Genomic DNA, 57,671 nt, shown 5'->3' with positions numbered 1-57,671 from the left:
CTACTGGGACATCTGCAGCTTGCATCGCAATACGTGATTCGATTTTACTTCCCATCTTCGTAATGATTTCTTCTGATGGACCGATAAATACGATTCCTTCTTCTTTACAACGAACCGGAAAAGATGGATTCTCAGATAATAATCCATACCCCGGATGGATTGCTTCAGCATTTGTCTTCTTAGCTATTTCAATAATTTTTTCAAGGTTTAAATAGCTTTCTTGGACACGCGGCCCACCTACTAAGTAAGCTTCATTTGCCATTTTTACATGCAAGGCATTTTCATCTGCCTCAGAATAAATAGCAACAGTGCGAATGCCAAGTTTTTGACAAGTTTTCATAATACGAACTGCGATTTCCCCGCGATTAGCAATTAATATTTTTTGAAACATAGTGATTCCTCCTTTTTATCTACATCCTAAATGTCTAGCAATTACAAGACGTTGAATTTCAGAAGTTCCTTCACCAATTTCTAATAGTTTTGCATCACGAATATGTCGTTCTACTTCATATTCACGCATATAGCCGTATCCACCGTGAATTTGTACCGCTTGATTGGCAATACGACTAGCAGCCTCAGATGCGAAAAGCTTTGCCATAGCCGCTTCTTTACCGAAAGGTTTATCGTTATCTTTTAACCAAGCTGCTTTATGTACTAAATTACGCGCTAGCTCTACTTCAGTCGCCATATCAGCTAATTTAAATTGAATCGCTTGGAAATTAGAAATTGACTTTCCAAATTGTTGACGTTCTTTCGCATATTGCAGTGCACGTTCAAATGCAGATTGCGCAATACCAACAGCTAATGCTGCGATTGAAATACGTCCTCCATCAAGTGTATATAAGAATTGTTTAAACCCTTTATTTACATCACCAAGTATATTTTCTTTCGGTACACGTACACCATCAAGTACGATTTCACATGTATTAGAAGCACGTACGCCCATCTTATCGTAAGGGCTTGAAATCGTTAACCCTTCACTAGTAGTCGGTACGATAAATGCAGAAATACGTTTTCTACCATTCTCTTCAACACCGTTGACAGCGGTTACAATAATTGTGTTTGCATACTCTGCATTTGTAATCCAACACTTCTCACCACTAATAACATACTCGTCTCCATCTAATATAGCTTTCGTTTGTGTACCGCCTGCATCAGATCCAGCATTCGGCTCAGTTAGTCCGAAAGCACCTAACGTTTTGCCTGATGCCATTGGAACTAAATATTTCTGTTTTTGTTCTTCTGTACCGAAATAATAAATTGGAGAAGCACCTAATGAAATTGTTGCAGCGTAACTTAATCCTGTTCCACCACAAGCACGACCAATTTCTTCAACTGCTAACGCGTACGATACAGTATCGCCACCTGAACCTCCATACTCTTCTGGGAATGGGATACCTAATAATCCTAGTTCGCCCATTTTTTGAAATGTTTCATATGGAAATTCTGCAGTTTTGTCATAATATACAGCTTTCGGTGCGATTTCCTTTTCAGCAAAGTCACGTACCATTTCTTTAATCATTTGTTTTTCGCGAGTTAGAGTAAATTCCATTCCGCTACACACCCCTTATCGAATATTGAGTTTCGACAGCGTGCGAGTTTCTACTACAAACATTACGAATGAAAAGACAAGAACATTAGTTAGATAATTGTTATAATTCTGTCATAATTTAATTTTAAAACAGATTCTGTACTAATGCACAAAAAAATTCCTACATTGTTCTACAACAACATAGGAGTTTTATTGTCGAATTATGTAATTTTTTGTTTAATAATCTCTACCTTTACCTGAATCTGAAATCTCTACTAAAGCTTCAGGATATGGTTCGAAATATGTTTGTCTTAATAAATACTTTTCATCAAATCGAAGAGCCCATGATTTTAAAATTGCAAGTAAGCTACTAAGCGGAATTTTCTTTTCTTTATATTTTTGTATCAAATCTAAAAAATGATCTTTTTCTTGTTTTTTCAGCTTTGTTTTAAAGTATCCAAAAATATGCTCACATACATTTACATTCGATGTATAGCGGGGTGTGCGCATAAATAATTCATATAAAGTCTTCTCATAATTTTCAAATACAACTTCAATCTTTTCATTTTTGTGATTTGCAATAATACGCCCTAATTCCTTTTGTTTTACCTGATTATATGCCATAAATAAATATTTATTATCCGACTGAAACGATACGAGGTCTTTCATATTTTTATTCCGTTTCATCATCTTGTAATATGCGATTGTAAATAACCTTGTAAGGAAATGTTCTCTAATAATAAAATTCGACAATCTACCTTCTTCTTCAATTGGAAGATGCGAAAAATTTTTTATTACTGCTCCGCCAAATAAACCAGGTCCCTTTCCTTTTGCTGGTGCTTTTTCAAAACCAGAATAAATTTTCACATCACGCGTACCACAACTTGGTGAACGATTTTTTAAAATAAAACCATCCACATCTGATATCGTTTGTAAAAATTTATTTGAAAATTGCTCCATTTTTCCAGTGAGGTCTTCTCTTGTAGACGGTTGCATAAGTTTATTAACCCCTTTTTCTTCTACAATGCGTATCGTTTCACGAGGAGTCCCCAATCCAATCTCGACTTCTGGACAAACAGGTATAAATGTAACAAATGGCTGCAAATTTCGTATTGTTACATCCGGAATCATCTCTCCATTATAACGACAAGCATCAAACTCTAAACATTTACTTACAACGATTGTAGGTTTTGCAAATTGTCGCATTTCATTACCTCCTTAATGCTAGTCCGTATAATATAAATTGTACTAAGATTAACATTTTAAGCAAAGTTTGATTCATTTAATTTTATGATACATATATAGCCAATAATATATTAGCAATCATTCAACTCTATTTTCTATAAATGTGTCCTTTATAATGACGGTTTAGAAACTGTGAAACGAATAATACACACATGCTCTGGAGAAATTAATATGTAAGAAAGGAGGGAGCGTTATGAAGAAAAATTTATCATCTATTTTAAGTGTTTTAGCACTATCTATTATGTTTTTAGGTACATCTGCACAAGCTGAATACGATGGAACTAATATGAATAGAGTTAATAACACTGATATTTCAACTCGAGTTAATGACAATAACTTAGACAGAGTTAATAATGATGTAAGAACTCGAAATGTAAATACAACAAATGATTTAAATGATAATCGTGATAGAAATAATAATTGGGCTTGGCTCGGTTTATTAGGACTAGCAGGATTATTAGGCCTTAGAAGAAGAGACAAAGAAACACGTTAATTTAGAACATTTTTAGTAAACCAGTACTTATTTATCAAAAATATATAATGGATATAAATCGCCTTTTTAAAGGCGATTTATTATTTTTTTAATGGAAAATATGTACTTCACACTGCCACACATTTTTGCCTGCGATTAAATTCGTGGCGTTAATCCGTACAATATGAATTGAATCGTATTTTCAATTTCCGCTTCATCATTCCATTTTTCTTCTGGCAATAATAAAAATCGTGTTAATAATAAACCTAATACAGCTGATAAAGTAAGTCGTAAAACAGTAACTGGGGGCATTTTAATAATTTCCCCTTTTTCTTGAAACTTTTCAATCAACTTTTTAAAATGTGAAAGTAATTCTGTTTCAACTAACTGCTGTATTTCATTTTTCAGTTCCGGCTGAAATGGCACTTCTTGAATTAATATTTTTATCATTGGAAAATGCTTTTTTGCAAATTCAAACCTATTATGAATAACAACTCTTAGAAGCCCTTCATATGATTCATACTCCGATTCAAATATTTCCTTTGCGAATGCTTGCACGAAAAATGGTGCAGCAAACTTCGTTAATGTCGGCATGACAACTGCTAGCAATAAATCTTTTTTCGTTTTATAGTAGCGGAAGATTGTTCCTTCCGCTACACCAGCCCGTTTTGCAATTTCACTTGTTGAAGTTGAAGCATAGCCTTTTTCTCCAAACATATCAACAGCCGCCTCTAATATACGCATTTGACGTTCATTTCGTTTGTCTGTATTTGTTGCGGCAATTAATTCTTCCAGCCAGTCCTTCGTCATCTATAATGCCCCTTTGTATCATCATTATATTTTTCGATGTTTCTTTAATGCAAACACATTCCCTACTGCAAATAATACTGAGAAAAATAGTAAAACAGTTAAATCTAATGCAATCTCTGTAAATCCTTGATTTCGAATCATCACTTGTCTCATTGCGTCAGCGCCGTATGTGAGCGGAAATAATTTCCCTAACATTTGGAGCCACTTATTCATCGATTCAATTGGAAACAAACCAGAAAAGAATATTTGCGGCACAATGACAAGCGGTATAAACTGAATCATTTGAAATTCATTATTTGCGTATGCTGATAAAAACGTCCCTAAAGTTAGTGCCGTTAAAGAAAGCATACATGTAATAAGTAGGGTTAGCCATATAGAGCCAGCTACATACAAATCTAAAATATAAACTGAAAAACTTACGATTATAATGGATTGTATAAATGCAAAGATTCCAAAACCAATAATATATCCTACAACTATTTCCCATCTTTTAATTGGAGTCGATAATAACCTTTCTAACGTACCGCTTAAACGTTCTCTTACGAAAGACACCCCTGATAAAATAAATACAAAGAAAAATGTAAAGAAACCGATCAATACAGGGCCAAGCCCATCAAACATTGTAAAGTCTTTAGAGCCATGTAAATAATTCACTTCAGGTTTCATTATCGATACATCGTTCTTCTCTGTACTTTTTTGTAATATTTGAAGTACAGCACGATTTTTTGACGAATCACTACCTTCTAATACAATATTCATTTTTCCATTTTCTAAACGAATTACTGCATCTACCTTTTGATTTTCTAGCTCAGACATTGCCTTTTCTTTACTATATTCATAAATTGACGCTTCCTGATTTTTCATCACTTTTACTACCTGAACCGGCATATCAACAACTGCGATATGCGGTACATAGTCTTTTTGTGTAAACACTAGCGATAATAACCAAAGTAATAACATAGGTGCTCCAAACATCATGGCTAACGAACGCTTATCTCGAAAAAATTGGCGAATAATACGAATAATTACACCAGTAACTCTCATGATAGGGCCACCTCTTCCAACAAAAAGACATCTTCAATCCGTCCTGATGATACCAGCTTTTTCAATTCTTCAGGCTCTCCAGTCGCAACTAGCTTTCCTTCTCTAATCAACCCTAGACGCTCACAAAACTCAGCTTCATCCATAATGTGTGTTGTTACAATAATGGTAGTTCCTTTCTTTTTCAAATCATAAAATTTTTCCCAAATCGTTTTTCTAAGAAGTGGATCTATCCCCACTGTTGGCTCATCTAAAATTAATATTTCAGGCTCATGAATGAGTGCTATCGCTAATGATAAACGCTTCTTCATACCTCCCGAAAAATGCTGTACTTGCTTTTTCATATGTTGTGATAATTGAACAAGATCAAAAACCTCTTCAATTCTTTCTTTTTTATGCTTTCCCTTTAATCCATACATTGTTGCCATAAAATCTGCATTTTCATATGCTGATAATTCTTCGTATAATGCATCAGCCTGAGCCATATAACCAATTCTTTTCATCTCATTTAAATTAGGCATGTTCGTGTTGTAAACAAGCACCTCACCTTTAGTCGGCTCATTAATACCAGCAATCAATTTAATAAGTGTCGTTTTCCCTGAACCAGAAGGCCCAACTAAACCAAATATCTCTGCTTTTTCAACTTGTAATGAAAGATTGTGTAAAACTTCTTTTTTTCCAAAACTTTTTGACACGGTTCGTAAAATAATTGCAGGTTGCTGCACGTTTTCTTCCCCCTTTTCAAAAATGAGTGAGTACTCACTTTTATTTTACTCTTGCGTAATTATATGTCAAACTTCATTGATTAGTATATATTTTCAATCCACAATATTAAACAATGAAACAGAGTCAACATTAGAATTTCATTTCCTAAAGCCGACTCTGTTTCATTTAAATTATATATTTTATTTTACGTTTTTAAATTCATATATTTTCTAATTCTAGCAACATCTAAAGAATACTCGATAACTAACTGCTGTAACGGTAATATAACTGTATCAGGATATAAATGGGCATATTGTAATGTTTCTGCGTATTTTTCTAACCTTTTTTCTAAATACTTAATTATTTGATCAGGATGACTTACTAATAAACATTTACAATAATAATGTATTTGTTCCTCAATCGCCGTATATTCTTCAATTTCATATTCTTTATGCATGTGTACACCCCTTTAAGTTTTTTCACATGAGTTACTTATCACATTTTTCACTCGACTAATTTTTAAGTTTTTTGATTATTTACACTATAACAAACTCTTCGGGTCAAATTTTGTTACTTTATGTAACGTAGAAAATTTTTAACAAAATTGTAATGTTTACTCCTGCAAAATACAGAAAGCCCCTTTACTCATTTTTGTATAAAAAAAATCGTACAGCTTAATTTAGCTGCACGACTACAAGTTCTGGCCTATTAAAAATTCTTTGCGGAATGATACTATTACCTAATCCTCTACTTACTACCATAGACGTATTTTGTTCTTCATATAAACCAGCTGTATATGTAGGGAATACCCCTTGATTTGGAGCAACTAACCCGCCAATAAATGGCAATCTAACTTGCCCTCCATGAGCATGACCCGATAATACTAAATCTAGTTGCTCATCAGCGTATTCTGTCAAAAATTCAGGCCTATGGGATAGTAATACATCAAATGTATTTGGAGGCATTTCAAATTTCGCTTTTAAAATTGCATCTTTTACAATATTTCCTTCATCACGGTTTCCAGTTACAAACTCCGGATCATCAATACCTAGCAAATTTATTTCTTGCTCACCCTTTCGAATGCCTACATGTTCATTCCTTAAAACATTGACATCATATTTCTTCAACTCTTTTTCTAAACGGTTATACTTTCCAGACCATTGTTCATGGTTTCCTGTCACAAAATATACAGGATACTCCTTTACAATTTCTCGTATTAATTGCATACTAACTTCTGCATCGTATGATTTACTGTCAATTAAATCACCCGTAATCGCAATAATATCTGGGTCTATGCTTTCAATTTTTTGAATTAACACACCTTGCTTATTGCCAAATTGTTTATTGTGTAAGTCTGAAATTTGTAGAATTTTATACCCTTTAAAAGAGGAGGATATTTTACTAGAGGTTATTTTAACCTCAGTTATACCTATTAAATTGTTCTGTAAATATAAAAAAGTAATAAAAGCTACTAATATGCCAATAAACAATATGATTCTATTAATATTTCTCTTCATATTCTCTCCTTTTATTTTTATAAAACACTTATTTTATATTAACAGAATTATATGATACATTTTGGTTTTTATTGAATATAGTACAGTACATGAAATTTCATATCGAATACGTCATATATATTTATTTTACCTTTATCCTCTTAATAATAAAAATACAAAAACGATTCTTTTCATACGAAAAAGAATCGTTTTCTAATTTTATACATCCAATAACATATGGTAAAGAACTGAAATAACTAAGAAATTATTATTTAATAGCATCAATTACAACTTCAGCCGCCTCTTTAATTAGTTGATTATCATAGGTAGCCCCTTTTTCATCTTTACTCGATAAAATTGCGATGATAATGGGTGCTCTATTTGGTGGCCAAACGATAGCAATATCATTTCGTGTCCCGTAACTGCCAGCTCCTGATTTATCTGCAACTACCCAGTCAGTTGGCACGCCTGCACGAATAAGTTTGTCTCCTGTAGCATTTCCTTTCATCCACTCTATAAGAATGTTACGCTTATGGACTGGAAGCACATTTCCGGCTGTAAAAGCTTTAAGATTCGTAGCAATTGCTTTCGCTGTACTAGTGTCACGAATGTCTCCTGGAATAGCCTCGTTTAACTCTGTTTCAAAGCGATCAGACATAGTAACCCGGTCCCCCATCTGTCTAAGCGCTTTTTCATATCCTTTCGGTCCGCCTATTTGATGAAATAAAATGTTCCCTGCAGTATTATCACTGTAACGAACAGCAGCCTCCGCAATTTCTCCTAGTTTCATTCCAGTATCTACATATTTCTCTGTAACAGGTGAATATTCCACTAAATCGTCTTTCGTGTAAGTAATAACGTCATTTAATTTCTCAGTAGAGTATTGCTGCAGTAATACTCCTGCTGCTAAAGCCTTATAAGTTGATGCAAAGGCAAATCTTTCGTTAGGTCGATAAGAAATTGTTTGATTGGTACCAGTATCAATCGCATATACACCTAATCGAGCATCAAATTTTTTCTCAAGTTTAGAGAACTCTTTATGCGTCGCCTGATGGTTATGTTTCACTTGTCCAGTCTTTTCTTTCGCTTCAACTTGCAATGCACCTCCTGTAAAAGTTACTAGGCTTGTAATACTTAAACCTAATATACCAACACACATCCCTATTTTTAGCATTTTCTTGTTTTTCAAAACTATCATTCCTTTCAAATACTTAATACCTTTTTATACGTACACATAATAGACAATCACCGAAACAAATTTGTTCCATAAACTTAAAAATTTTTATCGCTCGTATCACAGTTATTAATAAAATAAGAGATAACAACTATGACCGCTGCTATCTCTTATTTCACATTTCATCTTTTTACTTATAAATGCCTTTATACAAACAGGGGCTCTTCCCTGAGAAAAGTACACAAATTTTACTAATTTTGATTCGAAGTATCTGTACTAGCAGCTTCATCATGCATACGCTGCTTTTTCAAATCAAAGTATACATCTAAAACTTCCTTTCCAATTATAGAATTAATTCCACTTTTATCATTATGAAGCCATGGGACTACTACAGAAAACGCTACTTCTGGATTATCATATGGAGCATATCCAACTAACGTTAAGTTGTAACATTCCATACGTTCTCCTTTTGCATTTCTACCTATTGGATCATCTCCACCATACACAGTTTGGGCTGTCCCTGTCTTTCCTGCTGGTTTATATGGAGCATTTTTGAAATACTTCACGCCAGTTCCATCACCTTCTTGGAATACCCATCTAAACCCTTCTTTTATTCGATCAATATATTCTGTCTTCATATCAATCCGATTTAATACGACAGGCTCTATGGAGCGAATAACTTTGCCAACCTCTTCTTTTATTGATTGCTCTCGTATTTCTTGTACAATTTGAGGTTGCATTCTATAACCACCATTCGCAATCGTTGAAATATATTGAGCTAATTGCAATGGCGTATACGTATCATACTGACCTATAGAAAAATCTAGTAAAAAACCAGGTTGACTATCTACTTTTCTCGTTTGTCCAATTATTTCATTCGGCAAATCAATACCTGTTGGGACACCCAAACCAAATTGCTTGAAATAATAGCGCATCGTATCAAATGCCCCTTGTTTAATATCCAATGAACCATTTGGTACGTAATTAACTCCCGCAATTTTTAAAGCTGTCTGGAACATATATACATTCGAAGATACTTGTAGAGCTCGTAAATCATTAATATTTCCAAACCCAGATACATTCCATGATTTCTTAGCTTGTGTACCTTTAAATTTCATTGGCGCGTCATAAAATTGATCTCCTGGTTGTATTGCCCCTGTCTCATATCCAGTTAATAAAGTTGCACCTTTTACAGCTGATCCTAGTTCATACGAAGTTGTCATATTACCTAATGCCAAATCCTTGATTTCCATTTTCCCTTCTTTTTCTACAATCCTTTTGCCTGCCATAGATAAAATCTGTCCGTTATTCGGATTCGTCATAACAACAAAAGCTCGGTCCAATAGCGGCTCTGAACTCTTAAAAGCTCTCAAATTTTTCTCTAAACTTTCTTCCACTTTCTGTTGTAATTCCATATCAATCGTTAATGTTAAACTATTACCACTTTTTCCTTTAGAAATTATTTCTGTGTTTATAATATTTCCTGATTTATCTGTAATATTTTTCACTTCTTCTTTTGTACCATGTAACACATCTTCATATCGTTGTTCAATGTAACTTTTCCCTACACGATCATTACGGTTATATCCGCGTACTAAATAAGAATCTAAATTTTCTTTTGGCAAACCTTCTTCACTACTCGTAATATTACCTAACACGGAACGAAATAAATCACCATTTACATAATTGCGCTCCCAATCAACCGTTGCATCTACTCCTGGAAAATCCGCAAGATTTTCACTTATCCGCGCATACTCCTCATCTGTTACATCTTTTTTAATAATTTGTGGTGTTAGTTGATAACCTGAACTCATTTTACTTTTAATAGCTAACACCTTTAAATCTTGTTCTGTTAACTCACCCAATTCTAATTCTGTAACGCGACTTCGTCTTAAATCTTCTATTTTTTTATCTAACTCTTTTCCCTCTATTCCCTTTTCTTTAAACTTTTCTATATCTTTTTTCGTAATCATTGTTTCCGCACGTTTCGTATTCAACTGCATCCAAAAATCCTTTTTATCGATATCGGTTAATTTATTTATGTCTTGTTCGGGCATTTCAAGTACTTCCGCCAAGTCTTTTGCTGTTTTTAAAATATCTTCACTCGTAATCCCCTTTGCCCTTGTATACGTAATTGTGCGAAGAGATTTATTATTAACGATTGTTTTCCCTTCTCGATCTAAAATTTGTCCACGTGGAACTGGAATACTCGTTATTGCATTTTGACTACTTTCCACTTGGTTCTTATAAGCCTCTCCCTCAACAATTTGTACTTTCCCTAGCTGCATAATAATGGCTGAGAATAGTAAAAATATACAAAGGAACATGATATTTAATCGAATAGATATATATGTCTTCTGCTGCTTTCCTTTTTGTTCTTTCATAAATCCTCCATTTAATCCTTTCAGGGATTGCTACAAATACTAAAAGCATTCCTTATATATTAGATACCGATAATCGGTTATAAATATCGTCTCATTTTTTTCTTAATCCTTGTAAGCACCCATTCCTTTTCGTTTAACTACGTAATTAACGACTCTCCCTTCTTGTTTTCTCTATTTTTGTAGCTTGTATTAGATATGACTCATATTAAACTTACACATAGACTTGCTAGTAATTTTTCATACTGATTATTCCTTTCTTCATGCTGTAATACTTAATAGACAATCTAAATAATAAAGTTGTTCCACATTTACAAAAAAAATAATTAACTATAATATGGAATAGGCTACATAAGGGAGGGTTATATGTTACATACAAAAAGATGGAGATTTTTTGCGGTTCTTTCTATTGTAGGTTTGATTTTACTAATTTTATTTAAAATCAACTTCATTTCAATTACTATCGCAACTTCTTCAGCTGAAAGAGGAAAAATTTTTGATCAAAATGGTGTAATACTAGCTACAAATAAGAAAGTTAAGTCTCTTTATTGCACTTCTAATTATGAAAATTTATCGAATCAAGATACATCAAACACATTAGCTTTTTTCAATCAATTTTCCAACGAGTTTCAACATCATATTTCTACAGAGAATATAAAATCTCAATTACAACAATCTTGTAAAAAGCAAACTATGAATGATATACCGTTATACTCTGACATCACTGAGAACGAACTTGCATTCATAAAGAAAAACAAACCCAAAAATGTAATAATTAAAGATGAAGTAATACGTTATTATCCTAAACACGAAATTGGTTCACAGGTAATTGGGTATGTAGAACATGACCTTAATTCAAAGTATATGGTTGTTGGAAAAAGCGGGATTGAGTTGCAATATGAAAATGATTTAAAAGGCAAACCAGGTAAAACTCTTATTTTTAAAATGAATAATAAAAAGTTCTTTTGGAGCATTCGAAAAGTACAAAACGGAAAAGATGTCTGGCTAGCTTTAGATTTTAAGTTGCAACAAAAAACTGAAGAGGCATTAAAATCTCAAATTAAGAAAACACCTGATGCTAAAGGTGGTTATGCTGTAGTGAGCGATGCAAAAACTGGCGCGATTTTAACTATGGCCAACTCAGCAGTTTTTGATCCAAATATATTACATACACATGTAACAACTAAAATAGATAACATAAAATCACTTTCGCAAAATAAAGCAATTCAAAAATTAAAGTATGGTGAATCTTATGTAAATATGGCTTCTACTATAAAGCCACTTACTATTTTAATTGGATTAAACGAAAAGCTTTTTCAACCTGAAGATACTTACTTAGATAAGGGTACTTTTCAGTATGATAATCAAAATAATATTACGAATGCACCTGGAACACCAACAGGTGAGATTACACCGAGGCAGGCTATCATTAATTCATCTAACACATTTATGACAGCAAAAGTAGCTTTGCCCTTATTCAACCAAAATAATGGAAATATAGAAAAAGTGGCACATATATGGACAGATTATTTAATGCAATTCGGCCTACGTTCTAAAACCGGGATTGATTTACCCTTTGAAGAAGACGGACAATATGAATTCCATCCCTCTAATAAGTTTGAAAATGGAATTTCCGCTTTATTAAATGCCTCTTGGGGAGGAAATGAAGTGCATACTCCTCTTCAACTTGCTCAATATGCAGCAACTTTAGCAAGTAAAGGTGATAAATATAAACCTCAAATCGTAAGTGCTATTATTGGTCAAGATGGTAAGGAAACAAAAAAGTTTAAACCAATTTTAGAAAGTTCAAATCGTTACCCGATGAACTTTTGGAGTGTCGTGCAAGGTGGAATGAGTCAAAATATAGAGGAGATTAAAAAGTTGCCCTTTGACGTCGCTGGTAAAACAGGTATTACAGGTTTTCCAAATGAGCAAGCAAGAATGATAAATCATTCTCTATTCATTGCATATGCTCCTACCGAAGATCCACAGATTGCCGTTTCTGTCGTTATTCCTGGTAGTAATTCAGAAAAAAACATTGCTGCTCTCGTTACATCAGAAATTTTAGAGTCCTGGAATACTCTTCAAAAAGAGAATAAAAACCAAAAGGAAGGTTCACTTTAATGAACCTTCCTTTTTTACCAAATAGAATCTATATTTATTATTTTCCATTCACCTTCATTATTCTTTTCAAACATAAATGAGTATTTAATGTCAGTTAAAACATACTCTTTTTGTACATATCCAGTATTACCGTTAATTGTCGATATTTTTATATATTCATCCTTCTGCACTTTTTCTGGAATCCAAGCTTTTACCATTTCATTAGATACTTCATATAAAACTTGTGATTCTCGCTTTGGTTCAGCTAAAATTTTCGTTTTATTCCCAGTAACAGTCGCATATATAAAATGAGGTTGCTTTGGTTGGTTATTTTCTGTCAATCCACTTGGTACTTTATATACATGTTTTGTATCATTTGCAAATTCTCCCCCCATTGTAAGTGCGACTTGCAACTCATGAAAAATATCTTCATCAAACTTCAATTCATCCTTCTTATAGCTCTTCCCTTTAAATTGAACTTCATCGTTTAACGCTTTATACAATTCATTTTTATTTTTTACATTTGTACTTTGATATAACTCATTCATGAATTGTTTTAATGTTGGATCTTGAGCAGACTCATCTTTTGTTTTAGGCTTAATTTGTGTACTACTTTGCACCGGTGATTTATTATCATCAAGCCAAGGTTGTTGAACAATAAAAAATAAAAATGTACACGCTAAAACCACAACAATTGGCAATGCTTTTTTACGAAATCGTCTTGTTTGTTTTAGAGAGCCTCCCTCATTACTTTCATATATAGATTGCTTTATTTTATAAACGTATTCTTCTTCATCTTTACGGTGTTCCATTGGGCCTTTTTTTAATTTTCTATACCAGTCAGGATTTTGTTTATTGTTCATCACTACTACCCTCCCCTATTAATTTTGAAACCTTACTTCTTGCTCTACTTAATCTAGATTTTACAGTTCCAATGGATACTCCTAGTGTTTCAGCCATTTCTTCATAAGATAATTCATATTTTGCATCCAATATTATTATTTCACGGTGCTTTTTAGGTAGTTTTAATACAACTTTCCACACATCATTCATTTCTTCTTGCTTAAAAAATTCTTGTTCTGCCGACACAGTTTGCTTATCGTCACTAAAAAAACCTACTAAAGATATTCTTTTAAAATAAGATGATTTCAAATAGTTTATTGCCGTATTTCTTGTGATTTTTAATATCCACGTTTTAATAGATGACTCCTTTCGAAATGAATTCCAATTTTTAAATACCTTTATAAATACGTCTTGCGTGATATCATCTGATAAGTGTGGATCTTTCGTAATAATAAATGAATAATTCCATACATCTTGCCAATAGTCTTTTATAACATAGTCCAGCTCATCATGATTACACTTTTCAATAAACGTCTGTTCCATTTCCACACCTCAAACTTATTTGAATAAACATAAAACTGCCCTCACTTTTATTATGGTTTCAATATATAGACAAGATACAAGTTTCATTTGTTCCATTGTTTATCTTTTTTTGATAGAAAAATCCTCTTGAGAATGTAAAGGTGTGCAATTACTTTCATAAAATAATCCCCTATACATTCTCTTACATGACAGGCTCCTAAAAAACAAGTAAAGCATACAATGTTAAAAATACACTCATAAAAATCTGATTATTATTTGTGAATTTCATACAACACTCCACTTATATCACATTTTTTCTTAGAGCATGCTTATTTGTGTGCTCTATTTATGTTTTACTAAATAACTGTTTTGTTTAATTTTAAAACTTGTCCATTTCATTTTGTTTTACTCTTCTATTTACTATTTACTATTTACAATGTCAACCTTTCAAAAATGAAGATGAGTTATCAACTTTCTGTAGCCACAGTAAAAAAGCATTCTCGACTAGCAAGAATGCTTTTTCAAAATATATTTGTTCTATATTTCACGCAATTTATACCTTTGAGTTAAGCAAACATATAGTGAATTTACTAGAAGATTTCACCTTATGATAAGCTATTATTTCTGAAAAACATGTTTTACTTTTTCGCCTGGAACATTGCTCCCTCCTCTTCCTTTTACATCTTCAATCATCATGGTTACAATCATGTCTGGCTTATTTGCATCAAAAGCTGCAAACCATCCGAGTTCTTTTCCGTCTGCCTCTTTCGATTCTTTCAATTCTGCTGTACCTGTTTTACCAGCAAGAGTTACACCATCAATCTTAGCAATTCTCCCCGCGCCATCAGGGTCATTAATGACTTTGATTAATGCACTCTTTAATATATCTTGATTCTTTTTAGAAATCACATTTTCTTTCCAATTCCCCGTAACTTTTGCTTCTTTTAAAAGATGAGGCGACGGAATATTCCCTTCATTCACAATCGGTGCATATGTTAATGCTAAATGAAGTGGTGTCATTAATACTTGTCCTTGTCCGTATCCCGTGTCTGCTAGTTGAATATCATTTTTTATCCCATCTCTTGCAATGATTGAAATAGGAAATTCGTATTCAATTGGTAATTTTTCATGAAATCCGTATTTCTTAAATTCATTTACATACTGATCTTTTCCCATTTTCAAAGCTTGTTGAGCAAAATAAATATTATCAGAATACTTCATTGCCTTGTCAAAATCAATTGGACTTGCATCCTTCACACGTGTTACATAATAATTTCCCCAAGAGGAATCTTTTGTCCACTTTAATCCTTGAATATTAAATTCTTCCTTAGGTTTTATTGCGTTTGTTTCCAAACCAATTGCACCTGTAATCGTTTTAAATACGGAACCTGGTACAAATGCTTGTGTGAAGCGATTCATCATTGGTAGTTTCGAGTCGTTATTCCATGCTTCTCGTTGGGCCTTTGATGCTCCTCTAACTATTGTATTTGGATTATACGCAGGGCTACTTACAAGCGCGATTGTTTCACCTGTTTTAGGATTGATAGCTGCACTAGAGCCGGCTTCATTTTTCATCTCATTATAGATTTTTTCTTGAATTGCAGCATCAATTGTTAACGTAACATTTTCCCCTGCTTTCGCTTCTTTTTTGGCTACGTTTTTAATTTCTTTCCCGTTTTCATCTTCTATAAATACGCGTCCACCCTTTTCACCACGCAATTTATTCTCCAGTACTTTCTCTAAACCTGTCTTACCTATTAAATCATCAGCTTGATAACCTCTTTTTTGAAGCGATTTTAATTCCTCTGCATTCACCTTTCCTATATATCCAATTAAATGTGCAGCTGCTTCACCTAATAGATACGTACGAATATTGACTGGACGAGATGATACTCCTTCTAATTCAATATAATCATTCTGTCTAGTTCCCTCTTTTAAAATACCAATTGGTACAAAGGAATCCGGCTTTATCCATTTCGCTGTAAGCTTCTGATCGACCTCTTCTATAGACATATCCAGTAACTGTGCTACTATTTCTTTTGTTTGCGCCGCCGTTTCGCCTAGTTTCTCTGGAATAATTCCAACTTCAGTCGCTTTACCATTCGTTGCTAGACCTTTCCCATTTCGATCGTATATTTCCCCACGTTTTCCTTGCTCTATTTGCATACGTACTTTGTAATCTTTTTTCATACCTGGAAAAATAAAATCTGGTGTCCAATCTATTTTCCAAGATTCTTTCTCTTTTACAAGTTTTGCCTCATGGATAAATGAAGCTGTTCCTCCACCTGTATCCATCTTAACTTCAAAAAGTAAAAGTTCTTTATCTTTTGCATTCTCTCCTTTCGTTTTAACTTTTAAATTCTTAACGCCAATACCTTCATAAATTTTTGATATTTCTCTGTGAATTCCTTTTTAGAAATCGTTTTTTGGGCATGTTCTGATAAATGATCATACATATTTGCAAATTTTTTATCATTCCATAAATTTATATATTCTTCAAATGCTTGTTTTGGCGATTCGTTTTTATTACATCCTACCAATATAACTACGGAACAAAAGAAAAGCAGCATCCATAATTTTTTCAATTCAATCTTCTCCCTTAGTTAAAAATATTTATTTCTTTCTTGATATATTGAATAAAAAATGTTGTAACACTTAATAGACAGTGCAAGTAATGAAATTGTTCCACATTTACAAAAAATAAAACCAGTGTGTCCGATTAAATATCGAGACACACTGGTTTTATTAACTATAAAGGATTTTAATTATTCAATTCAGTTATTTGCTAGACTCATACCAGAGATAAATTCTCCTTAGTCTAGACTATTAATCTCTTATAATAAAAAACTACATCCTATATAGAATGTAGTTTTTTCACAGACTTATCTATTTTTTACTTCCTTTTTATAAAAATCATATAATAGATTGATAGATGAGCTAGATAATATAGGCATTGCCTTCTCAACTAATTCTCTATCCCAATCAAACCAACGCATTTCCATCAGCAAATTTATTTCTGTATCAGTGAATCGTTTCTTTATTTCTTTAGCTGGAGTTCCCCCCCCCACTATTGTATACGGCGGAACATCTTTACTTACGACAGATCCTGCTGCAATGATTGCGCCTTCACCGATTGTAACGCCAGGCATTATAATTGATATGACTGTTCAATTTGCTCAGCGAATGGATATACTGTAATCCATTCTGAGTGATGATTATGATTACCACCCATTAAAATGACTACTCCACTGGCAATACAAACATAATTCCCAATAATGAGTTTATCAAGATGCCATCCCATCTGTTCAATTGGATTGAAAAGTGCTCGGGACTTAGCATCCCCCACAAATACCTTACACAGCCATCTTCAAAATTTTGATGACCATAATACCCTGAATAATAGGAGTACTCTCCTACTTCAATGAGTGGATTTGTTACTATATCTTTTATATACTTTGTTTCCGGCCAATGATTACATAATGGATGCTTCATAACTTTATTCCTCGCTTCTAAGTAGTGTAGGTTTTTACAATTTACTTAGAAGCTTACTATGACTGCTACATTTTTTAGCTTTCTCAAACGACGAATCATTGTCTTCAAGCCTTTCTTTTATTACAAAGGAATCTCTAATAAAACTCTATACAAAAAAATAGCCTATAAATTTTTATAGGCTACTTTTCATTTCATCATTATTACTTAGCTAATTCTTTCGTACCCTTCATTACATCAACAAAGAATCCCCAGTTATTCACAACAGAAGAAATACTAATATGTTCATCTGGAGTGTGAACATTAAATATATCTGGACCGAATGAAATTGCATCTAATTCAGGCATCTTTTGAACGAATACACTACATTCGATTCCTGCATGTACAGCAAAGATTTCAACATCTTTATTGTATTTTTCTTGATGCACTTTTTCAAACAAATTACGAATTTGTGAATTCGGATTGTATGGCCATTCTGGATACTCTGACTCGATTTCAAATGTTGCACCAACTAAATCGGCGATACATTTAATCTCATCTGCAACATGTTGTTTTAAACTACTTACAGAACTTCTCACTTCGTTACGTAATTTAATTTCATCTTGCAACGTTTCAATAACACCTAAATTTGTTGAACTTTCTACAAGACCTTTAATATCCATGCTCATACTTTGAATGCCGTTTGGGATTAAGAATAATGATGAAATAAGTTGTTTTTGCGTCTCTTTAGCAAATACTTTTTCTACTTTCTCATCCAATTTTGTAAGTGTAACATGAACATCTGGATCAACAGCACGCATTTCTTCTTGTAATACTCGTGTCCATGACTCTAGCTTTTCTTCTACCTTCTCTACATCTTCTTGACGTAATAAAATTGTAGCTACACTTTCACGCGGAATTGCATTTGTTTTTAACCCGCCGTGAACTTCACTTATATCAAATTGAATATTTGCTGATAAATCGCGTAATACTCGTCCTAATACTTTGTTTGCATTACCACGTTGTTTATCAATTTCCATACCAGAGTGTCCGCCTTTTAAACCACCAACATGTAGACGATATGCATCCGTATTCGCTGACGCTTCATCCCAAATTACTGGAATTGTTTCAACAGCTTTCGCACCACCTGCGCTACTTACAAGTAATTTATGATCTTCTTCAGAATCAATATTTATAAAAATCTTTCCTTCAAAATGATTTGAATCAACAGCAAAAGCACCGCCCATTGTTGTTTCTTCTTCAGTAGTAATAACTACTTCAAGTGCTGGATGCGGAATGTCTTTCGAATCTAATAAAGCCATCGCATACGCCACTGCAATACCATTATCAGCGCCTAAAGTTGTTTGATTTGCATATAACATGTCCCCAATGATTCGCAATTCAATTGGATCTTTTTCAAAATCATGTACGGTTGCTTGATTTTTTTCACATACCATATCCATATGACCTTGAATGATAATAGCTGGTACATTTTCATAGCCAGCAGTTGCTTCTTTTTTAATAATGACATTCATTGCTTCATCTTGAATTACTTCTAAATTACGCTCTTTTGCAAAACCAACTAAATAATCACTAATTTCCTTTTCATTACCCGATCCTCTAGGAATCTTTGAAATTTCTGCAAAATGATAAAATACAGGGTGCTTTGTTAATTGTTCTAAAGTAGAATACATTTTTAAGCTCCTCTCAAAATGACAAAATAATATGTAAGTCTTTTATCATTATACCATGATTCGTTATTTTACTTTTCTTTTAACTTTTTAATATATTATTCATTTTATGTACAACACTCTTACAACATTGTAAGGATGTTGTAATCTATATCGATTTTTCTCACTTCATAATAGCCGTATACTGTGTAAAGAACGAAATTGAAGGAGATAAAGAAAATGAAAAAGTTTTTAACAATTATTACACTATGTTTATTATTTTCTAGTTTTACTATTGGCTGTGAGAGAGCATCACTCAATCGAATTGGTAAAGATGTATATTACGTACAGATAAAAGGCGAAGGAACTATCGAAAAAGTAGAAGGTAGAAACTTACGTAACTACACACTGCCTGCTTATGATGAAGACGGAGTAAAAAAACAAATTACATTTAGAAGTACAAAAAAAGAAAACGACCATAAATTAAATGAAGACGCACTTTTACGCCTATTTGTAAATCAAGATGATAATAACAAAAATGAAATATCATCAATTGAAGTAAAATCCTATGAAGAGATTCAGAAAACAGATTTACCTGAAAAAATAAAAGAAAAGTTTACTATGAAATAAAAAACAAAAGAAAATGCACTATGCATTTTCTTTTGTTTTTTTCACTCGTATATATTTTGAACTGCTATTATTCATCAGTTTCTCTAAGCGATTTATATTTTCCGTTAACGCACCTTTCACAAGAGAGAAATCTGTATTTGGTTCTTCTTTTTTTTCTTTAAAAAATGAAGACTTTTGTATATTTACTTCAGCCATCTCTTCTCCCCCTCTTCAAAAAGATACAATCTTCTATTTATATTATATAGCAAATGCAGAAAGAGTGTACACTTATGATTTTCTTTTTAATTCTTCTTCTAGCTCTTCTACTTGCTGTAATGTATCTCCTTTTATTAACGAGAAATCTGTTGTATCTTCATTATCTTTTTTAAAAAAATCATTGTCATAATCTTTTATCACTACAATCACCTCTACGTGCTAGTGTAGGGATGATTGTCCGATTTTATTCAACTTTTTCCGATTTATTCCGAATTTATGTATAAAAGAGTAGGACAGAAAGTTCTGTCCTACTTACTAAAATAACTATGATGTATTGTTAAATTATATACATTTTCAAAATCTCGATCTTGCAGGTTATTTTTCTTACCATCAATAACAATGAAAACATCACTCACTATTTTTGCTGGTATAATTCCGACATTTTCTACTTGCACCGCTTTCTGCTCATTCAATTGCTCAATATGTTCAAACGGAACGATGATACTAAATTGAGAACGGATACCGCGAAAGTTTGTATTTAATTCCTTTGCCGCTTCAAATACAACAATTTTTGCCCCAATCTTTTCACCATACGAATCTAAAAATACGTTTAAGCTTTTTGTATATTCTTCTTCCGTATGCCATTCCATCGTACCGAATACTGCCGGATTGACATTTTGAATAATTGTTGTGTATATTTCTCCTCTTGCTTTAGAAGCAATTAATGACCGTTTTATCGATTGAACAGTCTTGCCGATATCGCTAAATTTTGCTCCCCATATTTCTGAAATATTAGGTGTTAAAATAAATGCAATATCAACGAAAATAACCATTGCAGTGAACATTAAAAGATTTTTCCAGAGGGTTAAATCAATTCCTTTTACCATGAAATACACGGTGACTGATATTATAAACAACCCATACCAAGTCTTTCTAATTCGTTGCTTCTTCTCCTCGTACAACTCTTCGTTTTTCCAATAAAAGAAAACAAGTACTAGAAAAACGATTGCTAAAATAAATAAGCCGATTCGAATGTTAGAGATCACCAATGACATCACCCTCCATTCAAAAACTACTCACGATATCATTACATGCACAAGCAGCTCTCTTTATGACAAAAGACGTGGACAAGCTTCTAAATTTAGCTACATTGCATATACATTAGAAGGTGCCACGTCTTTTACCCCGCTATTTGTGGGCAGTAAGCTCCCCATCTCAACATTCTGCAAAAGCGAAGAAAATAGGTTGGGGATCAACTGCCCATAAAAGCCCGATTGGTTCAACTAATAATCAGTGGGACGAACCCCCCCCCCACTGATTAAAGTTTCACTTTATCCTGAATCTACATTGTATATGTAGACAAGCACGCGTTTCAAATTTTCATGTTAAAAAGAAATATGTTTCGGAATTTCCCCTTCTGGTACTTCTCCGTCCATACTTAAGTAATAATGACGAATTGGTCGTAAATTATCGTCTAATTCATAAACGAGTGGTATACTCGTTGGAATATTTAATGAAACAACACCATCACTTGAAAGGTTATCTAAGTATTTCACTAGCGAACGAATCGTATTACCGTGTGATGAAATAATTACCTTTTCACCACTTTTTAATGATGGCGCGATTTCTGAATGCCAATAAGCAAGTACTCTTTTCTCCGTATCCACTAAACATTCAGTCAATGGAAGCTCACCTTTTTTAAGTGCTTTATATCTTGGATCATTCATTTCATACCTAGGATCATCTTCAGTAAGAGCAGGTGGTCTTACATCAATACTTCTTCTCCAAATATGAACTTGCTCCTCACCATATTTTTTCGCCGTTTCATCTTTATTCAATCCTTGCAATGCACCGTAATGTCTTTCATTTAGTTTCCAACATTTATATACTGGGATCCATGCAAGGTCCATCTCATGAAGTACAATCCATAACGTCCGAATTGCTCGTTTTAATACAGATGTATAAGCAACATCAAAAGTATATCCATTTTTCTTTAATATTGCTCCTGCTTCTCTCGCTTCACTTAATCCATTCTCTGATAAATCTACATCAGTCCAACCAGTAAAACGATTTTCAAGATTCCATAAACTTTGTCCGTGACGAATAAGTACAAGTTTTATCATTATAATTCCCCTCTCGGAAATGTGAATTGTATTGTTCCATTGCGTACACGTGTCAACTACCCCATTGAGACAAAACGTTTCAGTGGGGCTTGAGTTAGAACGCTAGGTCTTTTCGTCTATCACTAGACAGGTTGACGCTCTAGCATTCATGCCACCATACGATAACACCTCAAGTAAGTTTTGGTTGGTACTGGCAACGAACGATTGTTTTCCCACTTGCACCCCCCTTTCAAAAAAGAGCAATTCTTCCTTATGGAAGAAGCCACCACTCAGATGACTCCGGCGTGTGCTACAAGCCCCGACAAATCGAGTACACATGGATGGTTGACACACCCACTAAGCTATGCACGAAGCAACAGCCTTACGTTTTTGCACTTCTAATAGAATCGGCGTTTTCACTTTGAGATTGCCATCCAATTGTACAACTCTTGATTTTTGCAATGTATTCAGCACACCATTAATGTCAGTATGGATACATGTTCCTGCTTTACTTCGGTACAATCTAAATGTAGGAGATTTTTTTATTTCTTACATTTTTAGGCATACGTATTTTAATGGAATGGATAAAATCTGTTCTTTTTCAAACTATAAAACAGATATATTTCTTATCATTTTTGATCGATTACAACTTCTCGCTTCGACATCCAAGCATCAAAACCTGATCGGCTATTTGCCATTTCATTCATAACTTGATGCCAATTTTCTTCACACGATTCACCAAATTTTGAAAAAATAGTACCCATTTGTTGCCTTTGTACATCGCTCAATTTTTTCTCTAATTCGGTACCTTTTTCTGTTAAAGATAACTGTTTCACACGACGGTCATGTGTAGCTTCATTACTCTCAATTAAACCCTTTTCCACAAGTTGTCGTAATGGTCCGTGTAGAGCCTGTTTACTTATTTCTAACAGTGATAATAACTCATTTACGCTTAGACCTGGAAAGCGTGCGATAAAAAATAAAATTCGGTGGTGTACTCGTTGTATGCCATACTCTTTTATAATTTCATCTGGCTTTTCAGTAAATGTTTTATATGCAAAGTAAAATAATGCTAATGCTTCATTCATCTGTTCTTCTTTATGTTGTGTCATCTACTTTCCCCCTGTATGTAAATTATACCACAATCCAGTAATCAATATTTTAATGAACGCATTTGAACTTCTTTCGTCTATTGAAATATTCATTGCACAATTAGGAGATGATTCATTTGAAAACGCAATATACTGTAAGTACATATTTATTAGACAGACTAAGCGAATTAGGAATTGAGCATATTTTTGGTGTCCCTGGTGATTATAATTTGGCTTTTTTAGATGATGTAGTAGCACATGAAAAGTTAGAGTGGGTTGGCAATTGTAATGAATTAAATGCAGCATATGCTGCTGATGGATATGCTCGTATAAAAGGAATCGCTGCTCTTATTACCACTTTCGGTGTTGGAGAATTAAGCGCCATTAACGGTGTTGCTGGCTCATACGCAGAAAATGTACCTGTTATAAAAATCACGGGGACACCACCTACAACAGTAATGGAGAATGGAGCACTCGTTCATCATACGTTAGGTGATGGAAAGTTCGATCACTTTTCCAATATGTATCGAGAAATTACTGTAGCGCAAACAAATTTAACCCCCGAACATGCTGCTGAGGAAATTGATCGTGTGTTACGTGCATGTTGGAGTGAGAAACGCCCTGTTCATATTCAATTACCGATTGATGTGTATAATAAACCAATTAATAAACCTACGGAATCCATTTTACATAAACCATTTGTAAGTAATAAAGATGCGCTGGATAAAATGCTTTTACATGCAACTTCGAAAATAAACAGTGCCAGAAAACCTGTTATTTTAGCTGATTTTGAAGTGGCTCGTTTTCATGCTGAAGAATATTTGCATCAATTCGTAGAAAAAACTGGATTTCCTATCGCGACATTAAGTATGGGGAAAGGAATATTCCCTGAAAAACACCCCCAATTTATAGGAATTTATACTGGTGACGTTAGTCCTTCATACTTACGAAAAAGAATTGATGAATCTGACTGTATTATTAGTATTGGCGTGAAATTAACTGATACTATTACCGGTGGCTTTACACAAGGATTTAAAAAAGAGCAAGTAATAGAAATCCATCCCTATACTGTGAAAATTATGGATAAAAAATATGGACCCGTTGTAATGAAAGATGTTTTAAAACAATTAAATGATTTAATCGAACATCGCAAAGAAGACACACTTGAAATTAAGCCGTTTATTTCAGAATCACTACCTATAACAGAAGAGTTCAATCCAAAAGCACAAATGATTACACAAAAACGATTTTGGCAACAAATATATCATTTCTTACAAGAAAACGATGTTTTAATTGCAGAGCAAGGAACGCCTTTCTTCGGTAGTGCCACTATCCCTTTACCAAATAACACCACTTATGTAGCACAACCATTATGGGGATCAATTGGTTATACATTACCTGCTCTACTTGGTACACAGCTCGCTAATTTATCGCGGCGTAACATTTTAATTGTTGGTGATGGTTCTTTCCAATTAACTGTTCAAGAGTTATCAACTATACTTCGGCAAAATTTAAAACCGATTATATTTTTAATTAATAACAATGGATACACTGTTGAACGTGCAATTCATGGTCAAAATGAAACGTATAATGACATACAAATGTGGGATTACACAAAACTAGCAAACGTATTCGGAACAGAAGAAAAAAGTCTAACATGGAAAGTGGAAAATGAAACAGAGTTAGCAGAAGTTTTAACGAATATAACTGTAAATAACAATCAACTTATCTTTATTGAAGTTGTAATGAGCCAAGGGGATCAGCCTGAATTGTTAGCTAAACTTGGGAAAAGATTCGGCATGCAAAATTCTTAATAAGGCAACGTGTAGCAAAAAATAATAACAGGTTCAGCTGAGAGTTGTAAAATTTGTTTATATACTCAAAATACACAAGAAAAAGGATGGCCATTGCCATCCTTTTTGACATATATTGAACTTTCCCTATTTTGAAGACCATTCTTCAACTAATCCCGGTATAACAAGTAATAATTTTTAATCCATCTTTAACTTTATAGCTTTTGTGGCAATAAAAGTTTTAATATGCTTATCTAATATTCTAGTTCCACCAAAATCATCCTCATAAAAACCACTTATAACTAAACCAGCTTCAATTTGACCTTGAATTTGGTCTTCAAGAGTATGTGCATATTCTATTGTTTGATTGGAATTTACATAATCTTGAACTTCATCCTCTGGTAAATAGTCTAGTGTTGATGAAGGTATAGAATGTTTAACATCAAGTATACCCTTTTGCTCTTGATTGTCATCAAAAATCCATAGTAACGGATTTGTAAATCCTGAAATAAGAATTCCTCTATTCTTTAGTACCCTTGATATCTCATTCCATACAAGGTTAACATCTTTTACAAACAAATTAGAAACGGGATTTACGACAATATCAAAATATTCATCTTCAAAATCACTAAGGTCTGACATATCCCCTTGAACTGTTTTTAAAGTTAACCCGTCCCGTTCTGCTACCTTTTTATCTTGTTCCAACTGCTTCCTTGATATATCAGTAACTGTTACATCTGCTCCAGCAGCAGCTAGAACAGGTGCTTGTTGCCCTCCACCTGACGCTAAGCAAAGTATCTTTAATCCATCTAATGATTTTGGAAACCACTCTCTAGGAACTGATTTTTCTGTGGTAACTGTGATTTCCCATTCACCTGATTTACTTCTTTCAATAACCTCGCGACTTACAGGTTGTGTATATCTAGAACCTTCTTCAACCTTTTTATCCCATGCATTACTGTTTTGTTGAGTTGTATCCATTATAACTATTCCCCCTAGCTATCTTGTTATATTTTAAATGTAAGATCATTTACTATAAAAGCTTTCCTTTTTCTATTAACGTAACCAATAATTAATACATATTTTTCTATATTTATATTAACAGATAAAAAGCAGTAATAAAAACAAAATATTCTAAATAGGAAAAATACAAATTCGTTTAAACAAATAAAAAGGCATTCCAAACCTGTTGACGGTTGGAACACCTTTTTATTTGTTATTTAAATTTTTAACCTCTTAACTACACTCATTAAACAAATCAATTACAATTTATTCCGCAAGCGTTAACTGCCAAGACACACCATACTTATCATTTAACCAACCAAATTTTTTACTAAACGGATAGGCACCTAAAGGCATAAGTACTGCTCCATCCTCCGCTAGTTTATTAAAAGCCGTTTCAATTTCTTCTTCCGTATTACAAGTTACATAAAGAGACATAGCTGGTGTAAATGTAAAATTATGATTTACATAACTATCTATGCACATGAATTCTTGCCCGTGTAACGTAAATGTTGCCTGAATTACAGTACCCTCTTTACCAGGTCCATTTTCATCGTAGCGAGAGATACTTACAATTTCTGATTGATCAAATAGTGATGTGTAAAAATTCATCGCTTCTTCAGCTTTGCCTTCAAACATTAAAAATGTAGTGATTTTTTGATTTGTAGTACTCATACAGAGACAACCCCTTGTTATGTATTTATGCAAAATATACATCGGTCAGCAAAACCGAACGTATTTTCCCGTAAGTGTATTGTCTATAAAAACGATGAGTTTGTCAATTATCTACTTTCTTATTTCTTCTTAAATAATGCTGTCCAAAGAAATGATTCTCCAAACATAGTATTCGGTTGTTCAATTTGCTTCATTTTTCTAATTTCAATCACTTCAAATCCCTTAAATACCTCTCTTAATTTCTCTTCCGAATAAGCCAGACCACCTTGCAGACTCCATCCTCTATATACGTCCCAATCTGTTATTTCTGAGCCATTTCGCTCATCTAAATCGCCTGCCGCAAAACATGTTAATCCGAAATAACCACCTGATTTCAATGAGTTTTTAATTAAATCCACATAATTTATTCTTCTATGTGGTGGAATATGATGTAAACAACCCGAATCGTATACAAAATCAAATTCATTTTGGACCTCTAAATTAAAAATTGAATCACAAATAAATTCAATTTCTATCCCTTTTGCTAAAGCCCGCTCTTTCGCCCATTTAATGCCTTCTATAGATAAATCCACTGCCGTTACATCAAACCCTTCATTTGCTAGATAAATTGCGTTTCTACCCGGACCACATCCAAGTTCTAGTACTTTTCCTTTTGAAACCCAATTTTTATTTATATACGAAACTAGGTTCTCATCTGGAACGTTTTCAAAAAACGGAACATCTTTTTCTCTATTCGCATAAAATTCATTCCAAAATGGTTCTGCTGGTCTTAATAATGAATCAAGCATTTTAATAATATCTTCTTGATTATGCAACGTTTCATTTTTCACTTGTATCCCTCCAAATTTAAATAGTCAGAAAATCATTATACACCTTTTAGAACTTTCAGACAAAAAGAAAAACTCCTACATTCAATAGGAGTTTTTCTTTTTAAAATCCAAGTATAGCTAACCATTTTAACAACTTCTCTTCTCGCGCTTTTAAATCATCGTTCCTAAGCTTACCTAACTGTATTTCACTCACAATTTCTCCGTCCGCCATAAAAAGAACTCTTTCTGTTTTCGCTGCTACCTTTACATCATGAGTCACTAACATAATAGTCGTTCCATCACGGTTAATATTTAATAAAATTTGCATTACCTCTTCTGTTGATTTTAAATTTAGAGCACCCGTTGGCTCATCAGCAAAAATAATATTTGGATTATTAATGAGCGCTCTACAAATAGAAACTCTTTGTAATTGCCCTCCAGATGCTTCGGTTATATAATGAGACGCTATATCACTTATCCCCATTTTCCCCATTAGCGCTAGAGCACGTTTATTTACTATTTTCTTACTCTCACACTTCGCTAAATATGCTGACAAAATGATATTATCAAATAGATTCAAGTTTCTAAGAAGGTTACTCTGCTGAAAAATAAATCCTATTTCAGTAAGGCGCAACTTGGCTAACGCTTCTTCTTTCATACAAGATATTTCTTTACCACCAATTTTCACACTTCCTGATGACATTTGATCCATTCCACTAATATTATATAGTAACGTCGATTTCCCAGAACCAGAAGGCCCCATAACCGATACAAATTCTCCCTCATAAACCTCTAAATCTATATTTTTTAGCACGTGATAATTTGCATTTCCATCTATTGAATATGTTTTGTTTACTTGCTTTGCTTCTACAATTTTTTTCAAGTTTTACACCCCTACTCCCCATTTGGCTTTACATCGTTTGTGTGCTTTATAGTAAAACTACTGAAAAGTGTTGTTGCAGTCACACATATAAATAATATCGCTGGGCATATTATATAAGAAACGATAGGATTTACGACAAACTTTATATGAGCTGCTCCCATAAATGAGCCTAACCGACTTACTAACATTTCACCAAACGTAGCAGCTATACATGTCCCTATCACAATGCCTAATAATACAATGACGATAGAACGTGTTATATACTGTATACGAATATCTTTACTAGAAAAACCGATATTTTTCATAATTAAAATTTGCGAAGAATCTTTTGCTAATAACATTTTAAAAAGCATTGCAGTAATTAAAACTGATATCAATATCGCAATCAAAATAGCCACTTGAGTCACGAGTCTTAATTGTTTAATTGTCTCTCCTAAAGTTTGCGTTAAATAATCATCCGTATCTGTTATTTTTGCAGAACTAAAATTTTGTTTATACTCCTTCACTTTTTCTTGCAAATCAACATTAGACTTTAAATCTACATTTACTACATACCATAATATGTTTTCGTTATTATAAGAAAAGTTCGCTTTAGCTGTTTTCCCGCCATTTGTTACATCTTGATACATACCACTAATCGTAAGTGTTTTCTCTTTCCCATCAACAAATAAAACGATAGAATCCCCTACATTCTTTTTTAATTCATTTGTGTTCATATAAGAAAGAGCAATTTCATTTTCATTTTTTGGTGCCCTACCTTGCATATAGTCTAATGGAAATGTAGTGAAGTCTCCCACTTCTACATGTAAGTTTTCATGTGTACCATCAGCGCTTACCATTTTAAATGTACTCGTTACAAATGTTGCATATTTTTCTACTTCATCATCATTTCGTAAATATGATATAACGTCCTTAAATCGTTTCTCTATATTTTCAGTTTGCTGTAAATCTATTCGAATATCACTTTTTCCTGTTCCCATATAATTAACAAACTTCGGTGACTGAATCGTATACAAAAAGTTAACAGGTACAACAATCATAAACACAGCTATTATTAATACGATACTTAATACGCGATATAACTTAAATCTTTTTATAACATCTTGTATACCAATAAATATATTTACATTTTTAAATTTAGATCGATTGAGTGAAAAAGAGTTTCTAATCTTTCTTTTCCCTATTTTATCTCTTGATTGTAAAGCATCTATTGCTGTAATTCCCCTAAATTTCCGTAAAATGATACGACAGAACAAGATAACGACTAAAAATAACAGTGTTGTAATTATGAATGGCACAACATTGTGTAAAATACTTTTATCTGCTGCCCCCATATAAAGAGTGATATTCGAAGTGAATATCTTTGTAACAAATAGGGAAAGTATATATCCACATATACACCCACCAGCTGAAATAACAACATATTTTGTTACATATAGTTTTTGAATATCTTTACTTGTAATGCCAATAGCTTTCATAACACCAATTTCCCGATAATCTTCTTCCATCGAAGTAGTAATCGTAAATCTAATACATAACATTGCAATTAACATTAATAATGCACTTATTATGATAAGTACCGCAGCTATTATTCCATCTGTTAATGAATTGAGTGTTTTAAATAGTGAATACGTAATAGAGGGACCTTTTTGGGGTAAGTTCGATGACTCGTATAGATTTTCAAATTCATTTATTTTATTTACATCAGTTAGCTGGAATTCAATAAGATATTCGCTTTCTCCAAAATTCCTTTTTATTCTTTTGAAATCTTCATTGCTTATTACGAATCGTTTTGAACTAACAATTGATGGATTCATTTGAACATCACGAACAAATGCTGAAATAGTAAATTCTAGTTCATTCTTATTTTTATCAACCCATATTTTATCTCCAATACGCAAATTATATTTTTGCATATAATAAATGGGTACACCTATTTCCCCTTTCCTAACATCAACCACTTCATTATTTAAATTTAATAAAAAATCAAACTTACTATTTTGTTTAACGAAGCTTATGTCCATTACACTATTATGTTCCGCTTCATTTTTCTTCTTTATAAAAATGTTAGATCCGTTTATTTGGACCATCTCAGCCGTTTGTTGTTTTTTTACAAACGGAGTTTTTTCTACAAAGGAATCAATTGATTTTTGATTTACTTCTCCGGCATGCATTTGTACGAAATGCGGTGCGTTTGATACTTTAACCAATTGCTCCATTGAGTTCAATAGATTTATAACGTTACTTGAAGCACTAGCCATTAAAAGACTTGATAACATGATAAACATAAATAAAATGGTAATTATCATTTTATTTTGAGAGAAATCTCTTTTTAACATTCTCCTAATCATATTAAGCTAGTTCCCTTCATTCGATAGTATTTTCTTCGTCACAACCGCTATTAATAACATTATGAAACTAATAACTAATATAGGTAAATAAATTTTCATACTGAATTCTTCAAACATAAAACCATAAACGACTTGCCCAATCGGTGCCATACATTGGGATACCGCTGTTATAATTGCCATTACTTTTCCTAAGTTTTCATTTGGTGTTTTCTTTTGAACTACAGTAATCACATAGATGGATACAATTGTCATGATCATTGCAATTAGAATAGAAGAAAGTATAAAGAGGATAAATGGTGGATAGTATCCTAAATTAAGAATAAATGGTGTAACTGATAGTGCCATTGGTATTACTAATAAAGCTATTAAAATCATCCAATAATACAATGTTTTCATCTGTAGCTTTTTCGCAAAAAAACCTATTGATAATGCACCTATTATAGTAGCAAAATCGATCAATCCCATTCCAATTCCATATAACGTGTGGCTACTTTCCATTGTGACTCGTATAATAATTGGAGCACCAACAACAAATAGCGGCGTCAGTATTAAATTTAGTAATGCGGCTAAAAGCATAGATTTCAAAATAAATGGCTGTTTTAAAACGTATATAAACCCTTCTTTCATATCCTTTACAATTGTCGGTATGATATGACTTTCTTGCACTCTCTTTATAAAAGGTATTGTAATAAACATTTCTAAAATCGCAGATAAAAAGAAAGCAAGACAGCTTATTATGACGAGCATTTTCAAACCAATTATGCCGTATAATATTCCTCCTAATACAGGAGCAACTATATTAGATAACGCTTGCACACCATTTACGATACCGTTCGCTTGTTCTAACTTTTTCTCTGGAACTAATTGCGGAATACTGGCCATTACTACCGGTGCGTACATTGCACTAATGATCGCTAGTAAAAACATAATTGTTCCAATCGATAAAATAGATACAGATCCAGTAAATAACAAAACTATAAAACTTAATACAATCGCAGCGTTTATAAAATCAAATATAACCATTACATTACGGCGATTGAAACGATCTGCTATCGCACCGCCAAGAGGAGCTAGCAAAAACGGAATACTCGTTACCGCATATAATCCTGCGAATATATCAGCACGCCCTGTTATATCTAGCACATATAATGACAGAGCAAAACGTAAAAGTGTTGAACCTAAAATAGTAATAATTTGTCCACTCACCATTAAATAAAAATCTTTCATCGAAGGTTTTATACTAATAGACATTATAATCACACCCTTCCCTTAATTTAGACCGACTGTCGGTCTATAATAAACAAACAAAAAAGCATTATTTCTGCTTCATTAAAACCTCTATCATATAATCAAAGAATCCTTCTTTCGCTCCAACAGATACTTCCATCATTTTAATATAAGCTTTCGCTCTTCTCATCATTTCTTCCGGTTTCCATTGGAATAACCCATCATCAAATATGACTTGCGCGGAGGATAGTAATAGTTCAATCGTTTCTTGTGGGTATGGTGTAGAAAATACACCTTCATCGATTCCTTGTTCTAAAATCTCTGCTAAAACAGGAGATAAATGAATAATGGATTGCACTATACTTTTTTGATGCATTTCCGCATTATTTGGTTGATGAAATTGCTCAATCATTTTATCTTTTACATCCCCTGATTTTGGCGATTGCTCCATTAAAACTCGAAATAACTTTTCTAACACTGGGATATTGGGATTAGAGACAATTACTTTCGCTTTAGCAACATCTTCTTTAATGATCCTCATAATGATTTCATCCATTACTTCTTCTTTCGACTTAAAATAGTGATAAAACGTCCCCTTTGCTATCCCTATCTCTTTTAAAATGTCATTTACTGTTGTTTTCGTATAACCTTTCGTAACAAACAAGCGTTCAGCCGTTTCTAAAATTTCTTTTCTACGCTCCTCATACTCCTTTACTATTCGCATTCAAGTTCTCCTTCCCGTCAGACCGACTGTCGGTCTATTTCAATTATATGTTTAGTTAGTAAAAAGTTTCCTGTTATTGTACATATACACCATCTTACTTTCTATTTCCTTTATGAATTTTAAATTTATTAATACGGTAAATGAAATTTCAAAGATTATTTCTATGCAATCACTCTTGTGCTTATATCGACTTCGTTGCATAAAAGCAAAAAATAGCCGCAACGCTTTGCGACTATTTTTGAATACTAACTATTTAACGGCCACGTCTTTGCTGACCTTGTTTTGCACTACTTTTCTTATTACTTGGCTTATTAAATGATCGGTTACTATCATTTCTCGAACTATTTCTTGAATCGTTTCTTCGGCCACCTTTAGAACCACTTCTTGAACCTTCACGGCTATCTCTTTGACGATATTGATCTGATTTTTTTGGAGCCGGCTTTGGTACCGGTTTTCCATTTTCATCAACATGTTTTATCTTCGGTTGTTCGATTATTTCTCTTTGCAGTGGTGCACCAAGCGTTTTTTCAATTTCTTCTAAATGTTTTTCATCTTTCGCTGCAACGAACGTAATTGCAAGACCTGATCCACCTGCACGTCCTGTTCGGCCAATGCGGTGAATATAGCTTTCTACATCTTCAGGGATATCATAGTTAAATACGTGTGTTACACCATCTACATCAAGTCCACGAGCTGCTACATCCGTTGCGATTAAGTACTGAATTTTAGCTTCGCGGAAACTCTTCATAACTCTTTCACGTTTCGCTTGAGGTATATCACCATGAAGTTCAGCACAATTATACCCTAGTCCTTTTAAATTATCATACAGCTTACTTGCTCTAACCTTTGTACGACAGAAAATAACAGCTAAAAATGGCTGATCACGGTCCATAACAAAACGAAGTGCATCTGGTTTTGCACGGTCTGTCGTCTCAATGACACGCTGCTCAATTGTATTTACCGTTACTTCTTCACTTTCTACTTGAATCATTTGCGGTTCATCCATATAACGCTTCGCCAATTTTTTAATATCTTTTGGCATCGTTGCTGAGAATAACATCGTTTGTTTACTACCAGGTGTCTCATCTAAAATATCTTCAATATCGTATAAGAAACCGAAATAAAGCATTTGATCCGCTTCATCTAGTACAATCGTTGAAAGATTACTTAAATCAATTGTTTCACGACGTATATGATCTAATAAGCGTCCTGGTGTCGCAACAACAATATGTGTATTGCCTTTTAATTTTCTCAATTGTTGTGCTACATCTTGCCCGCCATAAATCGCTAGTACATTAATATCTTCTCTTTGAACAAGCATTTTTTTAATTTCAGTTGTAATTTGCAGTGCTAGTTCCCTTGTTGGTGCAACAATTAAAGCCTGAACATCACTACACTCTGGATCGATTTTTTCTAAAATCGGTAACACGAATGCTAACGTTTTACCCGTTCCTGTTTTTGCTTGCCCAATAATATCTTTACCTGACATAATAACAGGAATTGCCTTCTCTTGAATTGGTGTTGCTTCTGTAATTCCATTTTCACGTAATGTATGATTAAAAGTTTCACTAATTCCTAATTCTAAAAAATTTTTCAAATAGACCACTTCTTTTCCTTATTTTTCACATTAGCTTTCATTGTACCATTTGTTGCGCCAAATATGAAAAATAAAAAAATTCTTATCTTCTTTTTTTATATTCATCGTGTACTAGTTGGACAAATTCTTTTTGTTTTTTCTCAGATTTTATTAATGCTTCCATGTTAGTAGAAGACAAAATGAACTTCTTAATTTTTCTATTACTCCAAATTAATTTTGTATACTTTGTATCTTCGTGTAGCTTTCGAAACCACTCAAATTCGCTTAATTTAGCAATATGATGTTTTAATTTCATGTCATTTCGAGGATAAAATAAAATTATATCCATTATTATATCAAGCAATAAACTCATCTTCTCCCCTCCTATACATATATATTTCAAATTTACGGAAACATAGTTAAAGGGTGATGAAATTGACCACTACATTCATAAAGATATTTTGTATATTTTTCTTACTATATTTTCAATCGACCACAATTATTATGGCAAAATCTCAAACAAATGTGATAAGTGAATTTAAACAAGCTTTACTCAAAAATGATATAAAATTAATGCAGTCATATGTAACAGACGGGGTTGAACTACCTACTTTCCAAACAAATAAACAAATTCATGAAATTAAAATCGTACCATCTCCAAAAGAGGATACTACAATTTTTATTTCTTATTTCAAAGACACTAATGATGAATTTACTATCGGTTGCGTTTTAGAAATAGTAACAAAAAATAATAAAATATCTCGAATTAATCAAATTTATGATGGTACCAATCCACTTATGAAAGAAGCTACTATCGTAAAAGAATATGAAATGAAGTATAGGGAACATATACTTACTCCTACAAAATTCCCGTTCGAAATTCACGAATTCCAAGGTTACATCTATAACGATTACTTAAACCTCCAATACTACAATGAAGATATTAATGGGATTTTTAAAATCACTGTTTCACCAGTAAAAAACAAATTAGGCCTATATGTACATAGGGGAGCTAAGTTCTACAGTTTAAAAAATAATATAAAAGCATTATATAATCCTCATTTTGATTTAGCATATGAGCTTATCTTTCAGAAGAATGGTTTTCAATATACAATTGCAATTGGTAACAAACTATACATAAAAAGAAAATACAATGTTACTGATTTGATAAGCATTGCTGAATCTATGAATTAAAAAACCGATCTTTTCGATATGGGAAAGATCGGTTTTTTATTATTTTATATAACGAGTTTTCCTCCATGATAACAATAATACATTGCTGCTTTAAGGTTTTTAATCCTATTTAAGGATTCTTCTGCTTTTTCTATATCTAAACAAAAATTCGGATTAGCTATTACTAACTCACGATTCTCTTGAACGGCCGCATCACCTGTAATTACACAATTTAAGTTTGGAAAATATAATGAAATATGCCCTGAAGTATGTCCTGGCGTTGCTATTATTTTACATTGATCATTCAAAATCATTTGACCATCATGTACTTTTTCATCGACAGAAATATGTCTTATATTTTTTATTTGTTGTATAAACCACTCACCAAATTCTTTCTCTTCATTTGGCATACGTTGTAACATGTCTTCAGCTTGAACTAATCTCTCTGATTTTATATCACCATTAATGTAGTTAGATTCAATTTCACTAGCAATAATATTAATGTGAGGATATTTCACTTTGAAATCATATAAAGATCCTATATGATCGTCATCATAATGAGTAATAATTATATATTTTAAGTTTTTCATCTCATACCCCTGTTTTAATATTGCATTTTCAATTAATGGTAAAAAATTTATATAACCTGTATCTACTAAAGTTAATTCATTGTTTATCACAATTAAACTCGGATATATACATTGTTTTGCTCCATTAAATTCAAATTCAATTGGTAGCTCTATTATCTTCATTTTTCTTCCCCCCATACCCGTTATTAAATGTTTAATAATATATAAATCATCCACATACATTTTACTGTACATACTTATGTAACGAAACACTGTAAGTCGTTACATAACCAACATTCTATTATTTTGAACAGGTAATTCCTTATTTTTATGGAAATATACAATAAGAAAACCAATACAATTGATTATTTCCTCACTTCTTTGTCTATCCTTTTAAAAAATCTATTTTTTGTAAAAGGAGTGTTTATATGGAGAAACAAACACTTTGGAAAAAATTCAAGAAAAGCTCAGCAGATCTCGGTAAATCTAGCGTATATGAAAGTATTATTTTATACTACACAATGAGAAAAAAAGAGCTACCTACTAAAGCGAAATTTATCATATTAGCCGCTTTATCCTATTACGTGCTAACAATCGACTTCATTCCAGATATAGCTGCTATTATTGGGATTGGCTTATTAGATGATGTTTTAGCAATCGCTATAGCGCATAAATTTGTAATGCGCCATGCTGACAGTGAAATTCGTGAAAAGAGTAGAATAAAAATGGAATCATTATTTGCTTCAGCACAAGCTTAATTAAGCTATCTAGTCATTTACCTAGCTTTTGTAGTTTTAACTAAAGCCAATCTTTAATTACGGTAAACTCTATACACCCCACTGAATATTATCCTGCTCAATTGCGCTTTTACAGGGTAAACCCTTTCAGAAACAACAGAAATTCTCTTAACTCTCTAGTCTTAGACAATTAGGGTGCCCAGCACTTACTCTTAAGTTCCGACACCCTATTATTTGTTTTTATGCAGTTACATGCGTACCCCTATACAATACTGCTATTGCCACTACTATAAGGATCACCCCCATAAAAGCAGGAGCTGCATGACCAAGTGATACATAGATTTGTCCGCCAATAATTGGACCAATCATTCTTGCTAAAGCTTGAATAGATTGGCTACCACCTTGTATCCTTCCTTGTTCACTAGAACTGACAGACTTTGAGAGCATCCCATTGAATGAAGGCCCGAAAATTGAATCACCAAAACCAAACAGTAACATCCCAACGATTAGAAGTGGATATAAGGAAAACAAAGCAGATGCTGCAATAAAACTGTAGCCAATAATCTCCGAAACCATCCCAAGTATCGCTATTTGTTTATCACTAAGCTTGATTAAAAGTTTTGGCATTATAAAAGCTTGTGAAATGATGTCTTGAAAACCCATAATTGAAAACATAAGTCCGATTAATACAGGCTGCCAACTAAAAGTATCCATCGTAAATTGAGTGAAAATTGCTTGTAAAGATCCGTTAGGTATCCATAGTAAAAACGCTGAGACAAGTAACCATTTTAAGTTTTTCATGGAAAGTATGTTTGCTAGCTGCGCAAAAGGATTCAACCTTACAAAAGTAATTTCTTTTAATCTATTATTTTTGTCAAGACTCTCAGGCATATATTTCATCCCATATAAAACATTTAATAAAGTTATGAGCGCCCCAAAATATAAAGGTACAGAATGACCAAACTTTGCAAGTAAGCCCCCAAGAGTTGGACCAATGATAGTTCCCGCACCTACAACTGCACTCACCCATCCAAAGTATTTCGTTCTCTGTTCTGGAGGAATGATGTCTGCAAAATATGCAAAGATAGTGCTTATGCTACCGCCTGTTATACCTTCTATTATGCGTCCAGCAAATAGTACCCATAAAGCTCCCCCTATCCCGAAAACTAAGTATCCCATTACAGAGCCAAATAAACATATTAAAAGTAATGGACGACGACCATATTTATCGCTCAAAGCTCCGAGTACAGGAGCAGCCAAAAATACGCAGGCTGCATAAACTGAGGTTAGTAGTGTAACAACTAACGCTTGTTCTTCCGGATTACTTGTATATGGCTGCACTAAGAATGGGACTACAGGCATGATGATACTGAAACCTATACCACAAAGAAATACAGAAATAAGGCCGAATATTAAAGCATGTTTATCAATGTTTTTTTCAGTTTCGCTTTCATTTTGTGATTTTAAAATAGACATTTAACTTCTCCTCCTTAAATTTCGTTGCTTTGTCAACAAAACAATAACTCTATTTTGTTGAATCGTCAACAAAAATACATTAATAAAAAAGCAGCCTATTCTCATTAAAGTAAGGCTGCCATTTTATTATTAAAGTGTATTACGATTTAATATGTATACCTTGTTTCTTTATTTCCGTATCCAAATGCTTACTATATTTTTCCACAAAGCTAATTATACTGTCGAATTCTTCTTCAGTTACTTGCTCAAATACGACTTTATCCCGCTCTTGAAACTCTTTGTGCAAGTCTTCATGGATTTTATAAATTTCTTTCCCTTGTTCAGTAAGCCTAAAATAAATTTCTTTTTTATTTTCCGACTTTTGATAGCTTTCAATAAGGCCTTTTTGTATGAGCTTCTTAGTCATTCTACTTATTGCACCGCGAGTCACATAAAAAGCCTCCGCAAGTTGTGTCACGTTAGAATCTGCATTGTTTTCAATATATTCAATGCAATGTACTTCAGAAGACTTAAAACCTTTAAGACCTTCTTCCATCTTATCTTTATTAAGCCAAACTAGCTTATTATATAATTCCCTGAAACCATTCATAACCTGTTCTTCTTTATTCATGACCTACCCTCCTAACCGCTCATTAGCACGTTAAAACCATTATATAAAATTTCTGTTTCCGTTTCGACAATGTTGATATAATTATTTGAGTTATCTTTGAAAATAGACGATTACATATAATAATTCACTATACATTAGACAAAAAGTAAGAGCTAAGATTAGTTGTCTTAGCTCTGCTTTCATAAAATTTATTTTGTATAAATACTATTTCACTTCATTCGCTACAAAAAATTGCTCACAAACACTCGAAATACGCTGTAAGTCTACGTTCCCACCAGATATAACCGCTACTACTTTTTTCTCTTTAATATATGTATCCACTTTCCCTGCAAGTAGAGCAGCAGTAGCTAAAGCGCCTGCACCTTCTACAACAGCTTTACCACGCTGTAATAAGTCTTTCATCGCTACTTCTAGCTCTTTTTCTGATACTGTTACAATATCATCTACTAATTCTTTTACAATTTCAAATGTTAGTTCCCCTGGTATTTTAACTGCGCAACCATCTGCAATAGTAGGTGCCTCATAATGTTCTACTATTGTACCTTTATCATAAGATGCCTTCATCCCATGAACATTTTCTGCTTGTACACCAATTATATTGATTGATGGATTAAAAGATTTCAATGCAACAGCAATACCAGAAATAATTCCACCTCCGCCAATAGGAACAATTATTGTATCAACATCCCACATATCGTCAAGAATATCTAATCCTATTGTACCTTGACCAGCCATTACTTCTACATCGTCATACGGGTGTAAGTATGTTTCACCTGTTTCCCTAATAATCTCCTCACATTTTGCCTTCGCATCATCAAAGGTTTCACCATGTAAAACTACTTCAGATCCATATCCTTTAGTCGCATCAACTTTCGCCTGCGGTGCAGAAATCGGCATAACAATTTTACTCTTAATACCAAGTAAATGAGCAGATAAAGCAATTCCTTGCGCATGATTACCAGCAGAACAAGCAATTACTCCTCTTTCTTTTTCTTGATCTGTAAGCTGTGACATTTTGTTAAACGCACCACGGAATTTAAACGAACCTGTTAATTGCATATTTTCTAATTTCAAGTGAATTTCTCCACCCGTTTTACTAGTCAAGTAAAATGATTTTACTAATGGAGTTTTACGAGCATTTCTATCCAGAATGTTTTGCGCTTTTTTAATATCGTCTATATGTAATGGTAGTTTTTTAGTTATCATACTAACACCTCTTCCAATGTTCTATTCCTAAGTTTTCGTAAGTCGTAGCCCCTTTATACGAAACCATCTATATTAAGAAAAAGTCTTTAAATATGTACCTCACTCTGTAATACACACAGTTGTAAACAATTCAACATCCTTTTCATATCACGTTCTTTATAATGATTTAGGCATGCAATTTGGATCCAGTTATTATTTTGTAAGTACGCTGATTCATAATGGACGATATATCCTTGTAACGCTAACGCATCACCGACCGCTTTAGAAGAAAGATCTCCATTTAATTGAATCGTAAGTATAATTGGTGCGGCATGTTCTGTAGGTGAAACAAGTTTTAAGCCTATACTAGTAATAGCTTCTTCCATATAATCATATGTCTCGTTAATTTTTACAAATGCTTTTTCATCTTCAAATCCCTTCAACGCTTCTTGCAATGCATAAATTAAATTCCATGAATGTGAATATGGAATACTTTCATTTTCTTCATACATACCAATGTCCATATAGGCCGGTAAAGTCTCGTTTACTTTCACATTATGATTATGAAAAACGAAAGATAATCCAGTAAACGATTTAATTGCCTTTCCGCTAACGCCGCTCGCAAAATATACACTCTTTAAATCTATCGGTATCGCTCCAATTGAGCTAATACAATCTACACATAGTTTCACTTTATACTTTTCACATAATAAATTTAACTCGTCTAAATCATTTAACATTCCGGTAGATGTTTCATGGTGAACAAACCAAAGCCACTCATAATTTCCAGCTTCCATTATTTGTTCTAATTCTGTAGAAATAAATGGTTGTCCCATTTCCTTTTTATACGTATCAAAATGTAATTGCGCGCGTGTTGCGTGTCTAACTAATCTATTGCCAAATTCCCCATTCGTTAATACTAGTCCATTTCCTTTTAAAGAGCGTAACTGTAAAGCGATAGCATCATTTGCTAACGTCCCTGTTCCTAACATGATTTGCACACGTTTTGCTTTTGTCATTTGTAGTAAACGTTTTTTCACATTTTCCATCGTCACATGAAATGACTTAGAACGATGTGAAATCGGCTTAGTAGAAAAAGCCTTTCGAACATTCTCTTCAATATCTACTGGACCAGGTAAAAATGTATATTCTTTCGTCATAATCCCCCCAACACTCGACTCTTCAAACATAGCAGGAGTAACATACATTGGCTGAAAGGCTGCTTCTTCTGTACCAACTAACGTATGGAAAGATTTGAACCCCATTTGCTCATATAAAGGTAGTTCACGTGTTGTCGCAGAAATGAGTGCCAATTCATATCCGTTTAGAAGCAAATAACGATGTAAAAAGCGAATTAATCCTAACAATGCTCTTCCATTTCGATATTCACGTTCTACTGAAAGTAAACGAATTTCATACACGTTTTCTCCATGTTCTTGCAAATAAAAATCTAAATTTGAAATTTTATAATCTAACGAGAATGGTCGTTTTCCTCGCAATGCAACCATACCTACTAACTTATCTTCATCTAAACAAATTAAATATGTATTTTCATCATGAAACCGATCTATACGAACACGATCTTTCGTTTCTTCATGTTGCGGAATTTCTTCTACAAATGTTTTATAATTCAATTTATGTATACGTTCAAATTCCCAATCTTGATCAGCAACTTTATAAATTAACCCCATGCCTTATCTCCTTTATGTGTTTGATAAAAATTATAAGTGGAGATTTCCTCCACTTATTAAAAGTTCGTTTCAGTCTCGATTTACATATAAAATAAGCACAATGATAAGAGCACTTAAAATAGTCGTAACAATAGAATAAGAATACAAAATCATGCAAACTGGTAAACAAGCAATTGTAATTAACCCTGGCTTAGTAAATCCTTTAAAGATTAAATAAAATATAATGAAAACAGCAACAAGGGTAAGCGCTATCAAGTAATCAAATGCGATTAATCCTCCAATAAAAGTTGATATGCCTTTTCCACCCTTGCCTTTAAATACAATTGGATAAATATGTCCAAGTAAAACAGCTAGTAAAGCTAACATTACAAATGTAGAATCTCCAAAAAGGTATTCTGCAATAGAAACTACGATTGCCCCTTTAATTGCATCACCTAAAAATGTAACGATAAAATACCCTTTTCCATATACACGTCCCATATTTCTTGCGCCGGGATTTCCGCTTCCTTCATTCCGAATATCAACGTCATGTCTCCATTTCGTTACTATATAAGCAGTCAATATGTTTCCAAATAAATAAGAAGCGACCAAATACAAAAACTGCATACTATTAATCATATAATCATTCACTTTCTACGTAGGAGTACTTATACAATATTCAAAAACTATGTATATTGTACTTTTTATCCACATCCCTTTATACATTTTAACATCATATATTTACAATTCATACAAAAATTCTCATACAGCTATTTTTTAAAATACATATTTTTCATTAAATAATATGTTCCTTTCACTGCTGGTTCGGATTGTAATACAAATGTAACTTCTCCTACACTTTTCTCACAGCATTTCTTAAATTCATCATATATTTCAGGAACGAAACGCAATATGCTGCCACTTACCGCAATTGAAACTAATAAATCAAGCTGCATCTTGTTATAAACATCTATCGTAATCCTTGCTAATTCCTTTCCAGCTTGCATCATAATTTCATGTGCAGCATCATTTCCATTTCTAGCTTCTCGAATAACGAATGGTGTGATTGCTGCAACTTTATCTTTTGAAGATCTATATACTAGCCTTTTTATATGAGACGCTGTCAAAAGTTGAAACTCGTCTTGAATTCTTAAGCTTAATGGACAGAGTCTAATTCCTTGATCCAATTGATTTGCCATTCTCTTTAAAGCTTGTAATCCAATCCAATATCCGCTTCCTGCATCTCCTAAAATATGTCCCCATCCGCCGCTATACTCGTACACTTCTCCTTTCTTTCCAAGACAAATTGCACCTGTACCGCCAATTGTTAAAATTCCATCTTTTCCTTTTAAAACAGCTGCATGTGCAATCATCGCATCATTAAAAACTTCAATTGGTGTTCCGTACTTCTTCTTTAGACGTAATGTTAATTCATTCGTATTCACTCCACTTACACCCGCTAATCCTAAACAAATACAAACGCAATGCTCATTTAATACACCTTTCTGGCATTGATCAATCGCCTCCATAATATGCACAAGAGCTTCTTCAAAATCTATTAATATATTTCCAAAACCACTTGTAGCTCTTACAAGTTCATTTCCATCTTTATCAAATGCAATTGCTTCTGTCTTCGTTCCCCCGCCGTCTATTCCAATCATATACTTCATATGTTCGCCTCATTTTCATCATCTTATTGGAGGGAATGTTATATTCCCTAATACTACAGATTGCATTGCACCTGTTGCGCTCGGCACGTTACTCGGATTACGATGATACGTTTCGTTTGCTAAAATGGCAAAGGCGATTGCTTCTTTCGCCTCTGAAGAATAGCCTATATCTTCTTGAATGAATATTGTACATTTTTCATCCTTCAATCCATACCGTATCATTTCAACAAGTGTGTCATTATAACTGCCGCCACCGCCTAAAATTACCTCATCAATTTCATAATATGGCAGAATAAACTCCTTATAATGATGAACAATTGAACTTGCTGTAAACATCGTGACAGTCGTTAATATATTTTCTTTACTATGCTTTTCATACCGCTTCAATAACTGACTTACAAACTCTTCACCAAACTGTTCTCTACCAGTTGATTTCGGTGGATTCATTTTCAAAAATGAATGATTCATACAATATGTCAAAATTTCATCTACAACTTCACCCTGTTCTGCAATTTCACCATTTTGATCATATGGCAACTGAAATAACCTTTGACATACTTCATCAATTATCATATTACCCGGACCAGTATCAAAAGCTATAACATTCTGATCACTTTTTTGACTTGGTATTACGGTAACATTACCAATCCCGCCGATATTTTGTAGTAGTCTATTTTTAGTTGGATGACGATATAAAATAATCTCTGAATATGGTACAAGTGGTGCACCTTGTCCCCCAGCTGCCATGTCCATCGTTCGAAAATTAGAAATAACCGTCGTATTCGTTTCATATGCTATTACTGCAGGTTCCCCAATTTGCAATGTGGAAGATATCATATTACCTTCTGGCTTTGGCTGATGGTAAATCGTTTGTCCGTGAGAACCTATCAAATCTAATTGTTCCAAAGAAAAATTGGCCTCTTTACAAACTTCCTTTACGGCTTTAGCGAAACATAAACCTAACTTAAAATTCAAACTACATATGAGTTGGACATTTGAATTTTTTATTGATAATACTTGCTGAATCTCATTTTTTATATCATTACTAAATGGCACAGTAGTAAAATAGATGAGTTCAACTTTAGAACCTACACCGCTTCCTTCTATATGAACGAGTGCTACATCTATACCATCTAACGAAGTACCAGACATTACCCCTGCAACATACATAACATGTATGACCTCCTCTTTATTAAAAAACAATCATGTAAGTTACAAACGTACAGCCAATTGAAAATAATATAAATCTAAAAAACAACTGAGCTTTCGATGCAAACGATCCATCAATAAAAGAAACAACTATTGTAAGCAAAATGCTTGCCGCAATGCTTGTAACGAGCCATATACTATGCATTTGTGATAGATGTAGCATTCTTAATAAAGGCACAAAAAGTAAATTCGCACATATCACTCCAAATAATAATAAAAATACACCTTTATAACTAAATTTTATATTCATTCCATTTCATCCTCTCTGGACTTCATGTGAAAGAAGTGATAGGCAAAATACCTATCACTCATAAATTAAAGCATAAAGATTATGGATTAACAGATTCCCCTTCACCATTCTTCTCAATTTCAAGCATATTTTTGTCGTACATTTTAAAGAATGGTAAATATATAAGAAACGATATTGCTATATTTATAAAAACTAATACTATTGCACGCCAATCTCCGCCTGTAGCTAAATACGCACCAATTGGAGCTGGTAATGTCCACGGTGGCATAATATGTGTTGGTGTCACAAATCCCATCGCAGTTGCAGAATATGCAACTGTTGCCGTTACAAGTGGTGTAATGATAAATGGGATAATTAAAATTGGATTTAGTACAATCGGTAATCCGAATATGACTGGCTCATTTATATTAAAAATCCCCGGAACAATACAAGTTCTTGATAATGCTTTCGAATATTTTGATCGACCAAATACAATCATAGCTAATACAAGCCCTAATGTCGCACCAGAACCACCAATCCATATAAACCATTGATATAACGGCTCTGGTGAAATAAATGGCAATTGATCTGCTCCACTAGCAACAGCTTCTCCATTTTTCCCTAGGTATACTTCCCATAATGGCCGAGCAACAGTTCCAACAACCGACACACCATGGATTCCGAATGACCAAAAAAACGTAATTAAAAACACTGGAATCATTACACCAAAGTAACTATCCCCAGCTTTTACTAATGGTGCTGCTAATTTATCAACAACATGGTGTAAATCAATGCTAAAAACGACAGTTACTAGACTCATTATAATAATAACGAATGCAGCAGGTATAAGTGCTTCAAATGAACGCGACACAGATGGCGGTACTTGTTCTGGCATTTTAATCATTACATTTTTCTTCTTACAAAATCTTAAAATCTCTACGGATAAAATAGAAACAATCATCGTCACGAATAACCCATGACCTCCGAGATTTGTCATCGGAAGCATAAATCCTTTTTTATCAATTAATTCGGGGGTTAATGTTAATAGCAGTGAACATACTGCAAGCTGTGCTCCTGATAAAGCATCTAGTTTATAACTTTTCGCCAAATTATATCCTATTCCAAATGCTATATATAAAGACATAATAAACATAGTTAACCGATATGGTATTAATATACTTGTTTGATTCTTTAATGCCCAAACGGATATGAAGCTATCTTTCGGTAATGGTGGAAATGCTACGATTAAAAAGAAACTTCCTACGATGATAAACGGTAATGCTGAAATAACTCCATCACGGATTGCTTGTAAATGTCTCTGTTCAGAAAGTCTTGCCATCGGTCCAGATAAGTTTTTATCAAGAAACGTGACAAACTTATTCATAACGGTTCCCCCTAACGAATTAAATCATTTACAGTCTTTAATAAAGTCTGTCCACCAAGAGGCGTATATGCTTGCGGCGGTATAATACCGCACGGGATAGATTCCTCTTCTGCGAATTTTTTAACAGAATCAAATCGATGTCTAACTTGAGGTGCAACCATTACAACGTCCCAGCCATTCTTTACTTCTTCCTCTACCTCATTTGTTCCAATCGCATGCACTTCCATGTTCATACCCTTTTTCTCCGCCTCTTTTTTTAAAGCGTTTACAACAATTGCACTGGACATTCCTCCAGAACAAACGAACAAAACCTTCATTTATGAATCCTCCTATACTTATAATTTACTACCCTTCAAATGAAAGGAAGTTTCACTTTACTAACAAGCATATGAAGAAGTAAAAGAATTTAGTTATACTGAAAGTAAATTTCATTAAAAATATTTTTCCTATTAAATTAATGTTTCAATATACAATTTTCTCTATTGCAGGGCCAACCTTGCCTCGTATATTATCTTAGATAATCATATGATAGGGAGGCGTATACATGATCGTTAAACGTTTATTTATGATATGTTGCATCGTCATCTTGTTCATCCCTTTCTCTTTCATTTCCCCTCACTTTACTTATGCTGAAGTAACTACTACGTACAAAAAACACGAATTACGTGCTGTATGGATTGCATCTGTTCTTAATATTGATTGGCCCTCAAAAACTGGCTTACCAATTGAAAATCAAAAACAAGAATTTATTGAATTATTAGACGATGCAAAAAACACTGGTATGAATGCAGTCATTGTACAAATAAAACCAACTGCTGATGCCTTTTATCCTTCCAATTACGGCCCTTGGTCTGAATATATTACCGGTACACAAGGAAAAGATCCCGGATACGACCCACTAGCATTTATGATTGAAGAAGCACATAAAAGAAATATAGAATTCCACGCATGGATTAATCCATACCGAATAACGATGAATCACACTGATATAAATCGATTATCAAATAATCACCCTGCAAGACAGCACCCGGATTGGGTTGTACCTTATGGCGGAAAATTATATTACAACCCCGGTATTCCAGAAGTAAAAAAGTTTATAACTGAAGGTGCTTTAGAAATCGTACAAAATTACGATGTTGATGCATTACATATGGATGATTATTTTTATCCATATAAAGTGGCGGGTGAACAATTCCCCGATCAAAAAACGTACGAATTATATAATAACGGTAGATTTACAAATATAGAAGATTGGCGACGTGACAATGTAAATGAACTTGTAAGAGATTTAAATACTGCTATAAAACAAGAAAAATCATACGTAAAGTTTGGCATTAGCCCATTTGGCGTATGGCGAAATATAGCTGATGATCCGACTGGCTCTAACACAACTGCCGGCCAAAGAAACTTTGATGATCTTTATGCTGATACACGTGAGTGGATACAAAAAGGTTACATTGACTACATCACACCGCAAATATATTGGAATATAGGTTTTACTCCTGCTGCGTATGACATATTAGTAGATTGGTGGGTAAAAGAAACAAATAATAAACCAATCCACCTATACATTGGTCAGGCAGCCTATAAAATTAATAATAATTCTGTCCCCACTTGGTCTGATCCTGAAGAATATCCAAGACAGATTGCATTAAACCGGCTATACCCTCAAATTAAAGGTAGTATGCATTTTAGCTTAAAAGACATTAATAATAATCCACTTGGAGTGAAAGATAGACTCTCAAAAGACATATATAAACATCCTGCATTAGTCCCACCTATGCCTTGGCTTGATCATGAACCACCAAAAAAACCTACTTTAAAAGGTGCCATTCCAAGAGATGAAGGGGTTGCTGTAGGTATCATTGATAATAGAGAGAATGATTCTGCTTATTACGCTATTTACCGCGTGAATGGAAAAAGTGAAGTGAATATAGAAAATCCGAAAAATTTACTTACTACTGTAAGAAAGACAAAGCCTGGAGAAATTTATGTAGATAAAACGGCTATTCCTGGAGAAACATATACGTATGTAGTAACTGCGGTTGATCGATTGCATAATGAAAGTGTTGCTTCTAGTAAATCTACTATTCAAGCAAAATAAAAGTAAGAGCTCGCATTTTTTGAATGCGGGCTCTTACTTTTATTTTCGTAGTTCACTATATTGAATATGAATTCTATTCTCAGGGTTTTTATCTACTGTGTAAAGTACAAATAAGAAGAACCATTCTAGTGGCTTCATTAAAATATAAACAAAGTCAGCCGACCATTTCGTATTAATATGTTTACTAATCGGATAACCATATTTATCATAAAAATTACGAATAACCTTATGACATTTTGGTACTCGATCCTCAATTACATTTTCAAAGGCGTTCGCAATTAATAACTGTCGATTAACTGTAATTCTTTCTCCATGCCTAATTCCTGCTCGTAACGGCTTAACAATATTTTTATGCCCTTTCACAGAAACTGTACATAAATAATGCCCATCCCCGGAGACAATTTGAGGACTTGGAGCAGGAATCTTAGAATAATTAAAGCTACTTGTTTCCATAAACACTCTTATAAAACTATCTGGTTTTTGCCCAAACAGTATTAAAATAAATTGAACAATTAACAATATAGGAAATAAACTTATAGTCCAAACTGTAGCCATTTTTTGATACCCAAAAGAAATACGATGCAGATATAATATAATCCTGCTGCTCTGCTTATAATCTTTCTCATGCTGAGACTGTATGAAATAACTTAATGAATCTCTTAATTTCGCTATGAATAATAGACTAAATGCAAGCATCCCAACTTGAATACAAAAGACTGGAATGTATCTCAATCCTCCGAATTCTGTATAAAAGACAAAGCCTGTATGGGTAATATATATGAATGTATATACGATGTTTATTATCATTAAAGTACTATAAAAAATATAAAATATTGGTGAAAGTTTTGTTAAGCCTGTTGTTAATCTCCAATAAGAAACTCCACCTAAAACAACTAAGAGAACCACTATAGCAATGTGGTCATGTGCTAAAGAAGCATATTGATCAGACATCATTCCGTTCTTTTCAAATTTATGTAATGGTATTCCTCCTCTTACATCATTTGCATTCCACATAATACCTAAACCAAAGATAAAATAACTCAAACATATTGATAATATTTCCTGTGGCTCGAACTTTAATATACTTGAGGAATTTTCCTTCTCTCCTTGGAAACTATTCCATGCTTTACTAATAGGATAGCCAAGAAATAAAAATAGAATTACAAATAGTATGACTAACTCAAATAACACAATACCATACCCCTTTTATAATAATTGTTTACACAAAGTACTAAAAACCATTCTATATTTTACCATTTATTAACGTTTGTATATACAATCTTACAAAAGATTAAACTCTCTCAATTCAAAAAAAAACGCCTAAAAGCTGAAACATTCAACTTTTAAGGCGATTTCTTCTATTTATTCTTAAACTTCTCAGTCGCTGCTCTCATCTTCACATTCAAATCGTGATCAATCGAGTCACGAATATCTCGCTCTACTTCTTCCATTTCTTTTTGGAAATTTTGCAAGTAGATTTTTAATTCTTCTTCTTTTTCTGGCCGTTGTGAAGGTGGTAATTGTACGACTAACGATAGCATCGCTATTAAATCTTTCATTAAGAACGTTTCAAGTTTATGTTGCTGTTCAAACATACGTTGCTCTTGATAATATGGCAAAGCATTTAATACTGAAATTGTAATATCATCAACCGTTCGTTGTAATGAAGGATTTATTGAGCGTTTATACGCTTGAATTGTATTTAATGCATCTGGATATCGATCATAAAAATACAATTTATAAAACGATAAATCTGTCGGTTTTACTGTTTGCTGCGTTTCTTGTCTTAAAAAATCTTTTACTTTCATCGCTGCTACATCAATATCTTCATTAGTAAGCTTTTTCGTCGTTTTTGCCATTACATGTACTTTTTTCTGTTTTTCTTTCGGTAACATTGAGAATACTTGCTCTCTCGTACGTTGACCCGATGCACAGAAAAGCGTGTTTAATATATGTTGTTCTTTTTTTCCTTCAGTACGAATCCAGCGATAAAAGAGTGGATGTTGTGTAAATTCTTGTAGAAACGGTAATGATTTATTCGATAACTTATCTAAAGAATCGTGTGCTCTTTTATATGGCTTCGTCCATGAAAAATACAGTTTACGACCGAAATATACAACTAAAACAACGACAGTAAATGCGATTAAAAACAATGTACCGAGTAGTAATAATACAGTTTGAATGAAACTCATTTTTTCACCTCCTCTAAAAGTCTGCTATTTTCTTGGGCGCTGAATGAGTTTTTGTTTCATTTCATCATTAAATGTGTCTAGTTCAATAACAAACTTCTTACTTGACTCGATAATACGTTCTGACGATTTTTCAGAAGCTTCAATTGCAGCAAATACGTTTTGGAATGATTCACGTAATTTATCCATGCTAATTGCAGGATTTTCAAGTAATTTCGTTGTTTCTTCTGTATTTTGTTTTAATGCCTGAGAATTACTTAATACCATAGACTCAATTGCTTCATTTGTTGCATTCACTGCATCAATTGTTTTACGTTGATTTGTTAATGCTAACTGGATAGCAGCAGAAACTGTTACAACGTTTTGCGTCATCGTAATTGCATTACGAATTGCCTCTGTTAACTTTTCATTATTTTTCTTAATAATGTCTACAGATGCAATGGATTGTAATAACACACTTTTCGCTTGCTGCATATTGCGCGTACGCACTAAAATCTTTTCTAATGCATCATTAATTAATGGAATATCCCTTTGACGTTCTGGATTTTGTTTCTCAGCTTCCAGCATGCCAGCAAGTTTTTTCCCTAAGTATACTTGCTTATCAAGCGCGTGAATTTTATCGTGTGATTGCTCTTTAAGCATTTCAAGACCAACTGTATCTTCTTGTAAATTATCACGACCAATTAGAAGTGATCTTATAATCTCCTCAATTTGCTTATCTATAGATTGATATTTATGCACGTATGTTTCAAGTGGATTTTTCTTGAATACTTTAAACATAATTTTCTTCATACCACTTGCTTTTAGTGAATTTGGATCAAGCTCTGATACTACTTTGCGTAATTCTAACAACGTATTTGGAATTTCTTCATTCTTTCCATTCATCATCGCTGTGACAGGACGTTTTAATGCTGATAGCGTTTGTCCTGCTGCTTGCTGTTCTTTATCCCCTAAATCTCCTAGCTGAGACAATACTTTCGATAAATCTGTATTTTGCTCGCTATTCAACTTTTGTACATAAAGATCGGCTTCTTTGTTTAATTCATCAAGTTCTTCATCTTTTATAACTGTATCAACTACTACTTCTACATTATTATCTTTCACAATTGATACGGGTTCTTTTTTCTCGAGTTCAGTCAACAAAATCGCTCCTTTATTTATATGTGCGAATTTATGTGCACTATATTTCATCTAATATATTGTATTTCATTTGCAAACAGCCTATATGAAATCAATTTTCAAGAAATACCTGCTTATGCAGTCATTCCCTGTTTCTTACTATAAGTATACCTGTAAACAACATAATTTTCCTCAGACTTAAGACCTAGAGACCGACATGCTGAAGGCGGATTCTTCGTATGTTACGTATATAAATTACGTCCTTCCCATACTACTGCACTCAATCTTTTGACATACACCCTTTTTCAATGTGATAATTATATTACGCTAAAATCTATTTCTTCTTACGCGCTACAAATGCACCATTTTGAAATGCCAATAACACCGTTTCAAACATTTCATCTTCTTCAATCATGTTTATAAACTCGGCTAATTCACTCGCATGAGAAGTAGCATTATCGACAACAAGAAGACTTTTTGGTTGTAAAATGCGTTTTATATGCTCCAGCCACCACATGTATTGCGTACGCTCTGAATCTAGGAAAATAAAATCAAATGAATGATCTAGTTGTGAATCTAAAAATGCCCCTGCTTCTTGATTGTGAACATCAATCCTTTGTAAAAGATTTGCCTTTTCAAAATTGGCAAGTGCCTCTCCCACTCGTTCTGAAGAAAGTTCTACAGTTGTTACATTTCCATTTGTTTCTTCTACTGCATTAGCTAACCACAATGTAGAATAACCATTAGAAGTTCCAATTTCCAAAATGTTTTTTGCACTACACCCTTTTACTAAAATTGATAAAAATTGCCCCATCTCACGAGAAATATTCCGTAATTTTTCTTCCCGTGTTTTTTTATTTCGATCATGCTCTTCTCCATATTGTTCAAGTTGAAATAATAATGAATCTAACGTATCCATTCTTTTCATCGCCTTTCCACAGCAATATGATGAAAAAGCTCTCGTTGCCCGTCTACTTTCATTATATGCGAAACGAAAACCTTTTTCTCGTTATATGATAAAGATTTGAAATTTTTTATAGCATATTGTTTCGTTTTTTGGTAAAGTTAATTTCTACGTGCAATTATTCCATTCATACTATTTTTAATTCAATTGCAGTTGTTAAATCATATAAACCTCATTTAAATGAATCGGTATTTCAAATTCAATTAAGCGCCCTTTCCGGACGCATTTTCTTTTGTTTATATATTTTTAGAAGAAAGGATGCTTATAATGAACGTGATTAGCTTAGATGCCGCTCGAAAGCGAAAGCAGCATAAAAAATTAATGATTACTATACCGATTATTTCACGTATTTATGAAGAAGACGGGGAAATTAAATTTGAGGTAGCCGGCGAAAAAGACGTACCTCTTGAAATGTTAGAAAAATAATAAAAAACGCATTTCTTCAGAAATGCGTTTTTTATATTTTTACATTTAAATGCTAAATGCATAAGTTTCTCAAGATTAACCACCATATAAAGTGAAACTGTAATCAGTGGGTGTTTTCTTCATCCCCCACTGATTATTAGTTGAACCAATCGGACTTTAATGGGCAGCCCGCCCCCCACCTAACTTCTTTGCTTTCGCTGAATTTTGAAGTGGGGGTCTTACTGCCCATTAAAGTCGGATAAAATAATGAATGATACAATTGTGAATAACAATTTATTAACTACAAATACAATTGCGTTCCAAAATCTAGTATCGTATGAACTATTTGAAAATACCATAACGGCTTATACTTCAGATTTACAACCTATTTATTTACCAGATGGTGCTACAATTATTGATTTTACTTTCTCTGCATTTCCAAACATTACACATAACATGAAAAAAGCAAAATAAATGTTATACCTGTTCCACTTAAAACAAAGGTATCTCATTTTGACATCATAGAAATCCATTTTGGTCTAAAACAAAACTTGGCATTAGAGTGACTCAATTATGCCAATACCGCTAAAGCACAATTAATTATTCAGCAAAAACTATCTTAAATAACCCATATTTCGTGTGGGATAGGCAAATTTATTATGATACCAACAACTGCACATAACAAACACTAGACACATATCCTAATTTTGTAACCTTACTTACTAATAGAAAGGCAGGTAATACAATTGACTTCCAATATCGATTACACTTCCCCCTCAACTAACTTCACTCATGATTTAAATAGAAGTAATTTTTTTCAGAAAGATGCTCAAAATTATATAAACGTACTTGGCGTGAAACAATTAAATACGTTAGAAAACACTTCTTTATTAGATATCTATTTAAGTACAGGAAATGTTGTAGAGCCTCACATACATCAAAATGCAGCTGAACTTGTTTACTGCATTTCAGGCTCTGCGGTTGTTTCTTTACTTAATCCTTTTACAAATCAAATATTAAACTTACCAATAAAACCGGGGCAAGTTGCCAACATTCCACAAGCGTGGTGGCATTACGAAATTGCTACAGCAGATAACACTCATTTATTAGCTATTTTTGACGCCCCAACCCCAGAAGTTATTTTTGGTTCTGATATTTTAAGATTAACCCCCGCTAATATAATGGCTCATACTTACTGTCTCAATGGACAACAATGGAAACAAGCGGTATCCCCTATTCAATCCACTACAGTAATTGGCCCTCCAGCAAATTGTAATCAGAACCGCGGAACGATACCCCCTGCAACTCATCCTCCTAATCCACAACAAAATTTATATTACCAAGATTCATATTATTTTCCTCTTTACTGGGGATATTAATTTATATTATGAAAGGACAATTATTTATCTCCTCGGAAAATACGTAGGAGATTTTTTTATTGTATACCCATTCCTATTTATTATCGTAACAATTAATAGAATAGCTACATATAATAGTTATATATTTAATTGGAGGTGATAGTACTATGAGTAATTATAACTACCGAAAAAACTACTCTCATAATAAAAATAGTAGTTCATCAGCATCCTCTCAATCCTCAAATTCTCAATCTTCCAATTCCCAATCACAAAGAGACTTAGCCGAGCAAGGCTATGTAAAGAAAAAAGGATGTAACTGTAATAAAAACAAATAGTTTATTTGGACAATGAAATTTCATCACTCACAATAAACTGTTTACTCCCCTAGTATATAGTTTATTGAAAGGCTGAATTCTATTTTTAATAGAGTTCAGCCTTTATTATGTATGTGGAATATTGCAAGCTCATTAACTTATTTCATAAATTACAAATCATATTTTTCCAATTAATTTATTACCTATTCCCCGCAAAAATATGGCCCTCCCTAATAAAATTAGGAAGGGCCATATACAAGTGTCCGTTCACATTTCAAACAGACATTGTTACAAGTTAGACGATATTAATACCTGCACTTACAAATCCAGCTACTGCTGCTATTGGACTTGCTGCTGTTAAGGAAACATATACTAATATTTTATCCCCAGCTGCTACTGGAATAGCTTCAGGTATGATCCCTGATGCTGTAGAACCAATTGCTATCGCAGCAAATGCTGGTGTTAATAATAGTGGTGCGCCTTGTACTGTAAACGTATTACTTGCAGCAGGTGCAGTTAATATTTGTATCTGTACTTGAACAGGTGATAAAGGAGATAATGCAGCTGTTGCACTAAAGAAACCTGCTAATGACGTAATAGTTCCTGCGCGTGGTGCTACAAATGCATAATCACCTAGGCCTAACGCTAATGTGATACTAGTTCCACCCGTTAAAGCTACACCAGGCTGACTAAATCCAAATCCAAGAAGAGTTCCTGTATTTGCTACTAATGCGTTAACTAACGCAGCTGGTGTTGTACCCGAAGCGAATGGAATAATAGCTCCGCCACCTGTTGCTCCTGTTGCTCCTGTTGCTCCTGTTGCTCCTGTTGCTCCTGTTGCTCCTGTTAAGCCTGTTGCACCAGTTAAACCTGTTGCTCCCGTTGGGCCTGTTGCTCCTGTTGGACCTGTTAAGCCTGTTGCTCCTGTTGGGCCTGTTAAGCCTGTTGCACCAGTTAAACCTGTTGCTCCCGTTGGGCCTGTTGCACCAGTTAAACCTGTTGCGCCACCAGTACCTGCTGGACCTGTCGCTCCTGTCGGGCCTGTTGCTCCTGTTGGGCCTGTTGCTCCTGTTGGACCTGTTGCTCCTCCTCCTGGACCTGTTGGACCTGTTGGACCTGTTGCTCCTCCTCCTGGACCTGTTGGACCTGTTGGACCTGTTGGACCGCCTCCTGGAGTAGCACCAATTAATTGAGTTAATAAGTTTAATAAAAGTTGTAAACTTGCAGGGTCAATAATTAATGAGAAGAAGAATGGTGCAAGAGCACTGTAGAATTGTTGTAATAAAGAAAGTAATTGACCTAAATTTGGATTAGGAGATTGTAGTAAGTTAATAATACTTTGAATTAATTGTTTTAAGAAATTTCCTTCTGGAGAAGGTGCTAATTCATTTAGTAAGTTCAATAGCTGAGTAAACAAATTGAGTAAAGCTAATCTGTTTGCATCACTTGGATTTGCAAAAAACGCTGCAATTGCCGAAATTAAAGAGTTTAGTAAAGTAATTAATCTACCTAATTGCTCACTAGTAATTGGAACTGTTTGTGGATTGTTACAACATTCTGGAGTGAACACAATCGGATTATTGCAGTTATTATGACCAAAACAATTATTATGTGACATTTATTTCCTCCTTACTTATTTTATATTTGAGTGTCTTCCTATTATAAGAGCTATACAATTGTGCATAGGTTTAATTCACTTAAAATAGGAAACATGAATGATAATTAAACTTTAAAAAGTTATTTAATTATGTTCATGACTCACATATTAATTATATGTTTTTAATAATTGACTGCTTAGATTAAACACCTAAACTTAAGAGTTTATTTTATTTTTCCACGTTTATCTCTTAGATTCAAAAGCACATTTTAACTTGAGTATAAAAACTAAACATTGGCATATAACCACCAATTAACAACAATACCTTTACTAAAATTGTGTTCCTTCTATTATCATGAAGCCGTTTCTATTATCAAAAACTTTCATACAATATATTGGACAAGTTATCCCATACTTTCTTCAAAAAATAATTTAGGGTGTGAAAATTAATTGCCAATTATTCAACCATTTATGGCATCCAGAAGATTCACATCTACACTAGGAGCTGGAACCGGAACTGGTGCAGCTTTTGCAATTGCTGCTACAGCTTGTTTAAACGATGCTGGTACTACTGCAACTGCTTTTCCGACTTTTACGTATTATAACTTATATGTAAACGGCATTCTTCAACCTAGTGTGAACTCCAGTGTTACTACTGGACCTACTGGTGCTATTACAATTCCTGGCGGAGATGCATTAGACGGCGGAATTCCAATTACAATCGAATTTATCGTCACTTAGTTTTAACTACTTTAATGTAGAGCAAAAAGACAGATCCTTTTTATTTAAGAATCTGTCTTTTTTAATTAATAATGATAAATTGTACAATAATTGAAGAACCTTGTGATGGTGGTTGATTATCTAATAAAGTTAGCTGACCAGTACTAACCTGATATAATGGTTGTGGTTGAAGTATTCCATTAATAAACAGATTAATGTACGAAACCTCATCAGGAGATAATATGTGAGTTGTACCATATTGAGCTAGCCCATCTGAATCTGTATATATAAGTTTTTCTCCATCTGAAAAAGTGTAAAATAATAAATTAGTTGTTGTTATGGGGCCAATAACTCCTGTTACTCCCGTTACTCCTGTTGCTCCTATTGCTCCTGTTGCTCCTGTTGCTCCTGTTGCTCCTGTTGCTCCTGTTGCTCCTGTTGCTCCTGTTGCTCCTGTTGCTCCTGTTGCT

At 33.5% G+C, this 57,671-nt stretch carries 54 protein-coding genes and 4 pseudogenes (1 of these 58 running past the window's edge); 11 read left to right on the top strand and 47 right to left on the bottom strand.

What is annotated here, in order from left to right:
- From PDK19_RS22170 to PDK19_RS22160, 3 genes are all read right to left on the bottom strand, one after another.
- On the bottom strand, positions 1-391 hold the start of the coding sequence (locus PDK19_RS22170) for an acetyl-CoA carboxylase biotin carboxylase subunit (protein ID WP_000486747.1). Its footprint begins 947 nt before the window's first position; the window shows 391 of its 1,338 coding nt (coding positions 1-391); its start codon is at positions 389-391; its stop codon lies off the left edge, out of view.
- A gap of 15 nt (positions 392-406) precedes the next feature.
- On the bottom strand, positions 407-1,552 hold the full coding sequence (locus PDK19_RS22165; protein ID WP_000397274.1) for an acyl-CoA dehydrogenase: 1,146 nt from the start codon (positions 1,550-1,552) through the stop codon (positions 407-409).
- Positions 1,553-1,768: 216 nt separating this feature from the next.
- On the bottom strand, positions 1,769-2,737 hold the full coding sequence (locus PDK19_RS22160) for a YbgA family protein (protein ID WP_001248629.1): 969 nt from the start codon (positions 2,735-2,737) through the stop codon (positions 1,769-1,771).
- Between the two features lie 232 nt (positions 2,738-2,969).
- On the opposite strand from PDK19_RS22160, the gene PDK19_RS22155 reads away from it, so the two are divergent.
- On the top strand, positions 2,970-3,269 hold the full coding sequence (locus tag PDK19_RS22155) for a WGxxGxxG family protein (RefSeq protein WP_000739916.1): 300 nt from the start codon (positions 2,970-2,972) through the stop codon (positions 3,267-3,269).
- A 135-nt stretch (positions 3,270-3,404) separates the two neighbouring features.
- Here the strand turns inward: PDK19_RS22155 and PDK19_RS22150 are convergent, their stop codons facing one another.
- From PDK19_RS22150 to PDK19_RS22120, 7 genes are all read right to left on the bottom strand, one after another.
- Entirely contained in the window at positions 3,405-4,058 is a 654-nt protein-coding gene (locus PDK19_RS22150) for a TetR/AcrR family transcriptional regulator (RefSeq protein WP_000159206.1), read from the bottom strand.
- A 24-nt stretch (positions 4,059-4,082) separates the two neighbouring features.
- Positions 4,083-5,102: an ABC transporter permease gene (locus PDK19_RS22145; RefSeq protein ID WP_001266750.1), complete on the bottom strand. Its 1,020-nt coding sequence runs from the start codon at positions 5,100-5,102 to the stop codon at positions 4,083-4,085.
- Entirely contained in the window at positions 5,099-5,824 is a 726-nt protein-coding gene (locus PDK19_RS22140; protein ID WP_001186989.1) for an ABC transporter ATP-binding protein, read from the bottom strand. Before PDK19_RS22140 ends, PDK19_RS22145 begins: the two co-directional genes overlap by 4 nt.
- Positions 5,825-6,009: 185 nt before the next feature.
- Positions 6,010-6,261 (bottom strand): hypothetical protein, encoded by a 252-nt coding sequence (locus PDK19_RS22135; RefSeq protein ID WP_000548621.1) that lies wholly within the window; start codon positions 6,259-6,261, stop codon positions 6,010-6,012.
- A 217-nt stretch (positions 6,262-6,478) separates the two neighbouring features.
- Positions 6,479-7,321, bottom strand: a complete 843-nt coding sequence (locus tag PDK19_RS22130; protein WP_049112177.1) for a metallophosphoesterase — start codon at positions 7,319-7,321, stop codon at positions 6,479-6,481.
- Positions 7,322-7,568: 247 nt separating this feature from the next.
- On the bottom strand, positions 7,569-8,498 hold the full coding sequence (bla, locus tag PDK19_RS22125) for a class A beta-lactamase Bla1 (RefSeq protein ID WP_049112183.1): 930 nt from the start codon (positions 8,496-8,498) through the stop codon (positions 7,569-7,571).
- A 227-nt stretch (positions 8,499-8,725) separates the two neighbouring features.
- The gene (locus tag PDK19_RS22120; protein ID WP_242296226.1) at positions 8,726-10,858 is read right to left on the bottom strand and encodes a peptidoglycan D,D-transpeptidase FtsI family protein; all 2,133 of its coding nucleotides are present in this window, start codon (positions 10,856-10,858) and stop codon (positions 8,726-8,728) included.
- Between the two features lie 363 nt (positions 10,859-11,221).
- Between PDK19_RS22120 and PDK19_RS22115 the strand changes: the two genes are divergently transcribed.
- Positions 11,222-12,979 (top strand): peptidoglycan D,D-transpeptidase FtsI family protein, encoded by a 1,758-nt coding sequence (locus PDK19_RS22115; protein ID WP_000903338.1) that lies wholly within the window; start codon positions 11,222-11,224, stop codon positions 12,977-12,979.
- 14 nt (positions 12,980-12,993) lie between these two features.
- Here the strand turns inward: PDK19_RS22115 and PDK19_RS22110 are convergent, their stop codons facing one another.
- From PDK19_RS22110 to pepD, 5 genes and pseudogenes are all read right to left on the bottom strand, one after another.
- Entirely contained in the window at positions 12,994-13,821 is an 828-nt protein-coding gene (locus PDK19_RS22110; protein WP_049112181.1) for a hypothetical protein, read from the bottom strand.
- Complete coding sequence (locus tag PDK19_RS22105) at positions 13,811-14,344, bottom strand: RNA polymerase sigma factor (protein WP_000438333.1); 534 nt, start codon at positions 14,342-14,344, stop codon at positions 13,811-13,813. Before PDK19_RS22105 ends, PDK19_RS22110 begins: the two co-directional genes overlap by 11 nt.
- A 597-nt stretch (positions 14,345-14,941) precedes the next feature.
- Positions 14,942-16,908, bottom strand: a pseudogene (locus PDK19_RS27505) (penicillin-binding transpeptidase domain-containing protein).
- A gap of 297 nt (positions 16,909-17,205) precedes the next feature.
- Positions 17,206-17,815: pseudogene (locus tag PDK19_RS22095) on the bottom strand (CatB-related O-acetyltransferase).
- A 200-nt stretch (positions 17,816-18,015) separates the two neighbouring features.
- Positions 18,016-19,485 (bottom strand): beta-Ala-His dipeptidase, encoded by a 1,470-nt coding sequence (gene pepD / locus PDK19_RS22090; protein WP_016717520.1) that lies wholly within the window; start codon positions 19,483-19,485, stop codon positions 18,016-18,018.
- Positions 19,486-19,701: 216 nt separating this feature from the next.
- Between pepD and PDK19_RS22085 the strand changes: the two genes are divergently transcribed.
- Entirely contained in the window at positions 19,702-20,091 is a 390-nt protein-coding gene (locus PDK19_RS22085) for a YxeA family protein (protein ID WP_000714179.1), read from the top strand.
- 18 nt (positions 20,092-20,109) lie between these two features.
- Here PDK19_RS22085 and spoIISB read toward each other — a convergent pair whose 3' ends face one another.
- From spoIISB to PDK19_RS22055, 6 genes and pseudogenes are all read right to left on the bottom strand, one after another.
- Positions 20,110-20,286, bottom strand: a complete 177-nt coding sequence (gene spoIISB / locus PDK19_RS22080; protein WP_000852590.1) for a stage II sporulation protein SB — start codon at positions 20,284-20,286, stop codon at positions 20,110-20,112.
- Positions 20,287-20,358: 72 nt separating this feature from the next.
- On the bottom strand, positions 20,359-20,487 hold the full coding sequence (locus tag PDK19_RS22075) for a hypothetical protein (protein WP_000588714.1): 129 nt from the start codon (positions 20,485-20,487) through the stop codon (positions 20,359-20,361).
- A 107-nt stretch (positions 20,488-20,594) separates the two neighbouring features.
- A complete protein-coding gene (locus PDK19_RS22070; RefSeq protein ID WP_014893739.1) occupies positions 20,595-21,332 on the bottom strand; it encodes a type II toxin-antitoxin system SpoIISA family toxin in 738 nt (245 codons plus the stop codon).
- A gap of 339 nt (positions 21,333-21,671) precedes the next feature.
- Positions 21,672-22,409 (bottom strand): 2,3-diphosphoglycerate-dependent phosphoglycerate mutase, encoded by a 738-nt coding sequence (gene gpmA, locus PDK19_RS22065; RefSeq protein WP_270708053.1) that lies wholly within the window; start codon positions 22,407-22,409, stop codon positions 21,672-21,674.
- Between the two features lie 336 nt (positions 22,410-22,745).
- Positions 22,746-22,928, bottom strand: a pseudogene (locus tag PDK19_RS22060) (RNA-guided endonuclease TnpB family protein); the annotation flags it as partial.
- Positions 22,929-23,017: 89 nt separating this feature from the next.
- Positions 23,018-23,500, bottom strand: a complete 483-nt coding sequence (locus tag PDK19_RS22055; RefSeq protein ID WP_016717517.1) for a MarR family winged helix-turn-helix transcriptional regulator — start codon at positions 23,498-23,500, stop codon at positions 23,018-23,020.
- 107 nt (positions 23,501-23,607) lie between these two features.
- On the opposite strand from PDK19_RS22055, the gene PDK19_RS22050 reads away from it, so the two are divergent.
- Positions 23,608-25,293: an alpha-keto acid decarboxylase family protein gene (locus tag PDK19_RS22050; protein ID WP_041184528.1), complete on the top strand. Its 1,686-nt coding sequence runs from the start codon at positions 23,608-23,610 to the stop codon at positions 25,291-25,293.
- A 177-nt stretch (positions 25,294-25,470) separates the two neighbouring features.
- Here PDK19_RS22050 and PDK19_RS22045 read toward each other — a convergent pair whose 3' ends face one another.
- From PDK19_RS22045 to PDK19_RS22005, 9 genes are all read right to left on the bottom strand, one after another.
- A complete protein-coding gene (locus tag PDK19_RS22045; protein WP_000381776.1) occupies positions 25,471-26,253 on the bottom strand; it encodes a class I SAM-dependent methyltransferase in 783 nt (260 codons plus the stop codon).
- Positions 26,254-26,541: 288 nt separating this feature from the next.
- A complete protein-coding gene (locus PDK19_RS22040) occupies positions 26,542-26,949 on the bottom strand; it encodes a VOC family protein (protein WP_014893741.1) in 408 nt (135 codons plus the stop codon).
- Positions 26,950-27,068: 119 nt separating this feature from the next.
- Positions 27,069-27,779 carry a class I SAM-dependent methyltransferase gene (locus tag PDK19_RS22035; protein ID WP_014893742.1) on the bottom strand — a complete coding sequence of 237 codons (711 nt, stop codon included), beginning with the start codon at positions 27,777-27,779 and terminating at the stop codon, positions 27,069-27,071.
- Between the two features lie 100 nt (positions 27,780-27,879).
- Positions 27,880-28,641, bottom strand: coding sequence for an ABC transporter ATP-binding protein (locus PDK19_RS22030; protein ID WP_270708050.1), 762 nt, complete (start codon positions 28,639-28,641; stop codon positions 27,880-27,882).
- Positions 28,642-28,652: 11 nt separating this feature from the next.
- On the bottom strand, positions 28,653-30,992 hold the full coding sequence (locus tag PDK19_RS22025; RefSeq protein ID WP_014893743.1) for an ABC transporter permease: 2,340 nt from the start codon (positions 30,990-30,992) through the stop codon (positions 28,653-28,655).
- 6 nt (positions 30,993-30,998) lie between these two features.
- Positions 30,999-32,246 carry an MFS transporter gene (locus tag PDK19_RS22020; RefSeq protein ID WP_116733357.1) on the bottom strand — a complete coding sequence of 416 codons (1,248 nt, stop codon included), beginning with the start codon at positions 32,244-32,246 and terminating at the stop codon, positions 30,999-31,001.
- Between the two features lie 61 nt (positions 32,247-32,307).
- Positions 32,308-32,943 (bottom strand): TetR/AcrR family transcriptional regulator, encoded by a 636-nt coding sequence (locus PDK19_RS22015; protein ID WP_270708048.1) that lies wholly within the window; start codon positions 32,941-32,943, stop codon positions 32,308-32,310.
- A gap of 253 nt (positions 32,944-33,196) precedes the next feature.
- Complete coding sequence (locus tag PDK19_RS22010; RefSeq protein ID WP_049112651.1) at positions 33,197-34,549, bottom strand: DEAD/DEAH box helicase; 1,353 nt, start codon at positions 34,547-34,549, stop codon at positions 33,197-33,199.
- A 73-nt stretch (positions 34,550-34,622) separates the two neighbouring features.
- The gene (locus PDK19_RS22005; protein WP_014893745.1) at positions 34,623-34,892 is read right to left on the bottom strand and encodes a hypothetical protein; all 270 of its coding nucleotides are present in this window, start codon (positions 34,890-34,892) and stop codon (positions 34,623-34,625) included.
- Between the two features lie 56 nt (positions 34,893-34,948).
- On the opposite strand from PDK19_RS22005, the gene PDK19_RS22000 reads away from it, so the two are divergent.
- On the top strand, positions 34,949-35,713 hold the full coding sequence (locus PDK19_RS22000; protein WP_074615231.1) for a hypothetical protein: 765 nt from the start codon (positions 34,949-34,951) through the stop codon (positions 35,711-35,713).
- A gap of 44 nt (positions 35,714-35,757) precedes the next feature.
- Here the strand turns inward: PDK19_RS22000 and PDK19_RS21995 are convergent, their stop codons facing one another.
- Positions 35,758-36,444, bottom strand: coding sequence for an MBL fold metallo-hydrolase (locus PDK19_RS21995; protein WP_049112653.1), 687 nt, complete (start codon positions 36,442-36,444; stop codon positions 35,758-35,760).
- Between the two features lie 245 nt (positions 36,445-36,689).
- On the opposite strand from PDK19_RS21995, the gene PDK19_RS21990 reads away from it, so the two are divergent.
- Entirely contained in the window at positions 36,690-37,019 is a 330-nt protein-coding gene (locus tag PDK19_RS21990; RefSeq protein ID WP_049112655.1) for a YkvA family protein, read from the top strand.
- Between the two features lie 219 nt (positions 37,020-37,238).
- Here the strand turns inward: PDK19_RS21990 and PDK19_RS21985 are convergent, their stop codons facing one another.
- The 10 genes from PDK19_RS21985 to PDK19_RS21940 form a co-directional block, all read right to left on the bottom strand.
- The gene (locus PDK19_RS21985; protein WP_049112658.1) at positions 37,239-38,474 is read right to left on the bottom strand and encodes an MFS transporter; all 1,236 of its coding nucleotides are present in this window, start codon (positions 38,472-38,474) and stop codon (positions 37,239-37,241) included.
- A 139-nt stretch (positions 38,475-38,613) separates the two neighbouring features.
- Positions 38,614-39,084, bottom strand: coding sequence for a MarR family transcriptional regulator (locus tag PDK19_RS21980; protein ID WP_001030899.1), 471 nt, complete (start codon positions 39,082-39,084; stop codon positions 38,614-38,616).
- A 204-nt stretch (positions 39,085-39,288) separates the two neighbouring features.
- Positions 39,289-40,290 carry a bifunctional threonine ammonia-lyase/L-serine ammonia-lyase TdcB gene (gene tdcB / locus PDK19_RS21975; protein WP_049112662.1) on the bottom strand — a complete coding sequence of 334 codons (1,002 nt, stop codon included), beginning with the start codon at positions 40,288-40,290 and terminating at the stop codon, positions 39,289-39,291.
- Positions 40,291-40,376: 86 nt separating this feature from the next.
- Complete coding sequence (locus PDK19_RS21970; RefSeq protein ID WP_049112666.1) at positions 40,377-41,960, bottom strand: aminotransferase class V-fold PLP-dependent enzyme; 1,584 nt, start codon at positions 41,958-41,960, stop codon at positions 40,377-40,379.
- 69 nt (positions 41,961-42,029) lie between these two features.
- Positions 42,030-42,578: a glycerol-3-phosphate 1-O-acyltransferase PlsY gene (plsY, locus tag PDK19_RS21965; RefSeq protein ID WP_000610849.1), complete on the bottom strand. Its 549-nt coding sequence runs from the start codon at positions 42,576-42,578 to the stop codon at positions 42,030-42,032.
- Between the two features lie 131 nt (positions 42,579-42,709).
- A complete protein-coding gene (locus PDK19_RS21960; protein WP_000876574.1) occupies positions 42,710-43,609 on the bottom strand; it encodes a BadF/BadG/BcrA/BcrD ATPase family protein in 900 nt (299 codons plus the stop codon).
- 18 nt (positions 43,610-43,627) lie between these two features.
- The gene (gene anmK, locus PDK19_RS21955; protein ID WP_270708047.1) at positions 43,628-44,779 is read right to left on the bottom strand and encodes an anhydro-N-acetylmuramic acid kinase AnmK; all 1,152 of its coding nucleotides are present in this window, start codon (positions 44,777-44,779) and stop codon (positions 43,628-43,630) included.
- A 22-nt stretch (positions 44,780-44,801) separates the two neighbouring features.
- Positions 44,802-45,068: a hypothetical protein gene (locus tag PDK19_RS21950; RefSeq protein ID WP_001021969.1), complete on the bottom strand. Its 267-nt coding sequence runs from the start codon at positions 45,066-45,068 to the stop codon at positions 44,802-44,804.
- 79 nt (positions 45,069-45,147) lie between these two features.
- Entirely contained in the window at positions 45,148-46,431 is a 1,284-nt protein-coding gene (locus PDK19_RS21945) for a PTS sugar transporter subunit IIC (RefSeq protein WP_001032281.1), read from the bottom strand.
- 11 nt (positions 46,432-46,442) lie between these two features.
- A complete protein-coding gene (locus PDK19_RS21940) occupies positions 46,443-46,748 on the bottom strand; it encodes a PTS sugar transporter subunit IIB (RefSeq protein ID WP_049113982.1) in 306 nt (101 codons plus the stop codon).
- A gap of 227 nt (positions 46,749-46,975) precedes the next feature.
- On the opposite strand from PDK19_RS21940, the gene PDK19_RS21935 reads away from it, so the two are divergent.
- Positions 46,976-48,535 carry a glycoside hydrolase family 10 protein gene (locus tag PDK19_RS21935; protein ID WP_049113984.1) on the top strand — a complete coding sequence of 520 codons (1,560 nt, stop codon included), beginning with the start codon at positions 46,976-46,978 and terminating at the stop codon, positions 48,533-48,535.
- A gap of 39 nt (positions 48,536-48,574) precedes the next feature.
- On the opposite strand, the gene PDK19_RS21930 is transcribed toward PDK19_RS21935, so the two are convergent.
- The 4 genes from PDK19_RS21930 to PDK19_RS21915 form a co-directional block, all read right to left on the bottom strand.
- Positions 48,575-49,726 (bottom strand): DUF6688 domain-containing protein, encoded by a 1,152-nt coding sequence (locus tag PDK19_RS21930; RefSeq protein ID WP_049113985.1) that lies wholly within the window; start codon positions 49,724-49,726, stop codon positions 48,575-48,577.
- A gap of 167 nt (positions 49,727-49,893) precedes the next feature.
- On the bottom strand, positions 49,894-50,727 hold the full coding sequence (locus tag PDK19_RS21925) for a DUF3974 domain-containing protein (RefSeq protein ID WP_000008359.1): 834 nt from the start codon (positions 50,725-50,727) through the stop codon (positions 49,894-49,896).
- Between the two features lie 24 nt (positions 50,728-50,751).
- Positions 50,752-51,864: a toxic anion resistance protein gene (locus tag PDK19_RS21920; protein WP_000137402.1), complete on the bottom strand. Its 1,113-nt coding sequence runs from the start codon at positions 51,862-51,864 to the stop codon at positions 50,752-50,754.
- Positions 51,865-52,177: 313 nt separating this feature from the next.
- Positions 52,178-52,771: an O-methyltransferase gene (locus PDK19_RS21915; protein WP_014893748.1), complete on the bottom strand. Its 594-nt coding sequence runs from the start codon at positions 52,769-52,771 to the stop codon at positions 52,178-52,180.
- A gap of 303 nt (positions 52,772-53,074) precedes the next feature.
- Between PDK19_RS21915 and PDK19_RS21910 the strand changes: the two genes are divergently transcribed.
- The 3 genes and pseudogenes from PDK19_RS21910 (at position 53,075) to PDK19_RS21900 (ending at position 54,591) form a co-directional block, all read left to right on the top strand.
- Positions 53,075-53,233, top strand: a complete 159-nt coding sequence (locus PDK19_RS21910; RefSeq protein WP_001100983.1) for a hypothetical protein — start codon at positions 53,075-53,077, stop codon at positions 53,231-53,233.
- Positions 53,234-53,467: 234 nt separating this feature from the next.
- Positions 53,468-53,778 (top strand): annotated as a pseudogene (locus PDK19_RS21905) (TGS domain-containing protein); the annotation flags it as partial.
- A 180-nt stretch (positions 53,779-53,958) separates the two neighbouring features.
- On the top strand, positions 53,959-54,591 hold the full coding sequence (locus PDK19_RS21900; protein WP_049114026.1) for a cupin domain-containing protein: 633 nt from the start codon (positions 53,959-53,961) through the stop codon (positions 54,589-54,591).
- Between the two features lie 588 nt (positions 54,592-55,179).
- On the opposite strand, the gene PDK19_RS21895 is transcribed toward PDK19_RS21900, so the two are convergent.
- Positions 55,180-56,502: an exosporium glycoprotein BclB-related protein gene (locus PDK19_RS21895; protein ID WP_270708043.1), complete on the bottom strand. Its 1,323-nt coding sequence runs from the start codon at positions 56,500-56,502 to the stop codon at positions 55,180-55,182.
- A gap of 429 nt (positions 56,503-56,931) precedes the next feature.
- Between PDK19_RS21895 and PDK19_RS21890 the strand changes: the two genes are divergently transcribed.
- On the top strand, positions 56,932-57,222 hold the full coding sequence (locus PDK19_RS21890; RefSeq protein ID WP_001121647.1) for a DUF4183 domain-containing protein: 291 nt from the start codon (positions 56,932-56,934) through the stop codon (positions 57,220-57,222).
- Between the two features lie 61 nt (positions 57,223-57,283).
- Here PDK19_RS21890 and PDK19_RS21885 read toward each other — a convergent pair.
- A partial coding sequence (locus tag PDK19_RS21885) for a DUF4183 domain-containing protein (RefSeq protein WP_270708042.1) occupies positions 57,284-57,671 on the bottom strand: 388 nt, incomplete at its 5' end.

The organism is Bacillus cereus group sp. BcHK124 (assembly GCF_027712065.1).
GTDB classification, from domain to species: domain Bacteria; phylum Bacillota; class Bacilli; order Bacillales; family Bacillaceae_G; genus Bacillus_A; species Bacillus_A pacificus.
Note: the sequence above shows the minus strand (reverse complement) of the source record. Positions and strands in the feature narration are given on the sequence as shown.

What these genes read in the sequence shown, in the direction of transcription:
- PDK19_RS22165 (WP_000397274.1), bottom strand. Translation starts at nt 1,552, where the DNA reads ATGGAATTTACTCTAACTCGCGAAAAACAAATGATTAAAGAAATGGTA.
- PDK19_RS22160 (WP_001248629.1), bottom strand. Translation starts at nt 2,737, where the DNA reads ATGCGACAATTTGCAAAACCTACAATCGTTGTAAGTAAATGTTTAGAG.
- PDK19_RS22155 (WP_000739916.1), top strand. Translation starts at nt 2,970, where the DNA reads ATGAAGAAAAATTTATCATCTATTTTAAGTGTTTTAGCACTATCTATT.
- PDK19_RS22150 (WP_000159206.1), bottom strand. Translation starts at nt 4,058, where the DNA reads ATGACGAAGGACTGGCTGGAAGAATTAATTGCCGCAACAAATACAGAC.
- PDK19_RS22145 (WP_001266750.1), bottom strand. Translation starts at nt 5,102, where the DNA reads ATGAGAGTTACTGGTGTAATTATTCGTATTATTCGCCAATTTTTTCGA.
- PDK19_RS22135 (WP_000548621.1), bottom strand. Translation starts at nt 6,261, where the DNA reads ATGCATAAAGAATATGAAATTGAAGAATATACGGCGATTGAGGAACAA.
- PDK19_RS22130 (WP_049112177.1), bottom strand. Translation starts at nt 7,321, where the DNA reads ATGAAGAGAAATATTAATAGAATCATATTGTTTATTGGCATATTAGTA.
- bla (WP_049112183.1), bottom strand. Translation starts at nt 8,498, where the DNA reads ATGATAGTTTTGAAAAACAAGAAAATGCTAAAAATAGGGATGTGTGTT.
- PDK19_RS22120 (WP_242296226.1), bottom strand. Translation starts at nt 10,858, where the DNA reads ATGAAAGAACAAAAAGGAAAGCAGCAGAAGACATATATATCTATTCGA.
- PDK19_RS22115 (WP_000903338.1), top strand. Translation starts at nt 11,222, where the DNA reads ATGTTACATACAAAAAGATGGAGATTTTTTGCGGTTCTTTCTATTGTA.
- PDK19_RS22110 (WP_049112181.1), bottom strand. Translation starts at nt 13,821, where the DNA reads ATGAACAATAAACAAAATCCTGACTGGTATAGAAAATTAAAAAAAGGC.
- PDK19_RS22105 (WP_000438333.1), bottom strand. Translation starts at nt 14,344, where the DNA reads ATGGAACAGACGTTTATTGAAAAGTGTAATCATGATGAGCTGGACTAT.
- pepD (WP_016717520.1), bottom strand. Translation starts at nt 19,485, where the DNA reads ATGTATTCTACTTTAGAACAATTAACAAAGCACCCTGTATTTTATCAT.
- PDK19_RS22085 (WP_000714179.1), top strand. Translation starts at nt 19,702, where the DNA reads ATGAAAAAGTTTTTAACAATTATTACACTATGTTTATTATTTTCTAGT.
- spoIISB (WP_000852590.1), bottom strand. Translation starts at nt 20,286, where the DNA reads ATGGCTGAAGTAAATATACAAAAGTCTTCATTTTTTAAAGAAAAAAAA.
- gpmA (WP_270708053.1), bottom strand. Translation starts at nt 22,409, where the DNA reads ATGATAAAACTTGTACTTATTCGTCACGGACAAAGTTTATGGAATCTT.
- PDK19_RS22055 (WP_016717517.1), bottom strand. Translation starts at nt 23,500, where the DNA reads ATGACACAACATAAAGAAGAACAGATGAATGAAGCATTAGCATTATTT.
- PDK19_RS22050 (WP_041184528.1), top strand. Translation starts at nt 23,608, where the DNA reads ATGATTCATTTGAAAACGCAATATACTGTAAGTACATATTTATTAGAC.
- PDK19_RS22045 (WP_000381776.1), bottom strand. Translation starts at nt 26,253, where the DNA reads ATGGATACAACTCAACAAAACAGTAATGCATGGGATAAAAAGGTTGAA.
- PDK19_RS22040 (WP_014893741.1), bottom strand. Translation starts at nt 26,949, where the DNA reads ATGAGTACTACAAATCAAAAAATCACTACATTTTTAATGTTTGAAGGC.
- PDK19_RS22025 (WP_014893743.1), bottom strand. Translation starts at nt 30,992, where the DNA reads ATGATTAGGAGAATGTTAAAAAGAGATTTCTCTCAAAATAAAATGATA.
- PDK19_RS22015 (WP_270708048.1), bottom strand. Translation starts at nt 32,943, where the DNA reads ATGCGAATAGTAAAGGAGTATGAGGAGCGTAGAAAAGAAATTTTAGAA.
- PDK19_RS22005 (WP_014893745.1), bottom strand. Translation starts at nt 34,892, where the DNA reads ATGAGTTTATTGCTTGATATAATAATGGATATAATTTTATTTTATCCT.
- PDK19_RS22000 (WP_074615231.1), top strand. Translation starts at nt 34,949, where the DNA reads ATGAAATTGACCACTACATTCATAAAGATATTTTGTATATTTTTCTTA.
- PDK19_RS21995 (WP_049112653.1), bottom strand. Translation starts at nt 36,444, where the DNA reads ATGAAGATAATAGAGCTACCAATTGAATTTGAATTTAATGGAGCAAAA.
- PDK19_RS21990 (WP_049112655.1), top strand. Translation starts at nt 36,690, where the DNA reads ATGGAGAAACAAACACTTTGGAAAAAATTCAAGAAAAGCTCAGCAGAT.
- PDK19_RS21985 (WP_049112658.1), bottom strand. Translation starts at nt 38,474, where the DNA reads ATGTCTATTTTAAAATCACAAAATGAAAGCGAAACTGAAAAAAACATT.
- PDK19_RS21980 (WP_001030899.1), bottom strand. Translation starts at nt 39,084, where the DNA reads ATGAATAAAGAAGAACAGGTTATGAATGGTTTCAGGGAATTATATAAT.
- tdcB (WP_049112662.1), bottom strand. Translation starts at nt 40,290, where the DNA reads ATGATAACTAAAAAACTACCATTACATATAGACGATATTAAAAAAGCG.
- PDK19_RS21970 (WP_049112666.1), bottom strand. Translation starts at nt 41,960, where the DNA reads ATGGGGTTAATTTATAAAGTTGCTGATCAAGATTGGGAATTTGAACGT.
- plsY (WP_000610849.1), bottom strand. Translation starts at nt 42,578, where the DNA reads ATGATTAATAGTATGCAGTTTTTGTATTTGGTCGCTTCTTATTTATTT.
- PDK19_RS21960 (WP_000876574.1), bottom strand. Translation starts at nt 43,609, where the DNA reads ATGAAGTATATGATTGGAATAGACGGCGGGGGAACGAAGACAGAAGCA.
- anmK (WP_270708047.1), bottom strand. Translation starts at nt 44,779, where the DNA reads ATGTATGTTGCAGGGGTAATGTCTGGTACTTCGTTAGATGGTATAGAT.
- PDK19_RS21950 (WP_001021969.1), bottom strand. Translation starts at nt 45,068, where the DNA reads ATGAATATAAAATTTAGTTATAAAGGTGTATTTTTATTATTATTTGGA.
- PDK19_RS21945 (WP_001032281.1), bottom strand. Translation starts at nt 46,431, where the DNA reads ATGAATAAGTTTGTCACGTTTCTTGATAAAAACTTATCTGGACCGATG.
- PDK19_RS21940 (WP_049113982.1), bottom strand. Translation starts at nt 46,748, where the DNA reads ATGAAGGTTTTGTTCGTTTGTTCTGGAGGAATGTCCAGTGCAATTGTT.
- PDK19_RS21935 (WP_049113984.1), top strand. Translation starts at nt 46,976, where the DNA reads ATGATCGTTAAACGTTTATTTATGATATGTTGCATCGTCATCTTGTTC.
- PDK19_RS21925 (WP_000008359.1), bottom strand. Translation starts at nt 50,727, where the DNA reads ATGAGTTTCATTCAAACTGTATTATTACTACTCGGTACATTGTTTTTA.
- PDK19_RS21915 (WP_014893748.1), bottom strand. Translation starts at nt 52,771, where the DNA reads ATGAAAAGAATGGATACGTTAGATTCATTATTATTTCAACTTGAACAA.
- PDK19_RS21910 (WP_001100983.1), top strand. Translation starts at nt 53,075, where the DNA reads ATGAACGTGATTAGCTTAGATGCCGCTCGAAAGCGAAAGCAGCATAAA.
- PDK19_RS21895 (WP_270708043.1), bottom strand. Translation starts at nt 56,502, where the DNA reads ATGTCACATAATAATTGTTTTGGTCATAATAACTGCAATAATCCGATT.